Raw genomic sequence first — 53,417 nt, forward strand, 5'->3', positions numbered from 1 at the left:
GCGGAAAGCGGTCCTCCGTTACTCCCCAACGGTCCGCCAGCCCTTCGACGAGCAGCAGGCCACGGCCGGATTCCGCGTCGGGAGCGGGAGTCCGGAGGTGGGGCAGCTCTTCGCCCCGGGTGTCGGTGACCTCGATGCGGAGGGTGTCGCCGACGACGTAGAGGGTGAGCCGGAAATCGCGGCCGGGGACGCGCCCGTGGGTCGCCGCGTTGCCGGCCAGCTCGGCGACGAGGAGGCGTGCCGGGTCCAGGGGCAGCCCCCAGGTGCGGAGCTGCTCGGTCGCGAGCAGGCGGGCGAGGCGGGCGCCGCGCGGGGTGGGGGAGAGCTGCACGCTGAAGTTGCGGACAGAGGTCGTGAGTTCGGCGGATTTCTGGTTCACGTCACTCAGCGTGGCGTCGTGTGCGTACCGTGAGAAGTGACTCAGCGGGTACGTACGGTGACTGTCCGGTGGTTGTCCGGTGTGTCCGGGGCTGTCACGACGGTCAGTACGGGTAGGGCGCTGGTGCATCCCGAGCGGCCACAACGGAGAGGTACGGCATGACAGTCGAGGCGGACACGGATCGACTCAAGAGCGAGGCGGATGAGCCAGGGTGGGAGGTCGACCCGGACGACGAGTGGGGAGTCGCCGTCATCACAACCGTCGGGCGGCAATTGAAGCTGCGTCGCGAGGCGGTGGGGATGCGGGCCGCTGAGTTCGGGACGGTGGTCGGGTACGGCGAAGACATGGTCTACAAGATCGAGGGTGGCAAGCGGATTCCCCGACGGGAGTACCTGGACAAGGCTGATGAGGCGCTGGACGCGGGCGGGCTCATCGCGGCGGCGTGGGAGGACGTGAAGAAGGTCCGGTACCCAAAGAAGGTGCGTGAGCTGGGGAAGTTGGAGGCCAAGGCGGTCGAGATCGGCGTGTACGAGTGCAACATCGTCGCGGGGCTGTTGCAGACCCCGGAGCACGCCCGAGCTGTGATCGAGGCGGCGCAGCCGCCGTACTCGCCGGACGACGTGGAACGCATGGTGGCCGCCCGGCTCGCGCGGCGTTCCGTCTTCGAACGGTCCCCCGCTCCGGCGCTCAGCTTCGTCCTGGAAGAAGGGGTGTTGCGTCGCCCTATCGGGGGGACAATGGCCTGGCGTCAGCAACTCGAACGACTGTTGGAGGTCGGGAGATTGCACAACGTCGTGCTCCAGGTGATGCCGATGAACTGCGAGACCCACTCCGGGATGGACGGCAGGATCGAGCTGCTCAAGTTCGCGGATGGCACGGCGGTCGGCCGTGCGGACGGTGCCTTCAGCGGGCGGCCGACTTCGGACCCCAAACACCTGCGCATCCTTGACCTGCGATATGGCACGATCCGGGCACAGGCACTCTCGCCACGGGAGTCGCTGGCCTTCATCGAACAACTGCTGGGAGAGACATGATCCGCAAGACCACCGCCGGGGAAGCGTCCGAGCTGGCGTGGTTCAAGAGCAGCTACAGCGGCGGCAACGACGGTGAGTCCTGCGTCGAGCTGGCCCTCACCCCCGGCACCATCCACATCCGCGACTCCAAGACCGTAGAGGGGCCCCGCCTGTCCGTCACTCCCCGCGCCTGGGCGATCTTCCTCCCGTACGCGTCGGAGAGCTGACCGACGCCTCGCCGACATCCTGCGTCCCCACGACGCCGAGCAGATCCAGCAGCCCCGCGCTGTCCGTCCCGACCGCCGGTGTGAACCAGAGCAGCCGCTGACGTCCGTCCTCGCTGAACAGGTTGAGGCAGTTGACCTCGATCACGCCGAGAGTGGGGTGGACGATGCGTTTGCGGTCGTCCCGCCGGAAGGCCACGTCATGGTCGGCCCACAGCGCCGCGAACTCGGGGGAGACGCCGAGCAGCGTACGGATCATCGAGCCGACCTCGGGGTCCTTCGCGTCCCTGCGCGCCGCGGCGGCCCGCAGATCCGCGACGAAGGCGCGGGACTGGCTCTCGTGGTCGGCCTCGGGATGCAGGCGCCGGGTGTCGGGCTCGGTGAACCACCGGTGGACGAAGCTCGCCCGGGGCCCCCGGAAACCTGACTGGTCCCCGACCAGCGCCACGGCGAGCGGATTCTGTACGAGGGTGACGTGCAGGTCGGTGATCACCTGTGCCGGGGTCGACGTCAGACGGCCGAGCAGGTCGAGCATGCCGGGGTGCACGTGCGAGGCGGCCCCGCCCTGCACGGGCACCGGGCGCTCCGCGAGCCGGTAGAGGTAGTCCCGCTCGTCGGCGGACAGCCGCAGCGCCCTCGCCAGCGCGGCGATCATCTGCTCGGACGGCTGGGATCCGGCGCCGCGCTCCAGCTCGTTGTAGTAGTCCACCGACGCCCCGGCGAGCTGGGCGACCTCCTCGCGGCGCAGCCCCGGCACCCGGCGCCGGGGACCGGTCGGGAGTCCGACGTCGGCCGGGCGGATGCGCTCCCTCCGCGATCGCAGGAAGGCCCCCAGCTCGGCGTACTTCACAGCTGCCATGGCCCCCATTCTGCGCCCGGCCGGGGTCGGCGACCCAGGGGATGACATCCCCTGGTTGCGCGGGCCGATGCCGCGCATCGTGGAGGACATGACCACGAGCACGAACACCGACACGAACCAGGACACCCCCGCACCGGCGGACGTACGGGTCGCCGTCGTCACCGGCGGATCACGCGGCATCGGCCGGGCGGTGTCCCGCAAGCTCGCCCGGGACGGCCTGGCCGTCGTCGTGAACTACGCCCGCGACGCGGCCTCCGCCGAGGAGACGGTGGCGGCGATCACCGCCGACGGCGGGCGCGCGATCGCCGTACGGGCGGACGTGGCGGAGGAGAAGGAGGTCGCCGCGCTGTTCGAGCGGGCGGAGGAGGAGTTCGGCGGCGTCGACGTGGTCGTGAACGCGGCCGGGCGGATGGTCCTGGCACCCATCGCCGACCTCGACCTGGCGGCGTTCGACGCCGTGCACCGCACCAACGTCCGCGGCACCTTCGTCGTCGCCCAGCAGGCCGCCCGGCGCCTGCGCGCGGGCGGCTCGTTCGTGGGGTTCTCGACGTCCGTCGTCGGCACGCAGTTCCCCGCCTACGGCGCGTACGCGGCCAGCAAGGGCGCCGTGGAGGCGATGACGCTGATCCTCGCCCGCGAGCTGCGCGGGCGGGACATCACCGTGAACACCGTCGCGCCCGGCCCCACGGCCACGGACCTGTTCCTCGAGGGCAAGACGCCCGAGCGGATCGACGAGCTCGCCAAGATCCCGCCCCTGGAGAGGCTGGGCACCCCGGAGGACATCGCCGCCGTGGTCGCCTTCCTCGCCGGCCCGGAGGGGCACTGGGTGAACGGCCAGATCCTGCGCGCCAACGGCGGCATGGTCTGACGCGTCACCCACCACCACGAGCACCACACCACCACCTCTCAGGAGATCAGCCATGCCTTTCGCCCACTTCAAGGTCCCCGCGGGCACCATCAGCGCCGAGGACAAGAAGAAGATCGTCGAGCGCACCACCGACCTGTACGCGGAGATCTACGGCGAGCGGGCCCGTCCCACCACCGTCGTCCTCGTCGACGAGGTCCCCGACGGCGGCTGGGGCGTCGCCGGCAACGTCCTCACCGCCGCGATGCTCAACGGGGACGCGTGACAGGGCTCGGAGACCATCCGCTTCCTGAAAGCGCACTATCACCCGATATGAGATAGTCGGGTCTCACATAGTGGTCGCACTCTGTACCGGGTGCTGGCCAGGACGTTTACATGCGCGTAACACTTAAGTGTCCCGCGCGCGGCAACGGCGCCGAGCGCCCCTCACCGGACCGACCGGACGGGCCGTAGCCCCCCGTCCGGCAGGACTCCGGTGTCAGCCGTGCCAGAAAGGGCCCCTGTGACGACGCGAAGCGAGACCAGGACCGCGCTCGACCACCTCCTCACGGAGATCGAACACCGCAACCCCGCCCAGCCGGAGTTCCACCAGGCCGCCCACGAGGTCCTGGAAACGCTGGCACCGGTGCTCGCGGCCCGGCCCGAGTACGCCGAGCCGGGCCTCGTCGAGCGGCTGGTCGAGCCGGAGCGGCAGGTCATCTTCCGGGTGCCGTGGCAGGACGACCAGGGGCGCGTCCACGTCAACCGGGGCTTCCGCGTCGAGTTCAACAGCGCGCTGGGCCCGTACAAGGGCGGTCTGCGCTTCCACCCCTCCGTCAACCTGGGCGTCATCAAGTTCCTGGGCTTCGAGCAGGTCTTCAAGAACGCGCTGACCGGCCTCGGCATCGGCGGCGGCAAGGGCGGCAGCGACTTCGACCCGCACGGGCGCAGCGACGCGGAGGTCATGCGGTTCTGCCAGTCGTTCATGACGGAGCTGTACCGGCACATCGGCGAGCACACCGACGTCCCGGCGGGCGACATCGGCGTCGGCGGCCGGGAGATCGGCTACCTCTTCGGCCAGTACCGCCGGATCACCAACCGCTGGGAGGCCGGCGTCCTCACCGGCAAGGGCGCGGGCTGGGGCGGCTCGCTGATCCGCCCGGAGGCCACCGGCTACGGCAACGTCCTCTTCGCGGCGGCGATGCTGCGCGAGCGCGGCGAGGACCTGGAGGGCCAGACGGCGGTCGTCTCGGGCTCCGGGAACGTCGCGATCTACACGATCGAGAAGCTGGCCGCCCTCGGCGCGAACGCCGTGACCTGCTCGGACTCCTCCGGCTACGTCGTCGACGAGAAGGGCATCGACCTGGACCTGCTGAAGCAGGTCAAGGAGGTCGAGCGCGGTCGCGTCGACACGTACGCCGAGCGCCGGGGCGCCTCGGCCCGCTTCGTGCCCGGCGGCCGCGTCTGGGAGGTCCCGGCGGACCTGGCCCTCCCGTCGGCCACGCAGAACGAGCTGGACGAGAACGACGCCGCCACCCTCGTCCGCAACGGCGTGAAGGCGGTCTCCGAGGGCGCCAACATGCCGACGACGCCCGAGGCCGTCCACCTGCTCCAGCGCGCGGGCGTCGCCTTCGGCCCCGGCAAGGCGGCCAACGCGGGCGGCGTCGCGGTCAGCGCCCTGGAGATGGCGCAGAACCACGCCCGTACGTCGTGGACGGCGCAGCGGGTCGAGGAGGAGCTGACCCGCATCATGAACGACATCCACACCACCTGCCACGAGACCGCCGACCGCTACGGCGCCCCCGGCGACTACGTGACGGGCGCGAACATCGCCGGCTTCGAGCGCGTGGCCGACGCGATGCTGGCGCAGGGCGTCATCTGACGTTCGGCGGGCATCGTGTGAACCGGAGCAGAAGCCTCCGCCAACACCCTGGGGAGGGTGGGCGGAGGCTCGCCCGAACCCCACCGCCCGCTCCAGCCCCGCGCCGGCCGGCAAGCGCGCGGGCGGACACCTGTACGTCATCGACGGCATCCGCCTGCTCGCATGCTGAGCCGCCTGATCCACCGCTTCTTGGAACGGCCGGTGCCACGCTGCTCAAGAAGGGGCCGGACGCGCCGTTCGCACGGCTGCGGAACGCGGAGAACGGCCGGGCCGGCTGAGCCGCAACCCGTCCCCGCGTGTACCCATCGGTGACGTGGGGTACAGTCATCCGCTTCGATTGGCCAGCCCCGCGTCCCGTATGGCAGACTAGCGGGGTTGCTCGGTCGAGTGCCGATGCTGCGCGCCTCCCGCCGGGGGGACCGGAAGCGAGTCCCACAGTACTCGTCGCCTCTGATCAGGGGCGGACGTACGGGAATCTTCCGGGAAGCGTCAGCGGGGTGCAGGCCAGGCACCCGGTGGGCCTCTCGCCCCCGGCCCGCGGTTCCGGAAGGGTCCGCACTCCCATGCAGGGAAGTCCCGAAGAGGGACATCCGTGTCAGCGAGGGTGCGACACGCCCGACCGCGTGGGTCGGAGGGGGAGCGGAATGGACAAGGACCACCGGGTCCAGAGCGTTACGAGAGACAGGACTACGAAGTAGCCATGGCGGGACAGAAGATCCGCATCCGGCTCAAGGCCTACGACCACGAGGTCATCGACTCTTCGGCGAAGAAGATCGTCGAGACGGTGACTCGCACTGGTGCGTCGGTCGCGGGCCCGGTGCCGCTGCCCACTGAGAAGAACGTGTACTGCGTCATCAAGTCGCCGCACAAGTACAAGGACTCGCGCGAGCACTTCGAGATGCGCACGCACAAGCGCCTGATCGACATCCTCGACCCGACCCCCAAGACCGTTGACTCTCTGATGCGACTCGACCTCCCGGCCGGTGTCGACATCGAGATCAAGCTCTGAGGCCGGTGATCTGAAGATGACCAAGCAGATCAAGGGCATCCTGGGCGAGAAGCTCGGCATGACGCAGGTGTGGGACGAGAACAACCGCGTTGTTCCCGTCACCGTCGTCAAGGCCGGGCCCAACGTCGTCACCCAGGTCCGCACGAACGATGTCGACGGCTACGAGTCCGTCCAGATCGCCTTCGGCGAGATCGACCCGCGCAAGGTGAACAAGCCCCTCAAGGGCCACTTCGCCAAGGCCGACGTCACCCCCCGCCGCCACCTCGTCGAGATCCGTACGGCCGACGCCGCCGAGTACACGCTCGGTCAGGAAGTCACCGCCGAGGTCTTCGAGGCCGGCATCAAGGTCGACGTGACCGGCAAGAGCAAGGGCAAGGGCTTCGCCGGTGTCATGAAGCGTCACAACTTCAAGGGCCTCGGCGCCGGACACGGCACCCAGCGCAAGCACCGCTCGCCCGGTTCCATCGGTGGCTGCGCCACCCCGGGCCGCGTGTTCAAGGGCCTCCGCATGGCCGGCCGCATGGGCAACGAGCGGGTCACCACCCAGAACCTGACCGTCCACGCCGTTGACGCGGAGAAGGGTCTGCTGCTCATCAAGGGCGCGGTTCCCGGTCCGAACGGCGGCCTCGTCCTGGTCCGCACCGCGGCCAAGGGGGCCTGAGGTAACCGATGAGCACTGTTGACATCCTTTCGCCGGCGGGCGACAAGGCCGGGACCGTCGAACTCCCCGCGGAGATCTTCGACGTCGAGAAGGTCAGCATCCCGCTGATCCACCAGGTCGTCGTCGCACAGCTGGCCGCTGCCCGCCAGGGCACGCACAAGACCAAGACCCGCGGTGAAGTCCGTGGTGGCGGCAAGAAGCCGTACCGCCAGAAGGGCACCGGCCGCGCCCGTCAGGGCTCGACCCGCGCGCCGCAGTTCGCCGGTGGTGGCGTCGTGCACGGTCCCGTGCCGCGCGACTACTCGCAGCGCACCCCGAAGAAGATGAAGGCTGCCGCCCTGCGTCACGCCCTCACCGACCGGGCGCGTCACAACCGCATCCACGTCGTCTCCGGCGTCGTCGAGGGTGACAACCCGTCGACGAAGGCCGCCCGGACGCTGTTCGGCAAGATCTCGGAGCGCAAGAACCTGCTCCTGGTCGTCGACCGCGCCGACGAGGCCGCGTGGCTGTCCGCCCGCAACCTGCCCCAGATCCACATCCTGGAGCCGGGCCAGCTGAACACGTACGACGTTCTCGTCTCGGACGACGTGGTCTTCACCCAGGCCGCTTTCGAGTCCTTCGTGTCTGGCGCGCCTCAGTCGCAGGCTGCTGACACCGAAGGGAGCGAGGCCTGATGGCTACCCGTCACCCGAGCATCGCCTCGAAGGCCGCCAAGGCCGCCAAGGCCGCGCGCGTCGCCAAGGCGCGCCGCCACGAGGCCGAGGGCAAGAACACCGTCGTCACCCCGGCCAGCAAGGCGTTCACGGACCCCCGTGACGTGCTGCTGAAGCCGGTCGTGTCCGAGAAGAGCTACGCGCTCCTCGACGAGAACAAGTACACGTTCATCGTCGCGCCGGGCTCCAACAAGACCCAGATCAAGGAGGCCGTCCAGGCGGTCTTCTCGGTCAAGGTCACCGGGGTCAACACGATCAACCGCCAGGGCAAGCGCAAGCGGACCCGCACCGGCTTCGGCAAGCGTGCCGACAGCAAGCGCGCGATCGTGACCCTTGCCGAGGGCGACCGTATCGACATCTTCGGCGGTCCGACCTCCTGACGGAGGTCCGGATCGTCCGGAATCGGACGAGGACTGAGAAATGGGAATCCGCAAGTACAAGCCGACGACGCCGGGCCGCCGTGGCTCCTCCGTCGCCGACTTCGTCGAGGTCACGCGGTCCACGCCGGAGAAGTCGCTGGTCCGCCCGCTGCACAGCAAGGGCGGCCGTAACAACGCCGGTCGTGTGACCGTTCGCCACCAGGGTGGCGGACACAAGCGCGCCTACCGCGTGATCGACTTCCGTCGTCACGACAAGGACGGCGTGCCGGCGAAGGTCGCGCACATCGAGTACGACCCCAACCGCACCGCGCGCATCGCGCTGCTGCACTACGCCGACGGCGAGAAGCGCTACATCCTCGCCCCGCGCAACCTGCAGCAGGGTGACCGCGTCGAGAACGGTCCCGGGGCCGACATCAAGCCGGGCAACAACCTGGCCCTCCGCAACATCCCGGTCGGTACCACGATCCACGCGATCGAGCTCCGTCCCGGTGGCGGTGCCAAGTTCGCCCGCTCCGCCGGTGCCTCCGTGCAGCTGCTCGCGAAGGAGGGCTCGATGGCCCACCTGCGCATGCCGTCCGGAGAGATCCGCCTGGTCGACGTGCGCTGCCGCGCCACCGTCGGCGAGGTCGGCAACGCCGAGCAGAGCAACATCAACTGGGGCAAGGCGGGCCGCAAGCGGTGGCTGGGCGTTCGCCCGACCGTCCGTGGTGTGGTCATGAACCCGGTGGACCACCCGCACGGTGGTGGTGAGGGCCGGACCTCCGGTGGTCGCCACCCCGTGTCCCCGTGGGGCAAGAAGGAAGGCCGTACTCGTTCGCCCAAGAAGGCGTCGAACAAGTACATCGTCCGCCGCCGCAAGACGAACAAGAAGCGCTAAGGACGGGTTGAGATGCCTCGTAGCTTGAAGAAGGGACCCTTCGTCGACGACCACCTGATCAAGAAGGTGGACACGCAGAACGAAGCCGGTACCAAGAACGTCATCAAGACCTGGTCCCGTCGCTCGATGATCGTCCCGGCGATGCTCGGCCACACGATCGCGGTGCACAACGGCAAGACCCACATCCCGGTGTTTGTCACCGAGTCCATGGTCGGCCACAAGCTCGGCGAGTTCTCGCCGACGCGCACCTTCCGGGGTCACGTCAAGGACGACCGGAAGTCGAAGCGCCGCTAGTCAGCGGGGTGTGAAAGACCATGACAAACACTGAAGGGACAACCATGGAAGCCAGGGCCCAGGCGCGGTACATCCGCGTCACGCCCATGAAGGCCCGCCGCGTGGTGGACCTCATCCGTGGCATGGATGCCACGGAGGCTCAGGCGGTCCTGCGTTTCGCCCCGCAGGCCGCGAGCGTGCCGGTCGGCAAGGTGCTGGACAGCGCCATTGCCAACGCCGCGCACAACTACGACCACACCGACGCCGACAGCCTCTACATCTCCGAGGCGTACGTCGACGAGGGCCCGACCCTGAAGCGGTTCCGTCCGCGCGCCCAGGGCCGCGCCTACCGGATCCGCAAGCGGACCAGCCACATCACCGTGGTCGTCAGCAGCAAGGAAGGAACCCGGTAATGGGCCAGAAGGTTAACCCGCATGGGTTCCGGCTCGGTGTCACGACCGACTTCAAGTCGCGTTGGTACGCCGACAAGCTGTACAAGGACTACGTCAAGGAAGACGTCGCCATCCGTCGGATGATGACGTCCGGCATGGAGCGCGCCGGCATCTCCAAGGTCGAGATCGAGCGCACCCGTGACCGCGTCCGCGTGGACATCCACACGGCTCGTCCGGGCATCGTCATCGGCCGCCGCGGCGCCGAGGCCGACCGCATCCGCGGCGACCTCGAGAAGCTCACCGGCAAGCAGGTCCAGCTGAACATCCTCGAGGTCAAGAACCCCGAGACGGACGCTCAGCTCGTGGCCCAGGCCGTCGCCGAGCAGCTCTCCTCCCGCGTCTCCTTCCGTCGGGCCATGCGCAAGAGCATGCAGTCCGCCATGAAGGCCGGCGCCAAGGGCATCAAGATCCAGTGCGGTGGCCGCCTCGGCGGCGCCGAGATGTCCCGCTCGGAGTTCTACCGCGAGGGCCGTGTGCCCCTGCACACGCTCCGCGCGAACGTGGACTACGGCTTCTTCGAGGCCAAGACGACCTTCGGCCGCATCGGTGTGAAGGTCTGGATCTACAAGGGCGACGTCAAGAACATCGCCGAGGTCCGCGCCGAGAACGCTGCCGCCCGTGCGGGTAACCGCCCGGCCCGCGGTGGCGCCGACCGTCCGGCCCGTGGTGGCCGCGGTGGCGAGCGGCGCGGTCGCAAGCCGCAGCAGCAGTCGGCTCCGGCCGCCGAGGCCCCCAAGGCCGAGGCGCCCGCCGCTGCCGCTCCGGCTGAGAGCACCGGAACGGAGGCCTGACCGAAATGCTGATCCCCCGTAGGGTCAAGCACCGCAAGCAGCACCACCCGAAGCGCCGTGGTCAGGCCAAGGGCGGTACGACGGTTGCGTTCGGCGAGTACGGCATCCAGGCCCTCACGCCGGCGTACGTGACCAACCGCCAGATCGAGGCGGCCCGTATCGCGATGACCCGCCACATCAAGCGTGGCGGCAAGGTCTGGATCAACATCTACCCGGACCGCCCGCTCACGAAGAAGCCGGCCGAGACCCGCATGGGTTCCGGTAAGGGTTCTCCCGAGTGGTGGATCGCGAACGTGCACCCGGGCCGGGTCATGTTCGAGCTGTCCTACCCCAACGAGAAGATCGCCCGTGAGGCGCTGACTCGTGCGGCCCACAAGCTGCCGATGAAGTGCCGGATCGTCAAGCGCGAGGCAGGTGAAGCGTGATGTCGGCCGGTACCAAGGCGTCCGAGCTGCGCGAGCTGGGCAACGAGGAGCTTCTCGCGAAGCTCCGCGAGGCCAAGGAAGAGCTGTTCAACCTCCGCTTCCAGGCGGCGACGGGTCAGCTCGAGAACCACGGTCGGCTCAAGGCCGTCCGTAAGGACATCGCGCGGATCTACACCCTGATGCGTGAGCGCGAGCTGGGCATCGAGACGGTGGAGAGCGCCTGATGAGCGAGAGCAACGTGACTGAGAACACCGAGGCACGCGGATTCCGCAAGACGCGCGAGGGTCTGGTCGTCAGCGACAAGATGGACAAGACCGTCGTCGTCGCCGTCGAGGACCGCGTCAAGCACGCGCTGTACGGCAAGGTCATCCGCCGTACCAACAAGCTCAAGGCTCACGACGAGCAGAACGCCGCGGGTGTCGGCGACCGCGTCCTCCTCATGGAGACCCGGCCGCTGTCCGCGACGAAGCGCTGGCGCGTCGTCGAGGTCCTCGAGAAGGCCAAGTAATTCCTGCGGTAATCCCCGCAGGTCAGTTCCGCCAGGCTCCGGGAGCCGCTCACTGAGCGGCTCCCGGGGAACCGGCAGACAAACAGGAGATAGACGTGATCCAGCAGGAGTCGCGGCTGCGTGTCGCCGACAACACGGGTGCGAAGGAAGTCCTCTGCATCCGTGTGCTCGGTGGCTCGGGCCGCCGCTACGCGGGTATCGGTGACGTCATCGTCGCCACCGTCAAGGACGCGATCCCCGGTGGCAACGTGAAGAAGGGTGACGTCGTCAAGGCGGTCATCGTTCGCACCGTCAAGGAGCGCCGCCGTCCGGACGGCTCGTACATCCGCTTCGACGAGAACGCCGCCGTCATTCTGAAGAACGACGGCGACCCTCGTGGCACCCGTATCTTCGGCCCGGTGGGCCGTGAGCTGCGCGAGAAGAAGTTCATGAAGATCATCTCCCTCGCGCCGGAGGTGCTGTGAGCATGAAGATCAAGAAGGGCGACCTGGTCCAGGTCATCACCGGTAAGGACAAGGGCAAGCAGGGCAAGGTCATCGCGGCCTTCCCCCGCGAGGACCGCGTCCTGGTCGAGGGTGTCAACCGGGTCAAGAAGCACACCAAGGCCGGGCCGACCGCTCGCGGTTCGCAGGCCGGCGGCATCGTCACCACCGAGGCGCCGATCCACGTCTCCAACGTCCAGCTGGTCGTGGAGAAGGACGGCAACAAGGTCGTGACGCGCGTCGGTTACCGCTTCGACGACGAAGGCAACAAGATCCGCGTTGCCAAGCGGACGGGTGAGGACATCTGATGACGACCACCACCACTCCGCGTCTGAAGACGAAGTACCGCGAGGAGATCGCGGGCAAGCTGCGTGAGGAGTTCTCCTACGAGAACGTCATGCAGATCCCCGGCCTCGTCAAGATCGTGGTCAACATGGGTGTGGGCGACGCCGCCCGCGACTCCAAGCTGATCGAGGGCGCCATCCGCGACCTCACCACGATCACCGGTCAGAAGCCGGCCGTCACCAAGGCCCGCAAGTCCATCGCGCAGTTCAAGCTGCGTGAGGGCCAGCCGATCGGTGCCCACGTCACGCTCCGTGGCGACCGCATGTGGGAGTTCCTGGACCGCACCCTGTCGCTCGCGCTGCCGCGCATCCGCGACTTCCGCGGCCTGTCCCCCAAGCAGTTCGACGGCCGTGGCAACTACACCTTCGGTCTCACGGAGCAGGTCATGTTCCACGAGATCGACCAGGACAAGATCGACCGCGTCCGGGGTATGGACATCACCGTGGTCACCACGGCGACCAACGACGCTGAGGGCCGCGCGCTCCTTCGTCACCTCGGCTTCCCGTTCAAGGAGGCGTGAGCGAGATGGCGAAGAAGGCTCTGATCGCTAAGGCTGCTCGCAAGCCCAAGTTCGGTGTGCGTGGCTACACCCGCTGCCAGCGCTGCGGCCGCCCGCACTCCGTCTACCGCAAGTTCGGCCTGTGCCGCGTGTGCCTTCGTGAGATGGCTCACCGTGGCGAGCTGCCGGGCGTGACCAAGAGCTCCTGGTAATCCGGTAATTCCGGGTTATTCAGGCTCTCGGTAAGCATCTGGGTCGGCAGAGGTCCGGCTCCCCATGCCTTAGGCTGGTGGGGTTGGGCGTCTGCCGCCCGTACGACTTACTACGCCGTAGGTCCACCGCGCCGCACCCGTCCCGTCTCGGATCGGGGAGAGGGATGGCGCACCAGGAAACCCCGGCGAGAGAGGCCGAAGGCCAATTCATGACCATGACTGATCCGATCGCAGACATGCTTACGCGTCTGCGGAACGCGAACTCGGCGTACCACGACTCCGTGACGATGCCGGCGTCCAAGATCAAGTCTCACATCGCGGAGATCCTCCAGCAGGAGGGCTTCATCACGGGCTGGAAGGTCGAGGACGCCGAGGTCGGCAAGAACCTCGTTCTCGAGCTGAAGTTCGGCCCGAACCGTGAGCGCTCCATCGCGGGCATCAAGCGGATCTCCAAGCCCGGTCTCCGGGTGTACGCGAAGTCCACCAACCTGCCCAAGGTGCTGGGTGGCCTCGGCGTGGCGATCATCTCCACGTCACACGGGCTCCTCACCGACAAGCAGGCCGGCAAGAAGGGCGTGGGTGGGGAAGTCCTCGCCTACGTCTGGTAGCGGAAGGGAACGGAGGAAACAGCTATGTCGCGCATCGGCAAGCTCCCCATCGCGGTTCCCGCCGGCGTGGACGTCACCATCGACGGCCGTACGGTCTCGGTCAAGGGCCCGAAGGGCTCGCTGACTCACACCGTCGTGGCGCCGATCGACATCGCCAAGGGTGAGGACGGCGTTCTGAACGTCACCCGCCCCAACGACGAGCGTCAGAGCAAGGCCCTGCACGGCCTGTCCCGCACGCTGGTGGCGAACATGATCACCGGCGTGACCCAGGGTTACGTGAAGAAGCTCGAGATCAGCGGTGTCGGTTACCGCGTGCTCGCCAAGGGTTCGAACCTGGAGTTCTCCCTCGGCTACAGCCACCCGATCACCGTCGAGGCCCCCGAGGGCATCACCTTCAAGGTGGAGTCCCCGACCCGCTTCTCGGTCGAGGGCATCGACAAGCAGAAGGTCGGCGAGGTTGCGGCCAACATCCGCAAGCTGCGCAAGCCCGACCCGTACAAGGCCAAGGGCGTCAAGTACGAGGGCGAAGTCATCCGCCGCAAGGTCGGAAAGGCGGGTAAGTAAGCCATGGCATACGGACAGAAGATCCTCAAGGGCGACGCCTACAAGCGCGCCGCGATCAAGCGCCGTCACATCCGGATCCGCAAGCGGATCGCCGGTACGGCGGAGCGTCCCCGTCTGGTCGTTACCCGCTCCAACCGCCACATCGTGGCCCAGGTGATCGACGACCTCAAGGGGCACACCCTTGCGTCGGCGTCCACCCTGGACACCTCGATCCGCGGTGGCGAGGCCGACAAGTCCGCGCAGGCCAAGCAGGTCGGTGCCCTGGTCGCCGAGCGCGCCAAGGCCGCCGGTGTCGAGGCCGTCGTGTTCGACCGTGGTGGCAACCAGTACGCCGGGCGCATCGCCGCCCTGGCGGACGCCGCCCGCGAAGCCGGACTGAAGTTCTGAGCCGGTTCCGTATCGCTAGCGGAAACAGAGAGAGGTAATTCCAATGGCTGGACCCCAGCGCCGCGGTGGCGGTGCCGGTGGCGGCGAGCGGCGGGACCGGAAGGGCCGTGACGGCGGCGCAGCTGCCGCCGAGAAGACCGCTTACGTTGAGCGCGTCGTCGCGATCAACCGTGTCGCCAAGGTTGTGAAGGGTGGTCGTCGCTTCAGCTTCACCGCGCTGGTCGTGGTGGGCGACGGTGACGGCACCGTGGGTGTCGGATACGGCAAGGCCAAGGAGGTGCCGGCCGCCATCGCCAAGGGCGTTGAGGAGGCCAAGAAGCACTTCTTCAAGGTCCCCCGCATCCAGGGCACCATCCCGCACCCCATCCAGGGTGAGAAGGCTGCCGGCGTCGTGCTGCTCAAGCCCGCGTCCCCGGGTACCGGCGTTATCGCCGGTGGTCCGGTGCGTGCCGTGCTCGAGTGCGCCGGTATCCACGACGTGCTGTCGAAGTCGCTCGGCTCCGACAACCAGATCAACATCGTGCACGCGACCGTGGAGGCCCTCAAGGGCCTGCAGCGTCCCGAGGAGATCGCGGCCCGCCGCGGTCTGCCCCTCGAGGACGTCGCCCCCGCGGCTCTTCTCCGTGCGCGTGCCGGGGCGGGTGCGTAATCATGGCGCAGCTCAAGATTACGCAGGTCAAGTCCTACATCGGCAGCAAGCAGAACCACCGTGACACCCTGCGTTCCCTTGGTCTCAAGGGCATCAACACGCAGGTCGTCAAGGAGGACCGCCCCGAGTTCCGCGGCATGGTGCACACCGTCCGCCACCTCGTGACGGTCGAGGAGGTCGACTGATCATGGCGGAGCAGAACCCGCTCAAGATCCACAACCTCCGTCCCGCCCCGGGCGCCAAGACCGCCAAGACCCGTGTGGGTCGTGGTGAGGCGTCGAAGGGTAAGACGGCCGGTCGTGGTACCAAGGGCACGAAGGCCCGTTACCAGGTTCCGGAGCGCTTCGAGGGTGGCCAGATGCCCCTCCACATGCGTCTTCCGAAGCTGAAGGGCTTCAAGAACCCGTTCAAGACCGAGTTCCAGGTCGTGAACCTCGACAAGCTGGCCGCGCTGTACCCCGAGGGTGGCGAGGTCACCGTCGAGGGCCTCGTGGCCAAGGGTGCCGTTCGCAAGAACAGCCTCGTCAAGGTCCTCGGCCAGGGCGAGATCTCCGTGGCGCTGCAGGTGACGGTCGACGCCGTCTCCGGCTCCGCCAAGGAGAAGATCACCGCCGCCGGCGGTACCGTCACCGAGCTCGTCTGATCCCTTCAGGCGTCTCGATGACTTGAGCGATCCCGACCGGGGATACCCCACAAATAGGGGTATCCCCGGTTGGTCGTTCCAAGGGCAGTGGTCCGCCGGTAAGGTGGCCTGCGCTGCCCTCTTTCACGGGTGCGTCACATGGGGCACCCTGAGCGGCAGTTGACCGTTCCTTACTAATGTCGTCAGTCGAACCTCAAGACCGTCACCCTTGACGCAGTAGCGCGGGGGTCGCAGGAGGCACCGTGCTCACCGCGTTCGCCCGGGCGTTCAAGACGCCCGACCTGCGCAAGAAGCTGCTCTTCACGCTCGGCATCATCGTGGTCTACCGGCTCGGTACCCACGTTCCGATTCCAGGCGTCGACTACAAAAGCGTCCAGGAGTGCGTGGACCAGGCGTCGGGCAACCAGGGCCTCTTCGGTCTGGTCAACATGTTCAGCGGCGGCGCCCTGCTGCAGATCACGGTCTTCGCGCTCGGCATCATGCCGTACATCACGGCGAGCATCATTCTGCAGCTGCTGACCGTGGTGATCCCGCGCCTGGAAGCCCTCAAGAAGGAGGGCCAGGCGGGTACGGCGAAGATCACGCAGTACACCCGCTACCTGACCGTCGCGCTCGCCATCCTGCAGGGCACCGGCCTGGTGGCCACCGCCCGCAGCGGCGCCCTCTTCTCCGGCTGCACCGTCGCCGGGCAGATCGTTCCCGACCAGGCGATCTTCACCACCGTCGTCATGGTGATCTGCATGACCGCCGGTACCTGCGTCGTCATGTGGCTCGGCGAGCTGATCACCGACCGCGGCATCGGCAACGGCATGTCGATCCTGATGTTCATCTCGATCGCCGCGACCTTCCCGTCCGCCCTGTGGGCCATCAAGACGCAGGGCGAGCTGGCCGGTGGCTGGATCGAATTCGGCACCGTGATCCTCGTCGGCCTGGTCATGGTCGGCCTGGTGGTCTTCGTGGAGCAGGCCCAGCGCCGCATCCCGGTGCAGTACGCGAAGCGCATGATCGGCCGCCGTTCCTACGGCGGTACGTCGACGTACATCCCGCTCAAGGTGAACCAGGCGGGTGTCATCCCCGTCATCTTCGCCTCGTCGCTGCTCTACATTCCGGCGCTGATCGTCCAGTTCTCGAACTCGACGGCGGGCTGGGCCACCTGGATCACGAAGAATCTCGCCGACACGGCCGCGACGCCGCACATCATCCTGTACTTCTTCCTGATCGTCTTCTTCGCCTTCTTCTACGTGGCCATCTCGTTCAACCCCGAGGAAGTCGCGGACAACATGAAGAAGTATGGTGGCTTCATCCCGGGCATCCGGGCTGGCCGACCGACCGCTGAGTATCTGAGCTACGTACTCAACCGGATCACCTGGCCGGGTTCGCTGTATCTGGGTCTGATCGCTCTCGTCCCGACAATGGCGTTGGCTGGTTTCGGGGCAAACCAGAACTTCCCGTTCGGTGGTACCAGCATCCTGATCATCGTGGGTGTCGGTCTCGAGACGGTGAAGCAGATCGAGAGCCAGCTCCAGCAGCGCAATTACGAAGGGTTCCTCCGCTGATGCGAATCGTCCTCGTCGGGCCTCCGGGCGCCGGAAAGGGAACGCAGGCCACCCGCCTTGCCGAGACGCTGCACATTCCGCACATCTCCACGGGCGACCTGTTCCGCGCGAACATCAGCCAGCAGACCGAGCTGGGCAAGCTCGCGAAGTCGTACATGGACGCCGGCAACCTGGTCCCGGACGAGGTCACCATCGCCATGGCGAAGGACCGCATGGAGCAGCCCGACGCCGAGGGCGGCTTCCTGCTGGACGGCTTCCCGCGCAACGTGTCCCAGGCCGAGGCACTGGACGAGCTGCTCGAGACCGAGAGCATGCAGCTGGACGCGGTGCTGGACCTGGAGGCCCCCGAGGACGAGGTCGTCAAGCGGATCGCCGGGCGGCGCGTCTGCCGCAACAACTCGGCGCACGTCTTCCACGTGACGTACACCCCGCCCGCCAAGGAGGGCGTCTGCGACGTCTGCGGCGGCGAGCTGTACCAGCGGGACGACGACTCCGAGGAGACGGTCCGCAAGCGGCTCGAGGTCTACCACACGCAGACCGAACCGATCATCGACTACTACAAGGCGCAGGGCCTGGTCGTCACCATCTCGGCGATGGGACCGGTGGACGAGGTCACCGGCCGTGCGCTGGAGGCGCTGAAGCGCGACAAGTAGTTCCTGCCCGGTTGCAGCCGCGGTCCCTTGCTCAGGGGGGCCGCGGCTGTGCTGTGGGGTGGGAGGGCCCCCCGGGTCCCGCCCCGTATCGTTGGAAGCGTTCGTCGTCTCTCCGGTCCAGAAAGGCCGCAGCCCCCATGGTGCAGATCAAGACCCCCGAGCAGATCGCCAAGATGCGTGAGGCGGGGCTGGTCGTCGCCGCCATCCACGCGGCCACGCGTGAGGCCGCCGTGCCCGGCGCCACCACCAAGGACCTGGACCAGGTCGCGCGCAAGGTGCTCACGGAGCACAACGCCAAGCCGAACTTCCTGGGCTACGGCGGCTTCCCGGCGACCATCTGCACGTCCGTGAACGAGGTCGTCGTCCACGGCATCCCGTCCGACGAGGTGGTCCTCAAGGACGGCGACGTCATCTCCATCGACTGCGGCGCGATCATCGACGGGTGGCACGGCGACGCCGCCTACACGGCCTTCGTCGGCTCCGGCCACTCCCCGGAGCTGGTGGAGCTCTCCCGGGTGACCGAGGAGTCGATGTGGGCGGGTATCGCGGCCATGAAGCAGGGCAACCGGCTGGTCGACGTCTCCCGTGCCATCGAGACGTACATCCGCCGCCAGCCCAAGCCCGGCGGCGGCAAGTACGGCATCATCGAGGACTACGGCGGCCACGGCATCGGCACCGAGATGCACATGGACCCGCACCTGCTGAACTACGTCGACCGCCGGCGCGGCAAGGGCCCGAAGCTGGTCCCCGGCTTCTGCCTGGCCATCGAGCCGATGGTCTCCCTCGGCACGCCGCGCACCGAGGTCCTGCAGGACGACTGGACGGTCATCACGACGGACGGCACCTGGTCCTCCCACTGGGAGCACTCGGTGGCCCTCACGGAGCAGGGTCCCCTGGTCCTGACCGCCCCCGACGGAGGCAAGGCCAAGCTCGCGGAGCTGGGTGTCACGGCGGCGCCGGATCCGCTGGGCTGATTCCGGTCCGGAGCCGCCACCGCCGGTCGGAGGCCGGCGCAGCCGCTCGAAGCCCGTGAGGCGCTCCCGGCGCCGAGCCCGCGAGAGGGGCGTCGGGGATGGGCCGGAGGCAAGGCCAAGCTCGCGGAGCTGGGTGTCACGGCGGCGCCGGATCCGCTGGGCTGATCCCGGTCCGGAGCCGCCACCGCCGGTCGGAGGCCGGCGCGGCCGCTCGAAGCCCGTGAGGCGCTCCCGGCGCCGAGCCCGCGAGAGGCCGCCCCGCGGCGAGGCGGGCTCGGGATCCCGGCGGCGCCGTTCCGCTCGCATAAGGATCTCCGGCGTGGGGCAGACTTCCTCGTTTCGCCTTTCCGGGGGTGCTGACGTAGACTGACTCGTCGGCTCTCGTGCACCCGCATGTCTCCATGCGCTCGTTACCACGCACAGGAGTCGATCAAGGTAGTCGATTCGAAGGGCGAAGCGTGGCCAAGAAGCAAGGTGCCATCGAGATCGAGGGCACTGTCGTCGAGTCTCTTCCGAACGCCATGTTCAGGGTCGAGCTCCAGAACGGCCACCAGGTTCTGGCACACATCAGCGGCAAGATGCGTATGCACTACATCCGCATCCTCCCTGACGACCGGGTCGTGGTGGAGCTGTCTCCGTACGACCTGACGCGTGGCCGGATCGTCTACCGGTACAAGTAGATCTTGCCCACGTTCCGCGACCGCAAGGTCTCGGGGCCGCCGGCAACTGACCCGGAGAACCTCACATCCCATGAAGGTCAAGCCGAGCGTCAAGAAGATCTGCGACAAGTGCAGGGTGATCCGCCGTCACGGTCGGGTCATGGTCATCTGCGACAACCCGCGCCACAAGCAGCGCCAGGGCTGACGCACGACCGTTCCCTCCGCGATTCGCAGGACTTCGCGCGACGCGAGCTGAATTTGTTCATACGCAGAGCCCGGGCGCCCAGGTGCCCGATACCCCCGGTTCGGAGGCCGGGGACCCGATCCGTACCTGATACGGCGGCCGGGAGCCGGTTCTGTGGAAGACCTCCGAAGATCAACTGGAGCCATTGAATGGCACGCGTTTCCGGTGTTGACATCCCGCGCGAAAAGCGCGTGGAGATCGCCCTCACCTACGTGTTCGGCATCGGCCGGACCCTCTCGCAGCAGACGCTCGCTGCCACCGGCGTGGACCCGAACACCCGTGTTCGCGACCTCTCCGAGGAGCAGCTCGTCGCGATCCGCGAGTACGTCGACAACAACATCAAGACCGAGGGTGACCTCCGTCGCGAGATCCAGGCCGACATCCGCCGCAAGGTCGAGATCGGCACCTACCAGGGTCTGCGGCACCGCCGCGGTCTGCCCGTCCGCGGCCAGCGCACCAGCACCAACGCCCGCACCCGCAAGGGCCCGCGTCGCGCCATCGCCGGCAAGAAGAAGCCGGGCAAGAAGTAGTCCGCAGCGGACTCGCCGTCCAGCGGTCTTCGCTGTAGGACCGACCACCTCCCGTAGGAGTACGACATGCCCCCCAAGGGACGTCAGGGCGCTGCCAAGAAGGTGCGCCGCAAGGAAAAGAAGAACGTCGCTCACGGCCACGCGCACATCAAGAGCACGTTCAACAACACGATCGTCTCGATCACGGACCCGTCCGGCAACGTGATCTCCTGGGCCTCCGCCGGCCACGTCGGCTTCAAGGGCTCCCGGAAGTCCACGCCGTTCGCCGCGCAGATGGCCGCCGAGTCGGCTGCCCGCCGCGCCCAGGAGCACGGCATGCGCAAGGTCGACGTGTTCGTCAAGGGCCCGGGTTCCGGTCGTGAGACCGCGATCCGCTCCCTCCAGGCCACCGGCCTCGAGGTCGGCTCGATCCAGGACGTCACGCCCACCCCGCACAACGGCTGCCGTCCGCCGAAGCGCCGTCGCGTCTGATCCGATGCGTCGTCCCCGACGCGTCTGATCTTGCTTCACCAGGGTTCTCACGGGCGGTACGGCTCTTTCGGGTCGTATCGCCCGTACCCTTGCAGTACTGGTCGGGCGTCAAATAGCGGGCGCCCCTGACTGAAGGATTCCGCACATGCTGATCGCTCAGCGTCCCTCGTTGACCGAAGAGGTCGTCGACGAGTTCCGCTCCCGGTTCGTCATCGAGCCGCTGGAGCCGGGCTTCGGCTACACCCTCGGCAACTCCCTGCGTCGTACGCTCCTCTCCTCGATCCCGGGTGCGGCGGTCACGTCCATCCGCATCGACGGTGTCCTGCACGAGTTCACCACCGTGCCGGGCGTCAAGGAGGACGTCACCGACCTGATCCTCAACATCAAGCAGCTGGTCGTCTCCTCGGAGCACGACGAGCCCGTCGTGATGTACCTGCGCAAGCAGGGCCCGGGTCTGGTCACCGCCGCCGACATCGCGCCCCCGGCCGGTGTCGAGGTGCACAACCCCGACCTCGTCCTCGCCACGCTCAACGGCAAGGGCAAGCTGGAGATGGAGCTGACCGTCGAGCGCGGTCGCGGCTACGTCTCCGCCGTGCAGAACAAGCAGGTGGGCCAGGAGATCGGCCGTATCCCGGTCGACTCGATCTACTCGCCGGTTCTCAAGGTCACGTACAAGGTCGAGGCCACGCGTGTCGAGCAGCGCACCGACTTCGACAAGCTGATCGTCGACGTCGAGACCAAGCAGGCGATGCGTCCGCGTGACGCCATGGCCTCCGCCGGTAAGACGCTGGTCGAGCTGTTCGGTCTCGCCCGCGAGCTGAACATCGACGCCGAGGGCATCGACATGGGTCCGTCCCCGACGGACGCCGCGCTCGCCGCCGACCTGGCGCTGCCGATCGAGGAGCTGGAGCTCACCGTTCGGTCGTACAACTGCCTCAAGCGTGAGGGCATCCACTCCGTGGGTGAGCTCGTCGCCCGCTCCGAGGCCGACCTGCTCGACATCCGCAACTTCGGTGCGAAGTCGATCGACGAGGTCAAGGCGAAGCTGGCGGGTATGGGCCTCGCGCTCAAGGACTCGCCTCCCGGGTTCGACCCGACCGCCGCCGCGGACGCCTTCGGCGCCGACGACGACGCGGATGCGGGCTTCGTCGAGACCGAGCAGTACTGAGAGCTCGGGCCTTCCGGTCCGTACTCGGGTGCGGGTGCGCTGTGGCCTGTCGCGCCCACGCGACGGAGTCGCATATCGACACCGCCCCGCGCCCCTTCCGGAGGCGCCCCTTCGGGGCTGCCTCCGGATCTCCGACAGGCGACCGCCTGCTCGGATACTGACTCCGGTACCTGATACGGCCGGGGCAGACACCTAGGAGAAACACCATGCCGAAGCCCACCAAGGGTGCCCGTCTGGGCGGCAGCGCCGCGCACGAGAAGCTGCTCCTCGCGAACCTCGCGAAGGCGCTGTTCGAGCACGGTCGCATCACCACCACCGAGGCGAAGGCGCGCAAGCTGCGTCCGTACGCCGAGCGTCTGGTCACCAAGGCGAAGAAGGGCGACCTTCACAACCGCCGTCAGGTGCTCCAGGTGATCACGGACAAGAGCATCGTCCACACGCTCTTCACCGAGATCGGCCCGCGCTACGAGAACCGTCCCGGTGGCTACACCCGGATCACCAAGATCGGTAACCGCCGTGGCGACAACGCGCCCATGGCCGTCATCGAGCTGGTCGAGGCGCTGACCGTGGCGCAGCAGGCCACCGGCGAGGCCGAGGCCGCGACGAAGCGTGCCGCCAAGGACGCGGAGGGCTCCGCCGAGGTTTCCGAGGCCAAGGTCGACACGGCCAAGGCCGACGAGGCTCCCGCCGAGGAGTCCAAGGACGCGTAAGCGTCTGCCGGGGGCTGTGCGGTCGCGGCTGCGGCTTGCGTCGTGGTTGCTCGCGCAGTTCCCCGCGCCCCTTCAGGGCGTTGGCGGGCCCGTTCCTTTTACAGGGGCGGGCCCGCTTTCGTGTGGGTGAGAGGATCTCTGGGTGAGTGATGAAGTAGAGGCCGGGTTCGTGCGGGTGCGGCTTGATCTGTCGTACGACGGGTCCGAGTTCTCCGGGTGGGCCAAGCAGGCCGGTGGGCGGCGGACCGTGCAGGGGGAGATCGAGGACGCGCTGCGGACCGTCACGCGGTCCCGGGAGATCCACGAGCTGACCGTGGCGGGGCGGACCGACGCCGGGGTGCACGCCCGGGGCCAGGTCGCCCACGTCGACCTGCCGCGCGAGGTGTGGGCCGAGCACCACATGAAGCTGCTCAAGCGGCTCGCCGGGCGGCTGCCGAGGGACGTACGGGTGTGGGCCCTCAGGGAGGCGCCCAGCGGCTTCAACGCCCGGTTCTCGGCGATCTGGCGGCGCTACGCCTACCGGGTCACCGACAACCCCGGCGGCGTGGACCCGCTGCTGCGCGGCCACGTCCTGTGGCACGACTGGCCCCTCGACGTGGACGCCATGAACGAGGCCGCCCGCGGACTGCTGGGGGAGCACGACTTCGCGGCCTACTGCAAGAAGCGCGAGGGGGCCACCACCATCCGGACCCTCCAGGAGCTGAGCCTGGCCCGGGGCGACGACGGGATCGTCACCGCCACCGTCCGGGCCGACGCCTTCTGCCACAACATGGTCCGCTCCCTCATCGGGGCCCTGCTGTTCGTCGGCGACGGCCACCGCACGCCCGACTGGCCGGCCAAGGTGCTCGCCGCCCGCGTACGGGACTCGGCCGTGCACGTCGTACGGCCGCACGGGCTGACCCTTGAGGAGGTCGGCTATCCCGCGGATGACATGCTGGCGGCGCGCAACCTCGAGGCGCGGAACAAGAGGACGCTGCCGGGGGGCAGTTGCTGCTGAACCGTACGGTGCGGGGTCGGCGTGCCCCGCTACACTGCCGTTCGACGATGTCTCGTTCGTATCATCCGCTGGAATTCTCGCCGATGGGGTGTCGGGGGACAGCGAGGCCGTCGAGCCGCCACGACACCTGTCCTGCACACCGGACGCGCTCATGGGAGCGGCCGTCCGGTGCTGTCGCGTGCGGCCGGAACCGCTGCGAGCCGGGGAGCCATTTTTGTCCAGAGTCAGAAAACACTCGGCGTCGGCGTTCGCCGAACGGGATTCCAGGGCCAAGGTGGGTCGGCGTTCGGCCCTCGGCCTGCTGGGGCTCGGCGGTCTGCTGACGGCCGGCGGCGCGGTCGCGGGCGTGGCGGGCAAGGACCTGATCCTGCCCGCGTCGGCCGAGAGCGGCATCGGAGCCGTCGATCTCGGTGGGGGCAGGAGCCTCAAGAACCTGACCTCGCCGACGTACGCCCCGAGCGGGCGCCGCCCCCGGTACCGGCGGGCGACCTGGAGCGAGCAGTTCCAAGAAGGCCACGAGTGGTCCGTCGGCGGCGAGGGCACCGCGTCCTCCGGGTCCGACACCAAGGTCTTCACCCGAGGCGACCGCTCCTGCCGGGTCACCACGCGCGGCAACGGTGTCCAGTCCTTCGTACGCCGTACCGACATGGAGCCGATGGATCTCAAGGGGAAGATGATCCGTCTCGTCTTCCAGGTGGAGGACGTGGCCCATCTGGACCGGATGGAGTTCTACCTGGGCAGCCGTGAACTGGCGAACCACTTCAGCTGGACCTTCCATTACCACGCGGCCGAGGGCACCAACTACGTACAGTCGGGGGACTGGGTCACCGTCCACTTGCAGTGGGCGGACGTCACCGGCGCGTCCGGCGCCAGGAAGCTGTCGTCGCGCGGTGAGCCGTCGGTCCGGTCCGGCTTCACCGACATGTCGTTCGCCGCGTACGACGACGGGAAGGGACCGGTCACCTACCGCCTTCAGGCCGTCGAGGTGGTGCCGGACACCACGGACGTCTTCCCCAAGGGCGTCGTCTCGATCACCTTCGACGACTCGCACGAGTCGGTGCACGACTTCGCCCGCCCGGTCATGGACCGGTACGCCATGCCCGGCACGCTCTACAACATCGCCGGCGCGATAGGCACCGAGCCCTTCATGGGCATCGGACAGATGCGTTCCCTGCAGGACTCGTCCGGCTGGGAGATGGCCGGACACGCCTACTCGCTCAAGGCCCATGACGCGAGCTACCCGAAACTCGCCGCGGAGGAGGTCGACGACGACTTCCGCAAGCTGCGCGAGTGGCTGGTCGCACACGGTTTCACCAGCGACCACTTCGCCTATCCGCACGGGGCGTTCGGGAAGACCCGCGACGGTGTGCCCGTCGACCTGCTGGCCGCCCGGCACTTCACCACCGCGCGTTCCATCATCTCCGAGACCTCCGAGAGCTTCGCCCCGGCGATGCCGTACCGGCTCAAGGCGCTGACCGGGATCAACGACGGGAAGGAGATCGGCGGTGAGACGCTCGCCGACGTGATCGGCGAGGGTGGCGCGCTGGACCGCTGTGCGCGAGGCGGCGACTGGCTCATCCTGTGTCTGCACCGGATCGTCGAGGGCGTTCCCACGCAGAACACGGAACTGAGCACCGAGGGCCTCGACCGCCTGATGCGCGAGATCGACAAGCGGGGCATCGAGGTACTGACGGTGCAGGAGGCGATGGGGTACTACGCCTGAAGCGTGTTCGGGCCGTGCGCAGGACAACGCCGGGGGCGCCGCACAGGATCAGTGCGGCGCCCCCGGCGTTCGGACGTGTGCGGCGTGCGGTCAGGAGCGGCGCGCACGCCTGCCGCCGCCGCCGGCCGCCCGGCGGTCGTGACGGCTCCGTTTGATGGAGAGTATCCAGCCCACCACGGTGAGGGTGACGGCCAGGCACGTGAAGCCGAGGACGACGATCTCGACCTGGGTGACCTTCGTGACGGTGTAGGCGATGCCCGCGAGAACCGCGCAGGCTCCAAGGCCTCTGAGGGTGTTCATCTTTCTCCCGCGCCTGTCTGTCTCTTACTTCCAGGCGGACACACGAGTCACGTAGGACTTGAGGATGGACGACACGAGCCAGTAGGCCCGTACGACGGTGTAGACCAGCTCGGGGATGAGCAGGGCCTCGACGAGCATCGCCTTCCAGCCCAGGGGCCGTACCCGCAGCGCGGGATAGATGATCCAGAAGGCGAGCAGGGCCCACAGCGCCGGGTGCGTGCTCAGGCTGTACTGGGCCACGGAGACGAGCTGGCGGGCGCCCCAGATGAAGATGTACGCGAAGCCGAACAGGCCCAGGATCATGGTGATGATGGAGTGCCAGGTGAACTTGGTCCAGCCACGGCGGCGCAGTGCGTCCACGGTGCCCCGGCTCCACCGCTCGCGCTGCTGGACCAGCTCGCGCAGGGTGGGCATGAGGTCGGTGTACGCGATGCACAGCTGGTTGGCCGTGACCTTCCAGCCGGACTCCTTGAGCGCCAAGGTGGTCTCGTAGTCCTCGACGAGGTTGCGGTGGTCTTCCCAGAACACCTCGCCGCGCCAGTCGATCAGCCCCTGCAGGGCCTCGGCGCGGTAGTAGGAACCGGCGCCCGACATGGTGTGGACGTCCTTGCGGAAGCGCGAGTTGGCCGCCCGGCCGTACTCGATGATCTGCATGCCCAGCAGGAACCGCTGCCAGGGGCTCTGCCACAGGTCGGTACGGCCGAGGCAGGCCGCGCTGACACCGCCGATCTCGGGGTCGGACGAGATGACGTTGCGGGCGCGCTCGATGAACCGGGAGTGCAGTTCGGTGTCGGCGTCCATGACGAGGATGTGGCCCACACGGCCGTTGAGACGGCCACCGACGGACTGCCTGAGCCAGTTCAGGCCGTAGTTGAGGGCGCCGGCCTTCTTGTGGGGGTTGTCCGGGAAGTTCAGCACGACGGTGGGCGGCGTGCTCTCGTCCTCGGCGAACTGGAGCGCGTAGTCCTCGGTGCGGTCGGTGGAGTTGTTGACCACCACGACGATCAGGTCGGGGCGGCGGGACTGCCGGGACAGGGACTCGAGAGAGGTGAAGACTCCGACCTCCTCGTTCCTCGCGGGAACCAGGACGACGGTCTCGTAGACCATGGTGGTTGAGGTGGGGGTGGCGCGGACGCTCCCACCACGGCCTCTTCGGTGGCGGCTCCGAGCCACCGACTGCGACTCAGCCGAGTCATGGCCCGTGTCGATGACGGACAAGGCGATCCCCCCACCCTGTTTTCTTTTGAGGTGACAGACCCACTCTGCGTGGGCAGTACAAAGGCGCTTGTGAAGATACCGCAAGCATGTCCGGTTCTTGGAAGCCTGAACAGGCGGCCGGGTGCAGGGGTATCTAGCGCAAACTGGGCAATGCGTGAGTCCAAGTTGTCCGTTATCGGTTCGTGAATCCCATCAATTCAGGCAATTGCGGCAGGGGTTGTGCGATGTCGGAGTGAATAAGGTCACGTGTGTGCGCAAGTAAGGATGATAGTGAGAGTCCGGTGAGCATGTGCCTAAGATTCGCTCGACAGTCAGCCGTGGAATCTGGGGTATTTTGTGACCCGTCGCAGCAAATCATCCGGTAGAGGACGAAGCCTCCTTGTGATTGTGTCTGTGGTGGTCCTCCTGGCCGCCGCCGGCGCGGCCGCCTACCGATGGTGGCCGTCGGACAAGGACTCCGCGGCCCCCCTGACCGTCCGCTACCGCACCGAAGGCCCGGCGGAGACGGACGCCGCCAAACCCTGGCTGGAAGTCATCAACACGTCCGGCAAGCCGGTGGACCTCGCCGACGTCACCGTCCGGTACCACTACACCGCCGACGACGGTGCCCAGTTCGCGGCCAACTGCGTGCAGACGTCCCTCGACTGCTCCAGGATCACCCTGCGTACGGCCGCCGCGCAGAAGGCCGGCCCGAAGGCCGACCGCTATCTGGAGATCGGCTTCACGGGGGAGGCCGGCACCCTGAAGCCCGGCGGGACGACCCAGGCGATCGGGCTCCAGCTCTACCGCGTCGACCACAAGGGGCTGGACCAGTCGGACGACTACTCGTTCGACGCGGAGAAGACGTCGTACCAGGAGTCCGAGCGGGTCACGGCCTACCTGGACGGGGCCCAGGTGTGGGGCGAGGGACCTCAGGGCGAGACCACGGGGTCCGGGGGAGGCGTGAACGCGCAGGCCCCTGCCGAGGCGGTGCGGCCGCCCGCCGGACTCCTCTTCGACGACTTCGCGTACACGGGCCCCGAGGACCCGTCGCTCGCCGCCAACGGCTGGGTGGTGCGCAGCGGCGCGGGCGGCCCGGGCATCGAGGACTCGTGGTCGGCCAAGGGGGTCACGTTTCCCGCCGGCGAGAACGATGACGGCGGGCAGGCGCTGCGACTGGAGGCCCGTACCGACGGCACGGCGAAGGGGACGGTGCAGTCCGAGTTCCACACCGCGCGTCCGGTGTTCCGCGAGGGCACACTCGTCGCCCGCGTGTACTTCAGCGACGAACCGGCGAACGGCCAGGACGGTGATCACGTGTCCCAGTCCGTCTTCGCCATCTCGCCGGACCACGAGTCGGAGAAGTACAGCGAACTCGACTTCGAGTACATGGCGAACGGCGGCTGGGGACGCTACGGTCCGATCCTCGACACCACCAGCTGGCGCAGCAGCGACCTGGGCGACCGGGTCACCCAGCCCCATCAGCTGAAGCTCGGCGGTTGGCACACCCTGGCCATGACCGCGGCCGACGGCAAGGTCACCTACTCGGTGGACGGCAAGGTGTTGTTCACCAGCGGGAAGAAGTACCTCCCGCGCGAACCGATGAGCGTCAACTTCAGTAACTGGTTCATCGACCTCCCCTTCAAGGGGAATCGTTCCTGGGTGATGAACGTCGACTGGGTGTACCTCAGCTCCGGCCGGACCGTCTCCCCGGACGACGCGGCGAAGGCCGCGGCCGACTTCGCCGCCGCGGGTACGAGCCACGTGAACACGCTCGCGGGGAGCGACTGACAGGGGCGACCGGCAAGGGCGGCGGTCAGCCCACCCGGGCCGCCGCCGACGCCTGCGCCTCGCCGCGCTGCCGGATCTGCCGGAAGGTGAACTCGGCCAGGTCGTCACCGGCCCGGAACACCTCGGTGGTCTTCTCCGTCACGTCCTTGCCGTTGGTGAACCCGGCGACGGTGAAGTAGGCGTAGCGGCCGTAGGAGTTGGTGGTGGAGCGGCAGACGGCGCCGGTGCAGAAGGGCTTGACGCCGCCGCCGGACAGGGAGCGGATGATGCTCTTCGGGTCGGCCTGCTTCTTGGCCTCGGCGGCCTGCGCCTCGGTGTCGAAGACGGCCACGCCGACCGTCACGGCGGTGTCGCCCTGGGTGTAGGTGACGCGCATCAGGCGGGTGCAGCCGTTGTCGGCGAGCACCTTCGGGAGCGTCTTCTGGGCGGCGGAGCCGCAGGTGCGGGTGTCGGCCGTCGGACCCTTCCGGTAGACCGCGCTGCCCATGGTCAGCTGCGTGCCGGGGAAGAGCACGTCCGGGCCGAGCGGGGCCTTGTCCTTCTGGACACTGGAGACGAAGTCCTTCGGGTCCAGCGGCGGCGGGGCGCTGGTCGGGGCGAACGACGGGGCCGCGGCCGTGGCGCTGGGGATGTCCGCGGTCGTGGGGAGCTCGGAGGGGCTGTCCGACGCCCGGCCGGAGCCGTTCGCCGAGACGACGGCCACGGCGACGGCGGCGGCTATCGCCACGGTGGCCAGTGCGCCGCCCCCGATGAACAGCAGCCGGCGCCGCTTGTGGCGGGCCTCGGAAGCCTCCGCGAGGGCGGCCCAGTCCGGGGTGTCGCCGCTGTCGCCACTGTTCCAGGGCTGCTGCGATTGCGGTTTCCAGGGATCCCACTGCGACTGAGGTCCCCCCTGCCCAAAGCTCATGGGCGGCATCTTAGACGGGCCCCGCGGCGCGCTGGTGCCCGTACTCGGGGACCGTGGCGCCTAGCGTTCCGTTCATGCGGACGGGCAAAAGCGGCATCTCCGGGTGGTTGGTGCGACCGGCGGGCGGGCATCCGTGGGCGGTGCTCGGGGCGGTGCTGGCGGCGTCCGCGGCGCATGCGGCGCGGGCCACTCCGGACGGCGGCATGGACAACGCGATCGTCGTGCGCGCCGCCCGCACCTGGCTGGCCGGCGGCTCCCCGTACGACGATCCGCACTTCCTCTACTTCCCGAGCGCCGTCCTGGCCGCCGTGCCGCAGGCGCTGCTGCCCGGGGCCGTGCTGCGGGTGCTGGTGCCGTGCGCGGTGACGGTCCTGCTGGCGCTGGGCTGGGCCTGTGCGCTGCGCCTGCACCGCGTGCCGCTCCGCAGCCGGCTGGCGGTCCTCGGGCTGACCGGGCTCGCGGTCGGCTTCGCGCCGTTCGGCCACCTGGTGCGCCTCGGCAACTGGACGGTGACGGCGGCGGTGGCCCTGCCGCTGTCCCTGCTGCTGGTGAGCCGGGGGCGGTGGACGGCGGCGGGCGCGGTCGTCGGCGCGGCCGTGGCGCTCAAGCCGCTGCTCGCGCCGGTCGTCCTGCTGTTCCTGTTCGCCGGGCGGTGGCGGGCGCTGGCGGCGGCCCTCCTGGTGCCCGCGCTGGCCTCCGGCGCGGCGGCGCTGGCGATGCCCGACCCGGCCGGCTTCGTCACCCGCACCCTGCCGTTCCTGCTGCAGGGCGACGACGGCTTCGTACGGCTCTACGAGGCCTCCCCGGCGGCCGTGCTGCCGCGGCTCGGCGTGCCGCGGGCGCTCGCCGAGGGGGCGGCGGTGGTGGCGGCCGGCGCGGGGGTGCTCTGCGCGTACGCGCGCTGGCGCCGCGCCGACCCCGGCCCGCTGCGGCTCGCGGAGACCGGCGCGGGCCTGATGCTGTCGGCGTTCCTCGTCTCCCGGCCGTCGTACGACCACTACCTGCTGGTCGTCCTGCCGTTGCTGCTCGCCGGGCTGCCGTACGCCGGTTCGGTGGCCCGCGGGCCCTGGTTCTGGGTCGCCCTGCTGCCCCAGGTGCCGGGGCTGACCTGGCCCTGGCTGGAGTCGGAGCGGCGGCGGGCCTTCAAGGACGCGTTCACGCTGTGTGTACTGGCCGTGACGGTGGCCCGGCGGGCCCGTGCCCCGGAGGCGGCCGCCGACGGCCGTGTCCGAGACCGACGCGCGCCGGTCTCGGCGGCTCCGTTTTGACCCGGCTGCGGCACCCCGGGTACTCTGCACAGTCGTATGTGTATTGGCTTGCTCATTCTCACGTGAGGGGCCCTTACACCGGTCCACCGGGACCGATGACCAGCGACCTGCACGCGGTTTGCGTCACCGCGGTGCGGTCAGGGCTGTCGTGATCGTCTTCGGTGACCTTGTCAGGACCATTCACTGAAGAAGCGAAGGCTACGAACCGTGCGTACGTACAGCCCCAAGCCCGGCGATGTGACGCGCCAGTGGCACGTCATCGACGCTCAGGACGTCGTCCTGGGTCGTCTGGCCTCCACGGCCGCCTCCATCCTGCGTGGCAAGCACAAGCCGATCTACGCGCCCCACGTCGACACCGGTGACTTCGTCATCATCATCAACGCGGACAAGGTGCACCTCTCCGGCAACAAGCGGACCCAGAAGATGGCGTACCGCCACTCCGGGTACCCGGGCGGTCTGCGCTCCGTGCGCTACGACGAGCTGCTGGACAAGAACCCGGAGAAGGCCATCGAGAAGGCCGTCAAGGGCATGCTCCCCAAGAACACGCTGGGCCGTCAGATGCTCTCGAAGCTGAAGGTCTACAAGGGTGACCAGCACCCGCACGGCGCGCAGCAGCCGCAGCCGTTCGAGATCACCCAGGTCGCGCAGTAAGTCCGGCCACCCCCTAAGACTGAAGAGAATCTGAGGAGCATCGTGGCCGAGACCACTGCCGAGCAGCCGCTCGAAGAGATCGACATCGACAGCTACACCACCGAGTCCGAGGTCCCCGTCGAGGGTGAGTACACCTCGGAGTCCATGGCCTCCCGCTTCGGCGAGCCCCAGCCGGCCGCCGGCCTGGGCCGCCGCAAGAACGCCATCGCCCGTGTCCGGATCGTCCCGGGCACCGGCAAGTGGAAGATCAACGGCCGCACCCTCGAGGACTACTTCCCGAACAAGGTGCACCAGCAGGAAGTCAACGAGCCCTTCAAGGTGCTCGAGCTCGAGGGCCGTTACGACGTCATCGCCCGCATCGCGGGTGGCGGCGTCTCCGGTCAGGCCGGTGCGCTCCGTCTCGGTGTCGCCCGCGCCCTGAACGAGGCCGACGTCGACAACAACCGCGGCCCGCTGAAGAAGGCCGGCTTCCTCAAGCGCGACGACCGTGCGGTCGAGCGCAAGAAGGCCGGTCTGAAGAAGGCCCGCAAGGCGCCGCAGTACAGCAAGCGCTAAACGCTGCCCGTACTCCGAACGCCCCGGCGGCACGCCACTGTGCTGCCGGGGCGTTCGTGTATCCCCGCCGTTGGGCGTATAACGGCACAAGACGTTCAGACGTTCAGAAGCTCAAAGGCTTGTGTGATCGGATGGCCGGGCAGCGCATGCCGCACGCCCCGGACCACGGGAGCCGTCTGCGTGGGCCGCACCAGCAGCCGCTTCCGGAATTGACGTTTCCTCAGGAGGACAAGTGGGACGACTCTTCGGCACGGACGGCGTGCGCGGTGTCGCCAACGCGGATCTGACGGCCGAGCTGGCGCTCGGGCTCTCCGTCGCCGCGGCGCACGTACTGGCCGAGGCGGGCACCTTCGCCGGACACCGGCCGACCGCCGTGGTCGGACGGGACCCGCGCGCCTCCGGGGAGTTCCTGGAGGCCGCCGTGGTCGCCGGCCTGGCCAGCGCGGGCGTGGACGTCCTGCGGGTCGGCGTGCTGCCGACGCCCGCGGTCGCCCACCTCACCGGCGCGCTCGGCGCCGACCTCGGCGTGATGCTGTCCGCGAGCCACAACGCCATGCCCGACAACGGCATCAAGTTCTTCGCCCGCGGCGGCCACAAGCTCGCCGACGAGCTCGAGGACCGGATCGAGTCCGTGTACGAGGAGCACCGCACCGGTGCGCCCTGGGACCGCCCGACCGGCTCCGGCGTCGGCCGCGTCCGCGACTACGACGAGGGGCTCGACCAGTACGTCGCCCACCTCGTCGGCGTCCTGCCGAACCGGCTCGACGGCCTGAAGATCGTCCTCGACGAGGCGCACGGCGCGGCCTCCCGGGTCTCGCCGGAGGCGTTCGCGCGGGCCGGGGCCGAGCTGGTCACCATCGGCGCGGTGCCGGACGGCCTCAACATCAACGACGGCTGCGGCTCCACCCACCTCGACCTGCTCAAGGCAGCCGTCGTCGAGCACGGCGCCGACCTCGGCATCGCCCACGACGGCGACGCCGACCGCTGCCTGGCCGTGGACCACACCGGCGCGGAGGTCGACGGCGACCAGATCCTGGCCGTGCTGGCCCTGGCGATGCGGGAGCGGGACGCGCTGCGTTCCGACACCGTCGTGGCCACCGTCATGTCCAACCTGGGCTTCAAGCTCGCCATGGAGCGCGAGGGCATCCAGTTCGTGCAGACCGGCGTCGGTGACCGGTACGTCCTGGAGGAGATGAAGGCCAACGGCTACGCCCTCGGTGGCGAGCAGTCCGGCCACGTCATCATCCTGGACCATGCCACCACCGGCGACGGCACGCTGACCGGCCTGATGCTGGCGGCGCGGATCGCGCAGACCGGTCGTACGCTCCAGGACCTCGCGTCGGTCATGGAGCGGCTGCCGCAGGTGCTCATCAACGTGCCGGACGTGGACAAGTCCCGGGTGACGACCTCTGCCGAGCTGAGTACGGCGGTGTCCGAGGCCGAGCGGGAGCTGGGGAGCACCGGGCGCGTGCTGCTGCGCTCCTCGGGGACCGAGCCGCTGGTGCGGGTGATGGTCGAGGCGGCGGACATCGAGCAGGCCCGGTCGGTGGCGGGGCGGCTGGCGGACGCGGTGAAGTCGGCGCTGGGGTAGTTCCGCGGTGCCGGGTCGGGGGAGGGGGTTCTGTGCGGTGCGGGCCGCGGCGCTGTCGTGGCTGGTCGCGCAGTTCCCCGCGCCCCTTGGGGGCGTGGCCCGGTTCGGTGTTGGGGTTCTGTGGGGTGCGGGCCGCGGCGCCGTCGTGGCTGGTCGCGCAGTTCCCCGCGCCCCTTGGGGGCGTGGCCCGGTTCGGTGTTGGGGTTTTGTGCGGTGGGGGCCGGGGCGCCGTTGTGGGTGGTCGCGCAGTTCCCCGCGCCCCTTGGGGGCGTGGCCCGGTTCGGTGTTGGGGTTTTGTGCGGTGGGGGCCGGGGCGCCGTTGTGGGTGGTCGCGCAGTTCCCCGCGCCCCTTGGGGGCGTGTCCCCCGCCCGGGGATGAGGCGGTGACGGTCCCTCAGGGGCCTTCGGGCTTCGTGAGGTGTGAGCGCTGGGTCGCCCACAGGGCCTTCTGGGCCAGCAGGGTCAGGGTGCCGGCCACGACGATGCCGAACAGGTTCAGCAGGAGCTGTTCGCTGGAGCCCACCGTTTGCCCGGTGTCGCCGAAGCTCAGGGCCACGGCCGCGTTCGCGGCGGCCGGGACCGTGGTGACGGAGATGGCGACACCGACCAGGGCGCCCGACTTGGCGGAGGTCAGGGAGAGCATGCCCGCGATCCCGGCGAGGACGGCCACGACGAACGAGAAGGCGTCGGGGGCGTAGACGAAGCCGGTGTTGGGCCGGGCGCCCTCCAGCTTGCCCTCGCTGAACTGGCCGAACGCGGCCATGACCCAGCTGAAGCCCACCGTCACCGCCATCGCCACCGCGAAGCCCACCAGCAGGGCGATCAGCGAGCGCAGGGCCAGGCGCGGCGCCCGCTGCACGATCGCGGTGCAGAGGCCCGCCAGCGGACCGAACTCGGGCCCGACCGCCATCGCGCCCACGATCAGGATCGCGTTGTCGAGCACCACACCGCAGGCCGCGATCATCGTGGCGAGGGTGATGAAGGCGACGTAGGTGATGGAGAGGGTGGACTCCTCGTGGGTCGCCTCCTCCAACTGCTCCCACAGCACCGCGTCCGCGGCCTCGCCCGGTGCTTCCTCCTCGGCCACGTCGGCGCGCGTGGACAGCGACAGGTCGATGTTCTCGGCGGTGATGGCGCCGCGGCTGTCGATGCCCAGCGCCTGGAGTCTGCGGATGAGTCCGTCACCCGCCTCACGGGCGACGTCGCACATGACGACGTCGCCCGCGGGATCGCGTGCGGCGCCCGGCAGGACGACCAGGTGGGCGGTGCCGACCGTCCGGTCGATCAGGCGGATCACCTCGTCGGTCCGGTCGGCCGGGGTGATCAGACGCAGATGCAGCATCCGGCATTTCTACCGGCTGCGGCGGCCGCCGTCACAACTTTCGCAGGCTCAGGCGCTGCACCTTGTGGTCCGGTCCCTTGCGCAGGATGAGCGTGGCCCGGCCCCTGGTGGGGGCCACGTTCTCCACCAGGTTGGGCTTGTTGATGGTGCGCCAGGTGGTGCGGGCGTAGTCGAGGGCCTCCTCCTCCGACACCTGGGTGTACTTGCGGAAGTACGAGGACGGGTTCTGGAAGGCGGTCTCGCGCAGCTTGCGGAAGCGGCTGAGGTACCAGTGCTCGATGTCCTCGGTGCGGGCGTCGACGTACACGCTGAAGTCGAAGTAGTCGGCGAGACCGACCCTGGTGCGGCCGTCCTTGCCGGGCAGCGCGGGCTGGAGCACGTTGAGGCCCTCGACGATCAGGATGTCGGGGCGGCGGACGACCAGCTTCTCGTCCGGGACGATGTCGTAGATGAGGTGGGAGTAGACCGGCGCGGTCACCTCGGCCTTGCCCGCCTTGATGTCGGCGACGAAGCGGGTGAGCGCCCGGCGGTCGTACGACTCGGGGAAACCTTTCCGCGACATCAGGCCGCGGGCCTCCAGCTCCTTCGTGGGGAGCAGGAAGCCGTCGGTCGTGACCAGCTCCACGCGTGGATGCTCCGGCCAGCGGGACAGCAGCGCCTGGAGCAGGCGGGCGACGGTGGACTTGCCGACCGCCACCGAGCCGGCGACCCCTATGACGAAGGGCGTGCCGGACTGGGAGCCCTGTTCACCGAGGAAGGTGTTCAGCGCGCCGCGCAGGCCGTCGGTGGCGCCGACGTAGAGGTTGAGGAGCCGGGAGAGCGGGAGGTAGATGTCCCGTACCTCGTCGAGGTCGATGACATCGCCGAGGCCGCGCAGCTTCTCCACCTCCTCGGCGGTCAGCGGCAGCGGCGTCTTGTCGCGCAGCGCGCTCCACTCGGGACGGGTGAGGTCGACGTAGGGAGTCGCCTCCGGCCGCTGCCGGTGGGCGCTCCTGGGCATCGAGGAGACCGATGAGATCACAGTCCATTGTTAACGGAGTTCGAACGGGGTGACAGGTGGGCTGTGTCACGCCGGACGGGCCGCGTGGCCGACGACCCCGTCGAGTCCCCCCGTCCACGTTACGGTCCGGTACCGAGTGGCCGATTATCGATCATGTGTGTGATTGCGTAGGTACGGTGCGCCAAGCCGCCGTGCGGAATCCGTCCGCCCGGTCCGACCTACCCCGACGTGCTCCGACATGGCGCGGATGTCGCCCGGAGTCGGCCCGACGTAATCCGGCGTAATCCGCCGCAAACAGACGAAATCGACGAAAGAGTGCCGACGTGAGATCGACCGCTGTTCGCCGCACCGCCCTCGCGGCCTCCGCCGCCACCCTGGTCCTGCTCGCCACCGCCTGCGGCGGGTCGTCCGACGACGGTGCCGACGACGCCAAGGGCACGTCGGACCAGTCCGCTCCGGCGGGTGACGCCAAGGCCGAGCCGGACCAGTCCGCCCCGGCGGGCGACGCGCCGGCCGCCGCCGAGCTGGAGAAGATCGCTCTCGCCCAGGCGGACGTCAAGAACGGCAAGGTCGCCACCGAGATCCCGGCGGACGAGAACGTCGCCAAGGACAAGGTCTCGACGGACGACAAGGCCTGTCTGCCGCTCGCCCTCGCCGTCGCGGCGGTGGCCCAGGGTGAGCCGGGTGCCGAGGTGAAGCGCTCCTGGGAGGGTCAGACGGACACGCTCTCCGAGGGCTCGGGCCCGGATGGTCAGGACATGACCGAGATCCAGGTGAACACGATCAGGCTGAACGTCGCCTCCTACGCGGGCGGCGGCGCCGAGCGGGCGCTGGCGGAGCTGAAGACGGCCACCGAGAAGTGCGCCGGCGGCTTCACCGCCACCGTGGACGGCGACCGGATGCGAGTCGCCGAAGTCACCACGACCGCCGCCCCCAAGGGTGGGGACGAAGGCGTCGCCGCCACCGTCGGTATCGACATCGGCAAGGAAGCCGCCGCGCCCATGAAGGTCGTCGTGGTCCGCAAGGGCGACACGCTCGCCACCTTCAGCGCCACCAACCTCTCCTCCATGATGAGCGGCGTGGACTTCGAGGTCCCCACGGACGTCGTGGACGCGCAGGTCGCCAAGCTCGGCTGACGCCGGGCGCGCCCGGTGATGTTCGTACCCCGGTGGGAATTTCCGATTTCGGGCACGACAAGGCCGGTTCGAGATCGAATCTGATCGTAGGCTGCCGGTCATGTGCGGAATCGTGGGATACGTGGGGTCTCAGTCGGCGCTCGACGTCGTGATGGCCGGGCTGAAGCGACTCGAGTACCGGGGCTACGACTCGGCGGGCGTGGCCGTGCTCGCGGACGGCGGCCTCGCCAACGCCAAGCGCGCCGGAAAGCTGGTCAACCTCGACAAGGAACTGGCCGAACGGCCACTGCCGGCCGCCGTGACCGGCATCGGCCACACCCGCTGGGCCACGCACGGCGGACCCACCGACGCCAACGCCCACCCGCACCTCGACAACGCCGGCCGGGTGGCCGTGGTGCACAACGGCATCATCGAGAACTTCGCGCAGCTGCGGGCCGAACTGGCGGAGCGCGGCCACGAGCTGGCCTCCGAGACCGACACCGAGGTCGTCGCCCACCTGCTCGCCGAGGAGTTCTCCGCCTGTGCCGACCTCGCCGAGGCGATGCGGCTGGTGTGCCGGCGGCTGGAGGGCGCGTTCACGCTGGTCGCGGTGCACGCGGACGCGCCGGACGTGGTCGTGGGGGCGCGCCGCAACTCGCCGCTCGTGGTGGGCGTGGGGGAGGGCGAGTCCTTCCTCGCGTCCGACGTCGCCGCGTTCATCGCCCACACCCGGGACGCCATCGAACTCGGCCAGGACCAGGTGGTGGAGCTGCGCCGGGACGGCGTGACGGTCACCGGCTTCGACGGCAGCCCGGCCGACGTCCGCTCCTACCACGTCGACTGGGACGCCTCCGCCGCCGAGAAGGGCGGCTACGACTACTTCATGCTCAAGGAGATCGCCGAGCAGCCGAAGGCGGTCGCCGACACGCTGCTCGGCCGCATCGACGGCTCCGGCACGCTGAGCCTGGACGAGGTGCGGATCCCCACGAGGGTGCTGCGCGAGGTCGACAAGGTCGTCATCGTCGCCTGCGGCACGGCCTTCCACGCCGGGCTGATCGCCAAGTACGCCATCGAGCACTGGACGCGGATCCCCTGCGAGGTGGAGCTGGCCAGCGAGTTCCGCTACCGCGACCCGATCCTCGACCAGCGGACCCTGGTCGTCGCCATCTCCCAGTCCGGCGAGACCATGGACACCCTCATGGCCCTGCGCCACGCCCGCGAGCAGGGCGCCAAGGTGCTGGCCATCTGCAACACCAACGGCTCGACCATCCCGCGCGAGTCCGACGCGGTGCTCTACACGCACGCGGGACCCGAGGTCGCCGTCGCCTCCACCAAGGCCTTCCTGACGCAGCTGGTGGCCTGCTACCTGGTCGCCCTGTACCTGGGGCAGGTGCGCGGCACGAAGTACGGCGACGAGATCCGCGACGTCGTCCGCGACCTCTCGCGCATCGCCGGGGCGGTCGAACAGGTCCTGGGGACCATGGAGCCGGTACGGGAACTCGCGCGCTCGCTGGCCCACAAGAACACGGTGCTCTTCCTGGGCCGGCACGTCGGGTACCCGGTCGCACTCGAAGGCGCGCTGAAGCTCAAGGAGCTGGCGTACATGCACGCCGAGGGGTTCGCGGCGGGCGAGCTGAAGCACGGGCCGATCGCGCTGATCGAGGAGGACCTGCCGGTCGTCGTGGTCGTCCCGTCCCCGCGCGGGCGCTCCGTGCTCCACGACAAGATCGTGTCCAACATCCAGGAGATCCGGGCCAGGGGCGCCCGCACCATCGTCATCGCCGAGGAGGGCGACGAGGCGGTCGTCCCCTACGCCGACCACCTCGTCCGCATCCCGGCCACCCCGACGCTGCTCCAGCCGCTGGTGGCGACGGTGCCGTTGCAGGTCTTCGCGTGCGAACTGGCGACGGCACGGGGGAACGAGGTGGACCAGCCGCGGAACCTGGCGAAGTCGGTGACGGTGGAGTAGTCCTCAGCGGGCGGCGTCGTGGACCACGGTGACCAGGCGGAAGCGTTGCAGGACCGCCGGCGTCGCGTCGTCCACGGTGAACGCCGGGTCGGCCAGGGCCGCGCGCATGTCCTCGCTGTGCCAGAACCGCTCGTGGCCCGCCCGCCATTCGGCCACGCTGGTGTACCCCTCGCCCTCGTCCACCGCGTGGGCGAGGTCCACCCGGGCGAGCGGGACGACGCGCACCTCGGTCACCTCGATGACGGCGACCGGACGGTCCCGCGAGTCCACGACCACTTCGCGGCTCCCCGCCTTCGGCAGCGGCTCGCCCTCGTGCTCGTAGTCGACGACGAGCCCGGTCGTGGAGGTCTTCGAGCCGTCGAGGACCGCCGCGACGAGCTGGTCGCGCAGGGGCCCGGGGAAGGCGAACTCGGCCCTGGGGAGCGAGTCGAGGTCCGTGGGGACCGGGGTCGTGTCGGGGGTCACCCGGTCACCCTACTGACGCGGCCGTGTCCCCGCTCCCGTCACCGTCACCGACGCGTGCTACCCGATCCCCAGCTCGATCCCCCGCTCAGTCCCCGCCGCTCGTCCCGCCATGCCCGCGGAATCGCCTCCGCGGCGTCGTGCGCCTCTGTCGGCGCCCCCGCCGGGAGCCGCCCCGCCAGTCCCCGCTCAGTCCCCGCCGCTCGTCCCGCCATGCCCGCGGAATCGCCTCCGCGGCGTCGTGCGCCTCTGTCGGCGCCCCCGCCGGGAGCCGCCCCGCCAGCGCCTGCTCAGTCCCCGCGCACGTCCCGCCATGCCCGCGGAATCGCCTCCGCGGCGTCGTGCGCCTCTGTCGGCGCCCCCGCCGGGAGCCGCCCCGCCAGCGCCTGCTCAGTCCCCGCGCACGTCCCGCCATGCCCGCGGAATCGCCCCCGCCACGTCGTGCGCCCCCGTCGGCGCCCCCTTTGCCGCGAGCCGCCCCGCCAGCCCGTGCACATAGGCCCCCACGCTCCCCGCGTCCACCGCCGAGAGCCCCGCCGCCAGCAGCGATCCCGCCAGCCCCGACAGCACGTCCCCGCTCCCCGCGGTGGCGAGCCACGACGTGCCCGTCGCGTTGACCCGCACCGGGCCTCCCTCAGCTCCGGCCACCACCGTCGTCGACCCCTTCAGCAGCACCGTCGCCCCGTACCGCCCGGCAAGCTCCCGCACCGAGGCCAGCCGCGCACCCTCGACCTCCTCCCGGGCCACCCCCAGCAGCGCCGCCGCCTCCCCGGCATGCGGCGTCATCAGGGTCGGCGCCGTACGCGCCCGCACCGCACCCGCGTCCGCCAACCGCAGCCCGTCCGCGTCGATCAGCACCGGCACCTGAGCCGCCAGCACCTGAGCCACGGTCCCGGCGTCGTCCCCGGCCCCCGGTCCGACGACCCATGCCTGCACCCGTCCCGCCCGCTTCGGTCCCTGGTCGGACACGAGCGTCTCCGGGTAGCGGGTGATCACCGCGTCCCCCGCCGGACCGACGTACCGCACCGCACCGGCCCCGCCCCGCAGCGCCCCGGCGACGGCGAGCACCGCCGCGCCCGGATAACGCGCCGACCCGGCGGCGATGCCCACGACCCCCCGCCGGTACTTGTCGCTCTCGACCCCCGGCACCGGCAGCAGTCGCGCCACGTCCGCGTGCTGCAACGCCTCCAGCTCGGCCGCGTCGTTCGGCAGTGACAGCCCGATGTCCACCAGCCGCACCGACCCGGCGTACTCCCGCGCCGGATCGATCAGCAGCCCCGGCTTGTGCGCCCCGAACGTCACCGTCAGGTCGGCCCGGACCGCGGCCCCCCGCACCTGCCCGGTGTCCGCGTCGACCCCGCTCGGCAGGTCGACGGCGACGACGGCGGCCCGTGACCGCGCCGCCGCGTCCGCGAGCGGGACCGCCTCCTGACGCAGCCCGCCCCGGCCGCCGATCCCGACGATGCCGTCGACGACCAGATCGGCCCGCGCGATCAGCTCCTCGGCGGAGCCGGTCCCCGCGACCCGCCCGCCCGCCCGGCGCAACGCCGCCAGCCCCGCACCGTGGGCGCGCCCGGACGAGAGCGGTACGGCCGTCACGCCCGCGCCCCGCCGGGCGAGCCGCGCCCCGGCGTACAGGGCGTCGCCGCCGTTGTCCCCGCTCCCGACCAGCAGCACGACCCGGCTGCCGTACACCCGTCCGGCCACCCGCCCGAGCACCTCGGCGCAGGCGGCGGCGAGCCCGGCGGCGGCCCGTTGCATCAACGCCCCCTCCGGCAGCCGTGCCATCAGTTCCCGTTCGGCGTTCCTGACCGTCTCCACGCTGTACGCAGTCCGCATGCCGTCGAGTCTTCCCCGTGGGCCGCGCAGGTTCACGCACCCCCACGTGAGGTGAGGGACAGTTGTCCCATGGGCGAGGACGAGACGGCACAGGTGATGACCTCACTGGGGGCGCGCCTGCGCGCCATCCGGCAGGCCCGCGGCCTCACGCTGGCCCAGCTCAACGCCGCCACCGGCATCTCCGTGAGCACCCTGTCCCGGCTGGAGTCGGGGCAGCGGGAGCCGGGGCTGCGGCACCTGCTGCCGCTGGCCCGGGCGCACCGCCTGCCGCTGGACGAACTGGTCGGCTCCCGGACCGGTGACCCCCGCGTCCACCCGCGCCCGTTCACCCGGCACGGCCAGACCTGGATCCCCCTCACCCGCAACCCGAACGACGGGCTGCACGCCTACAAACAGATCCTGCCCGCCCCGGCGGTCGCCCGGACCGAATGGACCCCGCGACCGGAACAGGGATCCCACGAGGGCCACGAGTGGATCTACGTGCTCTCCGGCCGCCTGCTCCTCGCCCTGGGCGACCACGACCTGGTCCTGGCGGCCGGTGAGACGGCGGAGTTCGACACCCGCGTCCCGCACGGCATCGCCAACGCGGGGGACCGGCCCGTCGAGTGGATCGCCCTGTACGGGGCACAGGGGGAGCGCATGCACATCCGGGTCCGGCCGACGGGGGACGACTGACCGCCGGGCGGCCCTACCCCTCCGCGATCACCACCGCCGACGCCACCCCCGCGTCATGGCTCAGCGACACGTGCCAGGACGCCACCCCCAGCTCCGCCGCCCGCGCCGCCACCGTCCCCGTCACCCGCAGCCGTGGCCGCCCGCTGTCCTCGACGTACACCTCGGCGTCCGTCCACAGCAGCCCGGCCGGCGCGCCGAGCGCCTTGGCCAGCGCCTCCTTCGCCGCGAAGCGGGCGGCGAGCGAGGCGACGCCCCGGCGCTCACCGCTCGGCAGCAGCAACTCGCTCTCCAGGAAGAGCCGCCGCGCCATGGCGGGCGTGCGTTCCAGCGACGCCGCGAACCGCTCGATCTCGGCCACGTCGATCCCGACCCCGATGATGCTCATGCCGGGCACCCTAACCACTGTCGACCGGTGCCGAGCGGGTGAAGTCCGGACACGCGGCACAGGCCGGGGGCTCTGAGAGACTGTGGGCACGATGAGTGAGACAGCTGCTCGGCGGGCCGCGATCCTGCGGGCCCGTGCCGAGATCGATCTTGCCGCCCTGCGGGCCAACGTCCGCGCACTGCGCGAACGGGCTCCCGGGGCGGCTCTCATGGCCGTGGTCAAGGCCGACGCCTACGGCCACGGCGCGATCCCGTGTGCCCGCGCGGCCGTCGAGGCGGGCGCGACCTGGCTGGGCACCGCCACGCCGCAGGAGGCCCTCGCGCTGCGCGCGGAGGCGGGGCTCCCCGACGACGTGCGGATCATGTGCTGGCTGTGGACGCCGGGCGGACCCTGGCGCGAGGCGATCGAGGCCGGCCTCGACGTGTCCGTCAGCGGCATGTGGGCCCTGGCGGAGGTCACCGAGGCGGCCCGGCGCGCCGGGCTCCCCGCCCGCGTGCAGCTCAAGGCCGACACGGGCCTCGGCCGGAGCGGCTGCCAGCCGGGCGAGGACTGGGCCGAGCTCGTGCGGGAAGCCCTGCGGGCCGAGGCCGAGGGGATCCTCCGCGTCACCGGGCTCTGGTCGCACTTCGCCCGCGCGGACGAGCCCGGACATCCCTCCATCGCCGCCCAGCTCACCCGCTTCCGGGAGATGACGGCCTACGCCGAGCAGCAGGGCGTGCGCCCCGAGGTGCGGCACATCGCCAACTCGCCGGCCACGCTCACCCTCCCCGAGGCCCACTTCGACCTCGTGCGGCCCGGCATCGCGACGTACGGCGTCTCGCCCAGCCCGGAGGTCGGCACCTCCGCCGACTTCGGACTGCGCCCCGTGATGACGCTGTCCGCCTCGCTGGCCCTGGTCAAGCAGGTCCCCGGCGGCCACGGCGTCAGCTACGGGCACCAGTACACCACCCCCGGCGAGACCACCCTCGGCCTCGTCCCCCTCGGCTACGCGGACGGCATCCCGCGCCACGCCTCCTCCACCGGCCCCGTTCTGGTCGACGGCAAGTGGCGCACGGTGGCGGGGCGGATCGCGATGGACCAGTTCGTCGTCGACCTGGGCGGGGACCGGCCGGAGCCGGGCGCCGAGGCGGTGCTGTTCGGGCCCGGCGACCGCGGCGAGCCCACCGCCGAGGACTGGGCGCAGGCCGCGGGCACCATCGCGTACGAGATCGTCACCCGGATCGGACCACGCGTCCCGCGCGTCTACGTCAACGAGTGATGGCCCCTCCACGGGGTGACGCGTTCGTCCACGGGGTGACGTGTCCCCGCGCGGTGCTACGCGTCCGTCCACGGCGTGACGCGCGCGGCGCGCGTTCAGGTGAACCAGCGATCAGCGGGTATCCGCACAGCGGCCCGGCGAAGAGGAGCGGTACGTGAGCGAGAGCAATGCGGAGGCCGTCGCGGCGGCCGTCGCCTCCGCCACGGATGCGGCCGCCGGCGGCTGGCGCCGCGCGACCGGCATCGCCGGCGTCGCGATAGGCGTGGTCGCGGCGGGCGCGGCGGTCGGCGTGGCGGTGGAGCGGCTCACCGTCGGCCGGGGGATACGCCAGCGGGCACGGCTCGCCCTCGACTCGGCGGGACCGTACGGCGGACTGCGCGGCACCCCGGGCAAGGCGTACGCCGACGACGGCACCGAGCTGTACTACGAGGTCGACGACGTCGATCCGGAGGCGGAGTCCGCGCTCACCCGGCGCCGCCGGCGGCTGTTCGGCCGCAGGGCACCCGCCCCCGTCACGGTCGTCTTCAGCCACGGCTACTGCCTCAACCAGGACTCCTGGCACTTCCAGCGGGCGGCCCTCAGGGGCGTCGTACGCACCGTGCACTGGGACCAGCGCAGCCACGGCCGGTCCGGGCGGGGCGTGGCCCAGGTGCGGGACGACCGGCCGGTCACCATCGACGACCTGGGCCGCGATCTGAAGGCGGTCGTCGACGCGGCCGTGCCCGAGGGCCCGATCGTGCTGGTCGGGCACTCCATGGGCGGGATGACGGTGATGGCCCTGGCGGACGCCTTCCCCGACCTGATCCGCGAGCGCGTCGTCGGCGTGGCCCTCGTCGGCACGTCGTCCGGGCGGCTCGGCGAGGTCAACTTCGGACTGCCCGTGGCCGGTGTCAACGCGGTCCGGCGGGTGCTCCCGGGGGTGCTGAAGGCGCTGGGGCAGCGGGCCGAGCTGGTGGAGAAGGGCCGGCGGGCGACGGCGGACCTGTTCGCCGGGATCATCAAGCGGTACTCGTTCGCGACCCGCGACGTCGACCCGGCCGTGGCCCGGTTCGCCGAGCGGATGATCGAGTCGACGCCGATCGACGTGGTCGCCGAGTACTACCCGGCCTTCAACGACCACGACAAGACCGAGGCCCTCGCCCACTTCGCCGACCTGCCGGTACTGGTGCTGGCCGGTGTCCGGGACCTGGTCACTCCCAGCGAGCACAGCGAGGCGATCGCCGACCTGCTGCCGGGCGCCGAGTTGGTGCTGGTGCCGGACGCCGGGCACCTGGTCATGCTGGAGCACCCGGAAGTCGTCACCGACCGCCTCGCCGACCTGCTCGCCCGCGCGGGAGCCGTACCGGCAGCCGCTACCGTTGAGGGCTATGGAAGCAGCAGCACCGCAGAGCCCGGCTGAGCCCTCCGGGCCCGCCCTCGACGTCGAGATCACCGTCACCTCCCCGGAGCAGATGCGGGAGCTGGGCCGCAGGCTCGCCGAAGTGCTGCGCGCCGGTGACCTGCTGATGCTCAGCGGGGAGCTGGGCGCGGGCAAGACGACGCTGACCCGGGGGCTCGGCGAGGGCATGGGCGTGCGCGGCGCCGTCACCTCCCCGACCTTCGTGATCGCCCGCGTGCACCCCTCGCTCGGCGACGGTCCGCCGCTCGTCCACGTCGACGCCTACCGGCTGTCCGGCGGACTGGACGAGATGGAGGACCTCGACCTCGACGTCTCCCTGTCCGACTCGGTGATCGTCGTCGAGTGGGGCGAGGGCAAGGTCGAGGAGCTGACCGAGGACCGGCTGCAGCTCCGGATCCACCGGTCCGTGGGCGACACCACCGACGAGGTCCGGCACGTGACGCTGACGGGCGTCGGCGAGCGCTGGGCCACGGCCGACCTCGGCGTGCTCGCCGTCTGAGCCGTCCAGGCCGTCCAGACGGTCCAGGCCGTCCACGCCGTCCAGACGGTCCAGGCAGTCCTGGGGGCCGGCCGTTCAGACCGGTCCGGGTGCGTTCCGACAGAGTGTCGGCAAGATATTGCGTTCGGGGTCCCGCGCGTGGTCACATGGTATCCAGCTCGTAGTTAGGCTTGCCTAACTACCCCCGCCCCCGACCTTCAGGAGGCGTCCATGTCGGAGACCGAGCGCCAGCCGCAGGCCCGTCCGCGGCCCCAGTCGCCCGCCCTCGCCGGGGTGTCCATGCACGACCTGCTCGCGTCCTGCGCCGCCGCGGCGGCGATCTCCACCCCACCGCCCGCGCCCGAGCCGGAGGCGTGCCGGCCCGTCCGGCAGCACCGCGAGGCCGCCTGACGCGGACGGCCGGAGTCCGGGCCGCCGGGGCTTGGACGGCCGGGACCCGTGCGGCGGGACCCGTGCGGCGGGACCCGTGCGGCGGGACCCGTGCGGCTCAGGGGACGACGACGACCTGCTGTCCGATCGTCGCGAACCGCCACATCGCGTCGCCGTCCGCGCGCGTCTCCCGGATGCCACCGGTGCGCTCCTCCGGGTCCGGCCTCGCCGTCGAGCCGTCCACCGCCGCGCTGAACCCGATCACCACGCCCCCGACGTCGGCGAAGCGCACGACGTGCTCGACCGGGACCCCGTCGGACCCGGTGACCCGGCTCGAACGGGACGTGACCCGGTACGTGCCCGGCAGCGGATCGACCGCACTGGGCGTGACCTCGAACGTGTGCCGGACCCCGTTGTCGGCCCCGACCAGCCAGACCCGGTCGTCGTCCAGCGAGTACACCACCCGTTCGCCCTTGCCCGACCGCGCGGGCAGGGCGTCGGGGTGCAGCCGGTCGCGGGGCGCCTTGGAGACGCCGGCGGCGGCCGCGTCGCTCATGTGGGTCCTGCCGAGGCCGGGCGGGACGGTGACCGACGCCTGGTGGGCGAGGGCGCCGATCGTCACGAGGGCCGCCGTGGTGAGGCCGGCGACGAAACCGGCGCTGCTGCTTGCCACTGGGACCACCTCGGCGTCGTACGTCCTGCGCTTGCGTCGTTCCCCGCCCGTCCTGCCCTCCGGCGACGGTAGCAGCAGGTGACCGCCCGACCCGGTCGTCCGACACGGGCCTCGCGGCGCCGTAGGCTGTTTGCGTGCTCTTGCTCGCTCTGGATACCGCCACGCCCGCCGTCACCGTCGCGCTGCACGACGGTACGCACGTCATCGCCTCGTCGAGCCAGGTCGACGCACGCCGGCACGGTGAGCTGCTGCTGCCCGCCGTCGACCGGGTGCTCGCCGAGGCCGGGCTCAAGCTCGACGCCGTCACCGGCGTCGTCGCCGGCATCGGCCCCGGCCCGTACACGGGGCTGCGCGTCGGCCTGATGACCGCGGAGACGTTCGGGCTCGCGCTCGGCGTGCCCGTGCACGGTGTGTGCACGCTGGACGGCCTGGCGTACGCCGCCGACCTGGAGGGCCCCTTCGTGGTGGCGACCGACGCCCGCCGCAAGGAGGTCTACTGGGCGCGGTACGCCGACTCCCGCACCCGCCTCACCGACCCGGCGGTCGACCGTCCCGCCGACATCGCCGACCGGGTGGCGGGCCTGCCGGCCGTCGGCGCCGGCGCGCTGCTGTACCCGGACACCTTCCCCCGGGCCCACGAGCCCGAGCACGTGTCCGCCTCCGCCCTCGCGTGCCTGGCCGCCGAGAAGCTGGCGGCGGGCGAGGAGCTGCCCGCGCCCCGGCCGCTGTACCTGCGCCGGCCCGACGCGCAGGTCCCCAAGAACTACAAGGTGGTCACCCCGAAGTGACCGAAGCGACCGAACCCGTGACCTCGCCCGTGCGCGCCGAGCTGCGCGAGATGCGCTGGTGGGACATCGACCCCGTGCTCCGGATGGAGCGGGAGCTGTTCCCGGAGGACGCCTGGTCGCGCGGGATGTTCTGGTCCGAGCTGGCCCACGCGCGCGGACCCGGGGCGACCCGGAGATACGTCGTCGCCGAGGTCCCCGCCGCGGACGGTGCGCACGGGGAGACCGCGGAGGAAGGGGACGGCGGTGAGGGCGGGCGGGACGGCGCCCGGATCGTCGGCTACGCGGGCCTCGTCGCCTCCGGCGACCAGGCCGACGTGCAGACCATCGCCGTCGCCCGCGACCACTGGGGCACCGGGCTCGGCGGGCGGCTGCTGGCCGAGCTGCTGCGGGCGGCGACCGCCTTCGAGTGCGCCGAAGTGATGCTGGAGTGCCGGGTGGACAACACCCGCGCCCAGCGGCTGTACGAGCGCTTCGGCTTCGAGCCCATCGGTTTCCGGCGCGGCTACTACCAGCCGGGCAACGTGGATGCCCTGGTGATGCGACTGACCACAGCGACCGGCGGCGGCCCCGCCGCGGACGCCGACTCCGTACAAGGAACCGACAACCATGGCTGACTCACGCGACGAACCTCTCGTACTGGGGATCGAGACCTCCTGCGACGAGACCGGCGTCGGTGTCGTCCGCGGCACCACCCTGCTGGCCGACGCCGTCGCGTCCAGCGTCGACGAGCACGCCCGCTTCGGCGGGGTCGTGCCGGAGGTGGCGAGCCGCGCCCACCTGGAGGCGATGGTCCCCACCATCGACCGCGCCCTGAAGGAGGCGGGGGTGAGCGCGCGCGACCTCGACGGCATCGCCGTGACCGCGGGTCCGGGCCTCGCCGGTGCCCTGCTGGTCGGGGTCTCGGCGGCGAAGGCGTACGCCTACGCCCTCGGCAAGCCCCTCTACGGCGTCAACCACCTCGCCTCGCACATCTGCGTCGACCAGCTGGAGCACGGCCCGCTGCCGGAGCCGACGATGGCGCTGCTGGTCTCCGGCGGGCACTCCTCGCTGCTGCTGTCGACGGACATCACCTCCGACGTCCGCCCGATGGGCGCCACCATCGACGACGCGGCCGGCGAGGCCTTCGACAAGATCGCCCGCGTGCTGAACCTGGGCTTCCCCGGCGGCCCCGTCATCGACCGGTACGCGCGCGAGGGCGACCCGAACGCGATCGCGTTCCCGCGCGGGCTGACCGGGCCGCGCGACCCGGAGTACGACTTCTCCTTCTCCGGGCTGAAGACGGCCGTGGCCCGCTGGATCGAGGCCAAGCGGGCGGCGGGGGAGGAGGTGCCGGTGCGGGACGTGGCGGCGTCCTTCCAGGAGGCGGTCGTGGACGTGCTGACCCGCAAGGCGGTGCGGGCCTGCAAGGACCAGGGCGTCGACCACCTGATGATCGGCGGCGGTGTGGCCGCCAACTCCCGGCTGCGGGCGCTGGCCCAGGAGCGGTGCGAGTCGGCCGGCATCCGGCTGCGGGTCCCGCGGCCCAAGCTGTGCACGGACAACGGGGCGATGGTCGCCGCGCTCGGCGCCGAGATGGTCGCGCGCAACCGGGCCGCCTCCGACTGGGACCTCTCGGCGGACTCCTCCCTGCCGGTGACGGACCCGCACGTGCCGGGGACCGCCCACACGCACCACCATGACCACGATCACGACCACGTCCACGAGGTCAGCAAGGAGAACCTGTACTCGTGACCGTCGCGCTGATGTGGGAGGCGCGGGCCGTGCCCGGCCGGGGCGAGGAACTGCTGGCCTGGGCCCGTCAGCAGGTCCTCCCCGCCGAACCCCTGCGCCGCGAGACCTTCCGCGCCCCGCAGGACCGCGTCCTCGTCATCACCTGGTGGTCCGCCGCCTACGACGCCGACCTGCCGGAACTGCCCGAACCGGACGCCGGCCTGGTCGTCCGGGCGGTGCACCGGTGGCGGTTCGAGTCCGTGGACGGGGCCCCCGCGGACCCGGCTGCTCCGTCGGGGACGTGATCAGGGCGTCCGAGCGGGGAAGCTCGGCCGTCCCCGGCCCACTTCCTGGTCCTTCGTTCCGCACTCCGTCCTCGACCCGCGCGAAATGTTTCGGCGGTGTAACCGAATGCTGCGGAAGGCCGGGCCTGCCGAAGGGTTCGCCAATGTGGCCCACAGGGTTACGATCGCCGCCATGACATCCCCGCAGCCCGCAGAAACACGGACGCAAAGGCGGTCCGCGCAGACCGCGACCCTCGCCGAGATCGCGCGTGAGGCCGGTGTGTCGGCGCCGACTGTTTCGAAGGTCCTCAACGGCCGCGCCGACGTCGCCCCTGCCACCCGGGCCCGTGTGGAGGAGCTGCTGCGCGCCCACGGCTACCGGCGCAGGCGTGCCGAGGCGACCCGCTCGCCGCTGATCGACCTGGTCTTCCACGAGCTGGAGAGCGCCTGGGCGATGGAGGTCATCCGGGGCGTGGAGAACGTGGCGCGGGACACGGGGCTCAGTGTCGTGCTCTCCGAGAGCGCGGGGCGCCTCACGCCCGGCCGGACCTGGGCCGACCAGGTCGCCGCCCGCCGCCCGCACGGCGTGATCCTCGTGCTCTCCGGCCTCGACGAGTCCCAGCGGGCCCTGCTCACCAGCCGTTCCATCCCGTTCGTGGTGATGGACCCGGCCGGCGACCCGGGCGCCGACGTGCCGTCCATCGGCGCCACCAACTGGCAGGGCGGCCTCGCCGCCACCCGGCACCTCATCGACCTCGGCCACACCCGCATCGGCGCGATCAGCGGGCCCACCCGGATGATGTGCAGCCGCGCCCGCGTCGACGGCTACCGGGCCGCCCTGGAGACGGCCGGGCTGCCGGTCGACCCGGACCTGATCATGACCGGCGACTTCCACCACGAGGCCGGCTACCGGCAGGGCCTGGAACTGCTGCGCCGCCCCGACCGGCCGACCGCGGTCTTCGCCGGCAACGACCTGCAGGCGCTCGGGCTGTACGAGGCCGCGCGCGAGCTGGGGCTGCGCATCCCGCAGGACCTGAGCGTGGTCGGGTTCGACGACCTGCCGGTGGCGCGCTGGGTGGGGCCGCCGCTGACGACCGTACGGCAGCCGCTCATGGAGATGGCCGAGGCGGCGGCCCGGCTGGTCCTGGACCTCGGGCGCGACGACGGCTCCACGGTGGCGACCCGGGTCGAGCTGGCCACCAGCCTGGAGGTGCGCAGCAGTACGGGGGCGCCCGCTACGGTGTGACCGACCGGTCGCCGATCCCTGCGGAACGTTCGGGGGAAGGGACCGGGAGCGGCGGATCACCGTGCCGAGGTGATTGCTGAGGCGATTTCCGGGGATTCCGCGGCGTGTGTCGATCCACGGCTCTCCCGTTCGACGCACCGGGTGAGAGGCCGGGAGGATCCCGGCCCACCGACCCCGAGGAGCCACCATGCCCCGCTACCTGTCGCTGATCCGGATCGAGGAGAACGACGCCCCCGCCGGCGGTCCCAGCCCCGAGCTGGTGCAGCGCATGGAGAAGCTGATGGAGGAGATGACGAAGGCCGGCGTCCTGCTCGACACCGCCGGGCTGACCCCGACGTCCGAGGGCAGCAGGGTCCACTACGAGGGCGGACGGCTGTCCGTCACCGACGGGCCCTTCACCGAGACCAAGGAGGTCGTGGGCGGCTACGCGCTCCTGCAGGCGAAGGACAAGGCCGAGGCGATCGAGTGGACCAAGCGCTTCCTGAAGGTGCACGAGGAGCACTGGACGGTGACCTGCGAGGTGCGGGAGGTCATGGGGGGCTGATCCCCGTTTCGCCCCGGGCGCCGGAGGGTGTTGCATGGTGGGTTGTGGAACCACAGCCCACCGCCGCCCCGCCCGGCCCCGCCACCCCGCCCGGCACCGACGGCACCGGTGACGCCACCGAGGCCATCGAGACCGTCTTCCGCCTGGAGTCGCCCCGCGTCATCGCCGGTGTCGCCCGACTCGTCCGGGACGTCGGCATCGCCGAGGAACTCGCGCAGGACGCCCTCGTGGCGGCCCTGGAGCAGTGGCCGCGGGACGGTGTGCCCGACAACCCGGGCGCCTGGCTCATGGCCACCGCCCGGCGCCGCGCCGTCGACCTGATCCGGCGCCGGGAGAACTACGCCCGCAAGCTGGCGGAGATCGGCCGGGACCTGTCCGCCGCCGCACCGCCCGTGGAGCCCGCCGACCCGGACGACATCGACGACGACCTGCTGCGGCTGGTGTTCACCGCCTGCCACCCGGTGCTGTCCGCCGAGGCCCGCATCGCCCTGACCCTGCGTCTGCTCGGCGGTCTGACCACGACCGAGATCGCCCGCGCCTTCCTCGTCCCGGAACCGACGGTCGCGCAGCGCATCGTGCGCGCCAAACGCACGCTGGCCACGAAGAACGTCACCTTCGAGGTGCCGTACGGCCCGGACCGCGCGGCCCGCCTCGGCTCGGTCCTGGAGGTGATCTACCTGATCTTCAACGAGGGTTACGCGGCCACCGCCGGCGACGACTGGCTCCGCCCCGGGCTGTGCGAGGACGCCCTGCGCCTGGCCCGCGTGCTCGCCGCCCTGATGCCGAAGGAGCCCGAGGTCCACGGGCTGGCGGCGCTGCTGGAGTTCCAGGCCGCCCGCACCGCCGCCCGCACCGGCCCCGACGGTGCGCCGGTCCTCCTGAAGGACCAGAACCGCCGCCGCTGGAACCGCATGCTCATCGCCCGCGGCATCACCGCACTCGACCGGGCCACCGCCTCCGGCACCGGGCCCCCGGGCCCCTACACCCTCCAGGCCGCGATCGCCGCCTGCCACGCGGTCGCCCACAGGTACGAGGAGACCGACTGGCCGCGCATCGCCACGCTCTACGGGCTGCTCGCGGCCCGCGCCCCGTCCCCGGTCGTCGAACTCAACCGCGCGGTCGCCGTGTCGATGGCCGAGGGCCCGGCCCCGGCACTCGCCCTCGTCGACGCCCTCGCCGCCGAACCCGCCCTGCGCGACTACCACCTGCTCCCCAGCGTCCGCGGCGACCTGCTGCTGCGCCTGGGCCGTACGGCCCAGGCGCGGACGGAGTTCGAGCGCGCGGCGTCGCTGGTGCGCAACGCACGCGAGCGCGAGCTGCTGACACGCCGGGCGAGGGAGTGCGGTTGAGTCACCCGGAGCCGAGGCGCCCCGCATCCGGCCTGGCAGGTCGCAGGCGTGCGGTTCCAGGGCCCGTCGGCGGGCGGCCGGTGCGGTCGTCGCCGTTCCACCGGGACGGTCGGACCAGCGCGCCGGGTGCCGCGTCGTGCGCGCGGGGAGGCGGGTTCTGCCGGGGCCGGTCAGGGGGCAGTGCCGTCCCTGGACGCGGGGCACGTGCCGCGGTCCGCGCGCGGACCGAGTGCGTCGGGTGCGTGCCCGCGGCGGCCGGTGCGGGCGGCGGCGTCCCACCGGGGCGGTTCGGCTAGCGTGCCGGGTGGCCGATCAGCATCGTCGGTGCCCCCGCGACCCGGGTCAGGAAGACCGTCGCCGCGTTCGGACCCTGGGGCTTGACCTTGCGCCGCAGCTCCTCCGGTTCGACCGCCGAGCCCCGCTTCTTCACGGTGAGCGTGCCGACGCCGCGCTCGCGCAGCAGCGCCTTCAGCCGCTTCACGTTGAAGGGCATGCGGTCGGTGATCTCGTACGCCGTGGCGTACGGCGTCGGCAGCAGCTCGTCGGCGGTGACGTACGCGATGGTCGCGTCGAGCAGCCCGCCGCCGACCTGTTCGGCGACCTCGGCGACCAGATGGGCACGGATGACGGCACCGTCCGGCTCGTACAGGTACCGGCCGGGCGTGCGGACCTCCGGGTCGGGCAGGCCGGTGCCGAGCAGGGTGCGGGGGCCCGGCAGCAACGTGGCCCGCACCGCCCCCGGCGCGGTGCCGAACCACAGCACCGCCTCCTTCACGTCCCCGCCGTCGGAGATCCACTCGGCCTCGGCGTCGTCGGGCACCGCCTCGTGCGGAATGCCGGGGGCCACCTTCAACGCGGCGGCGCGGGGCGCCGTACGGGCGGCCTCG

At 70.5% G+C, this 53,417-nt stretch carries 68 protein-coding genes (2 of these 68 running past the window's edge); 56 read left to right on the forward strand and 12 right to left on the reverse strand.

Annotated elements, in window-relative coordinates:
* Positions 1-379: the 5' portion of an ATP-binding protein gene (locus tag RM812_RS07840; RefSeq protein WP_311571678.1), read on the reverse strand. 53 nt of this gene lie to the left of the window's left edge; the window shows 379 of its 432 coding nt (coding positions 1-379); its start codon is at positions 377-379; the stop codon falls past the left edge of the window.
* 158 nt (positions 380-537) lie between these two features.
* Here RM812_RS07840 and RM812_RS07845 point away from each other — a divergent pair, with 158 nt between their 5' ends.
* Positions 538-1,413, forward strand: a complete 876-nt coding sequence (locus tag RM812_RS07845; protein WP_311571679.1) for a helix-turn-helix domain-containing protein — start codon at positions 538-540, stop codon at positions 1,411-1,413.
* Positions 1,410-1,619: a DUF397 domain-containing protein gene (locus RM812_RS07850; protein ID WP_311571680.1), complete on the forward strand. Its 210-nt coding sequence runs from the start codon at positions 1,410-1,412 to the stop codon at positions 1,617-1,619. The genes RM812_RS07845 and RM812_RS07850 overlap by 4 nt, the downstream gene beginning before the upstream one ends.
* Here RM812_RS07850 and RM812_RS07855 read toward each other — a convergent pair.
* On the reverse strand, positions 1,570-2,484 hold the full coding sequence (locus RM812_RS07855) for a helix-turn-helix transcriptional regulator (RefSeq protein ID WP_311571860.1): 915 nt from the start codon (positions 2,482-2,484) through the stop codon (positions 1,570-1,572). The two genes, RM812_RS07850 and RM812_RS07855, sit on opposite strands and share 50 nt — an antisense overlap.
* Before the next feature lie 79 nt (positions 2,485-2,563).
* Here RM812_RS07855 and RM812_RS07860 point away from each other — a divergent pair, with 79 nt between their 5' ends.
* The 35 genes from RM812_RS07860 to RM812_RS08030 all read left to right on the forward strand — a co-directional run bounded on the left by RM812_RS07860 (position 2,564) and on the right by RM812_RS08030 (position 25,364).
* Positions 2,564-3,343, forward strand: coding sequence for an SDR family oxidoreductase (locus RM812_RS07860; protein ID WP_311571681.1), 780 nt, complete (start codon positions 2,564-2,566; stop codon positions 3,341-3,343).
* 52 nt (positions 3,344-3,395) lie between these two features.
* Positions 3,396-3,605 (forward strand): 4-oxalocrotonate tautomerase family protein, encoded by a 210-nt coding sequence (locus RM812_RS07865; RefSeq protein ID WP_311571682.1) that lies wholly within the window; start codon positions 3,396-3,398, stop codon positions 3,603-3,605.
* A 237-nt stretch (positions 3,606-3,842) separates the two neighbouring features.
* Positions 3,843-5,201 carry an NADP-specific glutamate dehydrogenase gene (gdhA, locus tag RM812_RS07870; protein WP_311571683.1) on the forward strand — a complete coding sequence of 453 codons (1,359 nt, stop codon included), beginning with the start codon at positions 3,843-3,845 and terminating at the stop codon, positions 5,199-5,201.
* A gap of 700 nt (positions 5,202-5,901) precedes the next feature.
* Positions 5,902-6,210 carry a 30S ribosomal protein S10 gene (gene rpsJ / locus RM812_RS07875; RefSeq protein WP_003948644.1) on the forward strand — a complete coding sequence of 103 codons (309 nt, stop codon included), beginning with the start codon at positions 5,902-5,904 and terminating at the stop codon, positions 6,208-6,210.
* 16 nt (positions 6,211-6,226) lie between these two features.
* Complete coding sequence (gene rplC / locus RM812_RS07880; protein WP_102929061.1) at positions 6,227-6,871, forward strand: 50S ribosomal protein L3; 645 nt, start codon at positions 6,227-6,229, stop codon at positions 6,869-6,871.
* An 8-nt stretch (positions 6,872-6,879) separates the two neighbouring features.
* Complete coding sequence (rplD, locus tag RM812_RS07885) at positions 6,880-7,545, forward strand: 50S ribosomal protein L4 (protein WP_311571684.1); 666 nt, start codon at positions 6,880-6,882, stop codon at positions 7,543-7,545.
* On the forward strand, positions 7,545-7,964 hold the full coding sequence (gene rplW / locus RM812_RS07890) for a 50S ribosomal protein L23 (RefSeq protein ID WP_007443985.1): 420 nt from the start codon (positions 7,545-7,547) through the stop codon (positions 7,962-7,964). Before rplD ends, rplW begins: the two co-directional genes overlap by 1 nt.
* 40 nt (positions 7,965-8,004) lie before the next feature.
* The gene (gene rplB, locus RM812_RS07895; RefSeq protein ID WP_217143312.1) at positions 8,005-8,841 is read left to right on the forward strand and encodes a 50S ribosomal protein L2; all 837 of its coding nucleotides are present in this window, start codon (positions 8,005-8,007) and stop codon (positions 8,839-8,841) included.
* Between the two features lie 12 nt (positions 8,842-8,853).
* The gene (rpsS, locus tag RM812_RS07900) at positions 8,854-9,135 is read left to right on the forward strand and encodes a 30S ribosomal protein S19 (protein ID WP_003974263.1); all 282 of its coding nucleotides are present in this window, start codon (positions 8,854-8,856) and stop codon (positions 9,133-9,135) included.
* 44 nt (positions 9,136-9,179) lie between these two features.
* Positions 9,180-9,527 carry a 50S ribosomal protein L22 gene (rplV, locus tag RM812_RS07905; RefSeq protein ID WP_019329637.1) on the forward strand — a complete coding sequence of 116 codons (348 nt, stop codon included), beginning with the start codon at positions 9,180-9,182 and terminating at the stop codon, positions 9,525-9,527.
* The gene (gene rpsC, locus RM812_RS07910) at positions 9,527-10,357 is read left to right on the forward strand and encodes a 30S ribosomal protein S3 (RefSeq protein ID WP_009190135.1); all 831 of its coding nucleotides are present in this window, start codon (positions 9,527-9,529) and stop codon (positions 10,355-10,357) included. The genes rplV and rpsC overlap by 1 nt, the downstream gene beginning before the upstream one ends.
* A gap of 5 nt (positions 10,358-10,362) precedes the next feature.
* Entirely contained in the window at positions 10,363-10,782 is a 420-nt protein-coding gene (rplP, locus tag RM812_RS07915) for a 50S ribosomal protein L16 (RefSeq protein WP_004927269.1), read from the forward strand.
* On the forward strand, positions 10,782-11,006 hold the full coding sequence (gene rpmC / locus RM812_RS07920) for a 50S ribosomal protein L29 (RefSeq protein ID WP_003974259.1): 225 nt from the start codon (positions 10,782-10,784) through the stop codon (positions 11,004-11,006). Before rplP ends, rpmC begins: the two co-directional genes overlap by 1 nt.
* Positions 11,006-11,290: a 30S ribosomal protein S17 gene (gene rpsQ, locus RM812_RS07925; RefSeq protein WP_161163021.1), complete on the forward strand. Its 285-nt coding sequence runs from the start codon at positions 11,006-11,008 to the stop codon at positions 11,288-11,290. Before rpmC ends, rpsQ begins: the two co-directional genes overlap by 1 nt.
* Before the next feature lie 95 nt (positions 11,291-11,385).
* Positions 11,386-11,754 carry a 50S ribosomal protein L14 gene (gene rplN, locus RM812_RS07930; RefSeq protein WP_030831680.1) on the forward strand — a complete coding sequence of 123 codons (369 nt, stop codon included), beginning with the start codon at positions 11,386-11,388 and terminating at the stop codon, positions 11,752-11,754.
* Positions 11,755-11,756: 2 nt separating this feature from the next.
* On the forward strand, positions 11,757-12,080 hold the full coding sequence (rplX, locus tag RM812_RS07935) for a 50S ribosomal protein L24 (protein WP_003992365.1): 324 nt from the start codon (positions 11,757-11,759) through the stop codon (positions 12,078-12,080).
* A complete protein-coding gene (gene rplE, locus RM812_RS07940; protein ID WP_311571685.1) occupies positions 12,080-12,637 on the forward strand; it encodes a 50S ribosomal protein L5 in 558 nt (185 codons plus the stop codon). Before rplX ends, rplE begins: the two co-directional genes overlap by 1 nt.
* Positions 12,638-12,642: 5 nt before the next feature.
* The gene (locus tag RM812_RS07945; protein WP_003948630.1) at positions 12,643-12,828 is read left to right on the forward strand and encodes a type Z 30S ribosomal protein S14; all 186 of its coding nucleotides are present in this window, start codon (positions 12,643-12,645) and stop codon (positions 12,826-12,828) included.
* 209 nt (positions 12,829-13,037) lie between these two features.
* Positions 13,038-13,436: a 30S ribosomal protein S8 gene (gene rpsH / locus RM812_RS07950; protein ID WP_007384075.1), complete on the forward strand. Its 399-nt coding sequence runs from the start codon at positions 13,038-13,040 to the stop codon at positions 13,434-13,436.
* Positions 13,437-13,460: 24 nt separating this feature from the next.
* On the forward strand, positions 13,461-14,000 hold the full coding sequence (gene rplF / locus RM812_RS07955; RefSeq protein WP_189229138.1) for a 50S ribosomal protein L6: 540 nt from the start codon (positions 13,461-13,463) through the stop codon (positions 13,998-14,000).
* A gap of 3 nt (positions 14,001-14,003) precedes the next feature.
* Positions 14,004-14,387 carry a 50S ribosomal protein L18 gene (rplR, locus tag RM812_RS07960; RefSeq protein ID WP_217143309.1) on the forward strand — a complete coding sequence of 128 codons (384 nt, stop codon included), beginning with the start codon at positions 14,004-14,006 and terminating at the stop codon, positions 14,385-14,387.
* A gap of 43 nt (positions 14,388-14,430) precedes the next feature.
* Entirely contained in the window at positions 14,431-15,036 is a 606-nt protein-coding gene (gene rpsE / locus RM812_RS07965) for a 30S ribosomal protein S5 (protein ID WP_004927232.1), read from the forward strand.
* A gap of 2 nt (positions 15,037-15,038) precedes the next feature.
* The gene (rpmD, locus tag RM812_RS07970; RefSeq protein ID WP_003974250.1) at positions 15,039-15,221 is read left to right on the forward strand and encodes a 50S ribosomal protein L30; all 183 of its coding nucleotides are present in this window, start codon (positions 15,039-15,041) and stop codon (positions 15,219-15,221) included.
* A 2-nt stretch (positions 15,222-15,223) separates the two neighbouring features.
* Positions 15,224-15,679, forward strand: coding sequence for a 50S ribosomal protein L15 (gene rplO / locus RM812_RS07975; protein WP_023547373.1), 456 nt, complete (start codon positions 15,224-15,226; stop codon positions 15,677-15,679).
* 242 nt (positions 15,680-15,921) lie between these two features.
* Positions 15,922-17,235 (forward strand): preprotein translocase subunit SecY, encoded by a 1,314-nt coding sequence (gene secY, locus RM812_RS07980; protein ID WP_311571686.1) that lies wholly within the window; start codon positions 15,922-15,924, stop codon positions 17,233-17,235.
* Positions 17,235-17,888 (forward strand): adenylate kinase, encoded by a 654-nt coding sequence (locus RM812_RS07985; RefSeq protein WP_311571687.1) that lies wholly within the window; start codon positions 17,235-17,237, stop codon positions 17,886-17,888. Before secY ends, RM812_RS07985 begins: the two co-directional genes overlap by 1 nt.
* 137 nt (positions 17,889-18,025) lie before the next feature.
* On the forward strand, positions 18,026-18,862 hold the full coding sequence (gene map / locus RM812_RS07990) for a type I methionyl aminopeptidase (protein ID WP_311571688.1): 837 nt from the start codon (positions 18,026-18,028) through the stop codon (positions 18,860-18,862).
* 458 nt (positions 18,863-19,320) lie between these two features.
* The gene (infA, locus tag RM812_RS07995) at positions 19,321-19,542 is read left to right on the forward strand and encodes a translation initiation factor IF-1 (protein ID WP_004927214.1); all 222 of its coding nucleotides are present in this window, start codon (positions 19,321-19,323) and stop codon (positions 19,540-19,542) included.
* A gap of 70 nt (positions 19,543-19,612) precedes the next feature.
* Positions 19,613-19,726 carry a 50S ribosomal protein L36 gene (rpmJ, locus tag RM812_RS08000; RefSeq protein WP_003974245.1) on the forward strand — a complete coding sequence of 38 codons (114 nt, stop codon included), beginning with the start codon at positions 19,613-19,615 and terminating at the stop codon, positions 19,724-19,726.
* A gap of 188 nt (positions 19,727-19,914) precedes the next feature.
* Positions 19,915-20,295, forward strand: a complete 381-nt coding sequence (gene rpsM, locus RM812_RS08005) for a 30S ribosomal protein S13 (protein ID WP_004984507.1) — start codon at positions 19,915-19,917, stop codon at positions 20,293-20,295.
* 66 nt (positions 20,296-20,361) lie between these two features.
* The gene (rpsK, locus tag RM812_RS08010; protein ID WP_003956432.1) at positions 20,362-20,766 is read left to right on the forward strand and encodes a 30S ribosomal protein S11; all 405 of its coding nucleotides are present in this window, start codon (positions 20,362-20,364) and stop codon (positions 20,764-20,766) included.
* Between the two features lie 145 nt (positions 20,767-20,911).
* Positions 20,912-21,934, forward strand: coding sequence for a DNA-directed RNA polymerase subunit alpha (locus RM812_RS08015; protein WP_003966937.1), 1,023 nt, complete (start codon positions 20,912-20,914; stop codon positions 21,932-21,934).
* A gap of 206 nt (positions 21,935-22,140) precedes the next feature.
* Entirely contained in the window at positions 22,141-22,644 is a 504-nt protein-coding gene (rplQ, locus tag RM812_RS08020) for a 50S ribosomal protein L17 (protein WP_311571689.1), read from the forward strand.
* Between the two features lie 142 nt (positions 22,645-22,786).
* Positions 22,787-23,641, forward strand: coding sequence for a tRNA pseudouridine(38-40) synthase TruA (gene truA, locus RM812_RS08025; RefSeq protein WP_311571690.1), 855 nt, complete (start codon positions 22,787-22,789; stop codon positions 23,639-23,641).
* 214 nt (positions 23,642-23,855) lie between these two features.
* Positions 23,856-25,364, forward strand: coding sequence for a polysaccharide deacetylase family protein (locus RM812_RS08030; protein WP_311571691.1), 1,509 nt, complete (start codon positions 23,856-23,858; stop codon positions 25,362-25,364).
* A 90-nt stretch (positions 25,365-25,454) separates the two neighbouring features.
* On the opposite strand, the gene RM812_RS08035 is transcribed toward RM812_RS08030, so the two are convergent.
* Together RM812_RS08035 and RM812_RS08040 are read right to left on the reverse strand one after the other, a co-directional pair.
* Positions 25,455-25,664, reverse strand: coding sequence for a hypothetical protein (locus RM812_RS08035; RefSeq protein ID WP_311571692.1), 210 nt, complete (start codon positions 25,662-25,664; stop codon positions 25,455-25,457).
* 24 nt (positions 25,665-25,688) lie between these two features.
* Positions 25,689-26,771 (reverse strand): glycosyltransferase family 2 protein, encoded by a 1,083-nt coding sequence (locus RM812_RS08040; protein ID WP_311571693.1) that lies wholly within the window; start codon positions 26,769-26,771, stop codon positions 25,689-25,691.
* 492 nt (positions 26,772-27,263) lie between these two features.
* On the opposite strand from RM812_RS08040, the gene RM812_RS08045 reads away from it, so the two are divergent.
* On the forward strand, positions 27,264-28,652 hold the full coding sequence (locus RM812_RS08045; protein ID WP_311571694.1) for a cellulose binding domain-containing protein: 1,389 nt from the start codon (positions 27,264-27,266) through the stop codon (positions 28,650-28,652).
* A 25-nt stretch (positions 28,653-28,677) separates the two neighbouring features.
* Here RM812_RS08045 and RM812_RS08050 read toward each other — a convergent pair whose 3' ends face one another.
* The gene (locus RM812_RS08050; RefSeq protein ID WP_311571695.1) at positions 28,678-29,559 is read right to left on the reverse strand and encodes a hypothetical protein; all 882 of its coding nucleotides are present in this window, start codon (positions 29,557-29,559) and stop codon (positions 28,678-28,680) included.
* Between the two features lie 74 nt (positions 29,560-29,633).
* Between RM812_RS08050 and RM812_RS08055 the strand changes: the two genes are divergently transcribed.
* The 4 genes from RM812_RS08055 (at position 29,634) to glmM (ending at position 33,624) form a co-directional block, all read left to right on the forward strand.
* Complete coding sequence (locus RM812_RS08055) at positions 29,634-30,827, forward strand: glycosyltransferase 87 family protein (RefSeq protein WP_311571696.1); 1,194 nt, start codon at positions 29,634-29,636, stop codon at positions 30,825-30,827.
* A gap of 207 nt (positions 30,828-31,034) precedes the next feature.
* The gene (gene rplM, locus RM812_RS08060) at positions 31,035-31,478 is read left to right on the forward strand and encodes a 50S ribosomal protein L13 (protein WP_055632362.1); all 444 of its coding nucleotides are present in this window, start codon (positions 31,035-31,037) and stop codon (positions 31,476-31,478) included.
* Positions 31,479-31,520: 42 nt separating this feature from the next.
* On the forward strand, positions 31,521-32,033 hold the full coding sequence (gene rpsI / locus RM812_RS08065) for a 30S ribosomal protein S9 (protein WP_077796742.1): 513 nt from the start codon (positions 31,521-31,523) through the stop codon (positions 32,031-32,033).
* Positions 32,034-32,265: 232 nt separating this feature from the next.
* Complete coding sequence (gene glmM, locus RM812_RS08070; RefSeq protein WP_311571698.1) at positions 32,266-33,624, forward strand: phosphoglucosamine mutase; 1,359 nt, start codon at positions 32,266-32,268, stop codon at positions 33,622-33,624.
* Between the two features lie 394 nt (positions 33,625-34,018).
* Here the strand turns inward: glmM and RM812_RS08075 are convergent, their stop codons facing one another.
* Together RM812_RS08075 and coaA are read right to left on the reverse strand one after the other, a co-directional pair.
* Positions 34,019-34,966, reverse strand: coding sequence for a DUF389 domain-containing protein (locus tag RM812_RS08075; RefSeq protein ID WP_311571699.1), 948 nt, complete (start codon positions 34,964-34,966; stop codon positions 34,019-34,021).
* Positions 34,967-34,997: 31 nt separating this feature from the next.
* Positions 34,998-35,966 carry a type I pantothenate kinase gene (coaA, locus tag RM812_RS08080; protein WP_311571861.1) on the reverse strand — a complete coding sequence of 323 codons (969 nt, stop codon included), beginning with the start codon at positions 35,964-35,966 and terminating at the stop codon, positions 34,998-35,000.
* A 323-nt stretch (positions 35,967-36,289) separates the two neighbouring features.
* Between coaA and RM812_RS08085 the strand changes: the two genes are divergently transcribed.
* Entirely contained in the window at positions 36,290-37,102 is an 813-nt protein-coding gene (locus RM812_RS08085) for a hypothetical protein (RefSeq protein ID WP_311571700.1), read from the forward strand.
* A gap of 100 nt (positions 37,103-37,202) precedes the next feature.
* Positions 37,203-39,050, forward strand: a complete 1,848-nt coding sequence (glmS, locus tag RM812_RS08090) for a glutamine--fructose-6-phosphate transaminase (isomerizing) (protein ID WP_311571701.1) — start codon at positions 37,203-37,205, stop codon at positions 39,048-39,050.
* A gap of 3 nt (positions 39,051-39,053) precedes the next feature.
* On the opposite strand, the gene RM812_RS08095 is transcribed toward glmS, so the two are convergent.
* Positions 39,054-39,515 carry an ASCH domain-containing protein gene (locus tag RM812_RS08095; protein WP_311571702.1) on the reverse strand — a complete coding sequence of 154 codons (462 nt, stop codon included), beginning with the start codon at positions 39,513-39,515 and terminating at the stop codon, positions 39,054-39,056.
* Positions 39,516-39,902: 387 nt separating this feature from the next.
* Complete coding sequence (locus tag RM812_RS08100; protein WP_311571703.1) at positions 39,903-41,351, reverse strand: NAD(P)H-hydrate dehydratase; 1,449 nt, start codon at positions 41,349-41,351, stop codon at positions 39,903-39,905.
* Between the two features lie 69 nt (positions 41,352-41,420).
* Between RM812_RS08100 and RM812_RS08105 the strand changes: the two genes are divergently transcribed.
* Complete coding sequence (locus RM812_RS08105) at positions 41,421-42,026, forward strand: helix-turn-helix domain-containing protein (protein ID WP_311571705.1); 606 nt, start codon at positions 41,421-41,423, stop codon at positions 42,024-42,026.
* 13 nt (positions 42,027-42,039) lie between these two features.
* On the opposite strand, the gene RM812_RS08110 is transcribed toward RM812_RS08105, so the two are convergent.
* Positions 42,040-42,411 (reverse strand): holo-ACP synthase, encoded by a 372-nt coding sequence (locus RM812_RS08110; RefSeq protein WP_311571706.1) that lies wholly within the window; start codon positions 42,409-42,411, stop codon positions 42,040-42,042.
* A gap of 91 nt (positions 42,412-42,502) precedes the next feature.
* Here RM812_RS08110 and alr point away from each other — a divergent pair, with 91 nt between their 5' ends.
* The 4 genes from alr to RM812_RS08130 all read left to right on the forward strand — a co-directional run bounded on the left by alr (position 42,503) and on the right by RM812_RS08130 (position 45,957).
* Positions 42,503-43,669: an alanine racemase gene (gene alr, locus RM812_RS08115; RefSeq protein ID WP_311571707.1), complete on the forward strand. Its 1,167-nt coding sequence runs from the start codon at positions 42,503-42,505 to the stop codon at positions 43,667-43,669.
* Positions 43,670-43,823: 154 nt separating this feature from the next.
* Positions 43,824-45,068, forward strand: coding sequence for an alpha/beta fold hydrolase (locus RM812_RS08120; protein ID WP_311571708.1), 1,245 nt, complete (start codon positions 43,824-43,826; stop codon positions 45,066-45,068).
* Positions 45,037-45,567, forward strand: coding sequence for a tRNA (adenosine(37)-N6)-threonylcarbamoyltransferase complex ATPase subunit type 1 TsaE (gene tsaE, locus RM812_RS08125; protein WP_311571709.1), 531 nt, complete (start codon positions 45,037-45,039; stop codon positions 45,565-45,567). Before RM812_RS08120 ends, tsaE begins: the two co-directional genes overlap by 32 nt.
* A gap of 210 nt (positions 45,568-45,777) precedes the next feature.
* Positions 45,778-45,957, forward strand: coding sequence for a hypothetical protein (locus tag RM812_RS08130; RefSeq protein WP_311571711.1), 180 nt, complete (start codon positions 45,778-45,780; stop codon positions 45,955-45,957).
* Positions 45,958-46,054: 97 nt separating this feature from the next.
* On the opposite strand, the gene RM812_RS08135 is transcribed toward RM812_RS08130, so the two are convergent.
* Complete coding sequence (locus RM812_RS08135) at positions 46,055-46,609, reverse strand: hypothetical protein (protein ID WP_311571712.1); 555 nt, start codon at positions 46,607-46,609, stop codon at positions 46,055-46,057.
* Positions 46,610-46,743: 134 nt separating this feature from the next.
* On the opposite strand from RM812_RS08135, the gene tsaB reads away from it, so the two are divergent.
* The 7 genes from tsaB (at position 46,744) to RM812_RS08170 (ending at position 52,530) form a co-directional block, all read left to right on the forward strand.
* Complete coding sequence (gene tsaB / locus RM812_RS08140; protein WP_311571713.1) at positions 46,744-47,397, forward strand: tRNA (adenosine(37)-N6)-threonylcarbamoyltransferase complex dimerization subunit type 1 TsaB; 654 nt, start codon at positions 46,744-46,746, stop codon at positions 47,395-47,397.
* Between the two features lie 50 nt (positions 47,398-47,447).
* The gene (gene rimI, locus RM812_RS08145) at positions 47,448-48,011 is read left to right on the forward strand and encodes a ribosomal protein S18-alanine N-acetyltransferase (protein WP_311571862.1); all 564 of its coding nucleotides are present in this window, start codon (positions 47,448-47,450) and stop codon (positions 48,009-48,011) included.
* Positions 48,004-49,128 carry a tRNA (adenosine(37)-N6)-threonylcarbamoyltransferase complex transferase subunit TsaD gene (tsaD, locus tag RM812_RS08150; protein WP_311571714.1) on the forward strand — a complete coding sequence of 375 codons (1,125 nt, stop codon included), beginning with the start codon at positions 48,004-48,006 and terminating at the stop codon, positions 49,126-49,128. The genes rimI and tsaD overlap by 8 nt, the downstream gene beginning before the upstream one ends.
* Positions 49,125-49,412: a hypothetical protein gene (locus tag RM812_RS08155; RefSeq protein ID WP_311571715.1), complete on the forward strand. Its 288-nt coding sequence runs from the start codon at positions 49,125-49,127 to the stop codon at positions 49,410-49,412. The genes tsaD and RM812_RS08155 overlap by 4 nt, the downstream gene beginning before the upstream one ends.
* Positions 49,413-49,584: 172 nt before the next feature.
* Positions 49,585-50,637, forward strand: a complete 1,053-nt coding sequence (locus RM812_RS08160) for a LacI family DNA-binding transcriptional regulator (protein ID WP_311571716.1) — start codon at positions 49,585-49,587, stop codon at positions 50,635-50,637.
* Between the two features lie 187 nt (positions 50,638-50,824).
* Positions 50,825-51,181, forward strand: coding sequence for a YciI family protein (locus RM812_RS08165; protein ID WP_311571717.1), 357 nt, complete (start codon positions 50,825-50,827; stop codon positions 51,179-51,181).
* Between the two features lie 44 nt (positions 51,182-51,225).
* Positions 51,226-52,530 carry an RNA polymerase sigma factor gene (locus RM812_RS08170; protein WP_394816430.1) on the forward strand — a complete coding sequence of 435 codons (1,305 nt, stop codon included), beginning with the start codon at positions 51,226-51,228 and terminating at the stop codon, positions 52,528-52,530.
* Between the two features lie 292 nt (positions 52,531-52,822).
* Here the strand turns inward: RM812_RS08170 and RM812_RS08175 are convergent, their stop codons facing one another.
* Positions 52,823-53,417, reverse strand: the 3' portion of a protein-coding gene (locus RM812_RS08175; RefSeq protein ID WP_311571718.1) for a class I SAM-dependent methyltransferase. The gene runs 581 nt beyond the window's last position; 595 of the gene's 1,176 nt are visible here — the last part of the coding sequence; its start codon lies off the right edge, out of view; its stop codon occupies positions 52,823-52,825.

Origin of the sequence: Streptomyces lancefieldiae, assembly GCF_031845825.1 — a bacterium.
GTDB classification, from domain to species: domain Bacteria; phylum Actinomycetota; class Actinomycetes; order Streptomycetales; family Streptomycetaceae; genus Streptomyces; species Streptomyces lancefieldiae.

Excerpts from the sequence above, each read along its gene's own strand:
- RM812_RS08075 (WP_311571699.1), bottom strand. The coding sequence starts at position 34,966 with ATGCTGCATCTGCGTCTGATCACCCCGGCCGACCGGACCGACGAGGTG.
- rpsJ (WP_003948644.1), top strand. The coding sequence starts at position 5,902 with ATGGCGGGACAGAAGATCCGCATCCGGCTCAAGGCCTACGACCACGAG.
- RM812_RS08105 (WP_311571705.1), top strand. The coding sequence starts at position 41,421 with ATGGGCGAGGACGAGACGGCACAGGTGATGACCTCACTGGGGGCGCGC.
- rpsE (WP_004927232.1), top strand. The coding sequence starts at position 14,431 with ATGGCTGGACCCCAGCGCCGCGGTGGCGGTGCCGGTGGCGGCGAGCGG.
- rpsC (WP_009190135.1), top strand. The coding sequence starts at position 9,527 with ATGGGCCAGAAGGTTAACCCGCATGGGTTCCGGCTCGGTGTCACGACC.
- rplD (WP_311571684.1), top strand. The coding sequence starts at position 6,880 with ATGAGCACTGTTGACATCCTTTCGCCGGCGGGCGACAAGGCCGGGACC.
- tsaD (WP_311571714.1), top strand. The coding sequence starts at position 48,004 with ATGGCTGACTCACGCGACGAACCTCTCGTACTGGGGATCGAGACCTCC.
- RM812_RS07860 (WP_311571681.1), top strand. The coding sequence starts at position 2,564 with ATGACCACGAGCACGAACACCGACACGAACCAGGACACCCCCGCACCG.
- RM812_RS08165 (WP_311571717.1), top strand. The coding sequence starts at position 50,825 with ATGCCCCGCTACCTGTCGCTGATCCGGATCGAGGAGAACGACGCCCCC.
- RM812_RS07850 (WP_311571680.1), top strand. The coding sequence starts at position 1,410 with ATGATCCGCAAGACCACCGCCGGGGAAGCGTCCGAGCTGGCGTGGTTC.
- RM812_RS07845 (WP_311571679.1), top strand. The coding sequence starts at position 538 with ATGACAGTCGAGGCGGACACGGATCGACTCAAGAGCGAGGCGGATGAG.
- rplF (WP_189229138.1), top strand. The coding sequence starts at position 13,461 with ATGTCGCGCATCGGCAAGCTCCCCATCGCGGTTCCCGCCGGCGTGGAC.
- glmS (WP_311571701.1), top strand. The coding sequence starts at position 37,203 with ATGTGCGGAATCGTGGGATACGTGGGGTCTCAGTCGGCGCTCGACGTC.
- RM812_RS08040 (WP_311571693.1), bottom strand. The coding sequence starts at position 26,771 with ATGGTCTACGAGACCGTCGTCCTGGTTCCCGCGAGGAACGAGGAGGTC.
- RM812_RS08055 (WP_311571696.1), top strand. The coding sequence starts at position 29,634 with ATGCGGACGGGCAAAAGCGGCATCTCCGGGTGGTTGGTGCGACCGGCG.
- rpmD (WP_003974250.1), top strand. The coding sequence starts at position 15,039 with ATGGCGCAGCTCAAGATTACGCAGGTCAAGTCCTACATCGGCAGCAAG.
- rpmJ (WP_003974245.1), top strand. The coding sequence starts at position 19,613 with ATGAAGGTCAAGCCGAGCGTCAAGAAGATCTGCGACAAGTGCAGGGTG.
- RM812_RS08035 (WP_311571692.1), bottom strand. The coding sequence starts at position 25,664 with ATGAACACCCTCAGAGGCCTTGGAGCCTGCGCGGTTCTCGCGGGCATC.
- RM812_RS08110 (WP_311571706.1), bottom strand. The coding sequence starts at position 42,411 with ATGAGCATCATCGGGGTCGGGATCGACGTGGCCGAGATCGAGCGGTTC.
- rpsQ (WP_161163021.1), top strand. The coding sequence starts at position 11,006 with ATGAGCGAGAGCAACGTGACTGAGAACACCGAGGCACGCGGATTCCGC.
- rplQ (WP_311571689.1), top strand. The coding sequence starts at position 22,141 with ATGCCGAAGCCCACCAAGGGTGCCCGTCTGGGCGGCAGCGCCGCGCAC.
- rplE (WP_311571685.1), top strand. The coding sequence starts at position 12,080 with ATGACGACCACCACCACTCCGCGTCTGAAGACGAAGTACCGCGAGGAG.
- rplP (WP_004927269.1), top strand. The coding sequence starts at position 10,363 with ATGCTGATCCCCCGTAGGGTCAAGCACCGCAAGCAGCACCACCCGAAG.
- RM812_RS07945 (WP_003948630.1), top strand. The coding sequence starts at position 12,643 with ATGGCGAAGAAGGCTCTGATCGCTAAGGCTGCTCGCAAGCCCAAGTTC.
- RM812_RS07855 (WP_311571860.1), bottom strand. The coding sequence starts at position 2,484 with ATGGGGGCCATGGCAGCTGTGAAGTACGCCGAGCTGGGGGCCTTCCTG.
- coaA (WP_311571861.1), bottom strand. The coding sequence starts at position 35,966 with ATGCCCAGGAGCGCCCACCGGCAGCGGCCGGAGGCGACTCCCTACGTC.
- rpsK (WP_003956432.1), top strand. The coding sequence starts at position 20,362 with ATGCCCCCCAAGGGACGTCAGGGCGCTGCCAAGAAGGTGCGCCGCAAG.
- tsaE (WP_311571709.1), top strand. The coding sequence starts at position 45,037 with ATGGAAGCAGCAGCACCGCAGAGCCCGGCTGAGCCCTCCGGGCCCGCC.
- RM812_RS07985 (WP_311571687.1), top strand. The coding sequence starts at position 17,235 with ATGCGAATCGTCCTCGTCGGGCCTCCGGGCGCCGGAAAGGGAACGCAG.
- rplV (WP_019329637.1), top strand. The coding sequence starts at position 9,180 with ATGGAAGCCAGGGCCCAGGCGCGGTACATCCGCGTCACGCCCATGAAG.
- RM812_RS08160 (WP_311571716.1), top strand. The coding sequence starts at position 49,585 with ATGACATCCCCGCAGCCCGCAGAAACACGGACGCAAAGGCGGTCCGCG.
- rpsH (WP_007384075.1), top strand. The coding sequence starts at position 13,038 with ATGACCATGACTGATCCGATCGCAGACATGCTTACGCGTCTGCGGAAC.
- rplR (WP_217143309.1), top strand. The coding sequence starts at position 14,004 with ATGGCATACGGACAGAAGATCCTCAAGGGCGACGCCTACAAGCGCGCC.
- RM812_RS08130 (WP_311571711.1), top strand. The coding sequence starts at position 45,778 with ATGTCGGAGACCGAGCGCCAGCCGCAGGCCCGTCCGCGGCCCCAGTCG.
- rpsS (WP_003974263.1), top strand. The coding sequence starts at position 8,854 with ATGCCTCGTAGCTTGAAGAAGGGACCCTTCGTCGACGACCACCTGATC.
- RM812_RS08100 (WP_311571703.1), bottom strand. The coding sequence starts at position 41,351 with ATGCGGACTGCGTACAGCGTGGAGACGGTCAGGAACGCCGAACGGGAA.
- RM812_RS08015 (WP_003966937.1), top strand. The coding sequence starts at position 20,912 with ATGCTGATCGCTCAGCGTCCCTCGTTGACCGAAGAGGTCGTCGACGAG.
- rpsM (WP_004984507.1), top strand. The coding sequence starts at position 19,915 with ATGGCACGCGTTTCCGGTGTTGACATCCCGCGCGAAAAGCGCGTGGAG.
- rpmC (WP_003974259.1), top strand. The coding sequence starts at position 10,782 with ATGTCGGCCGGTACCAAGGCGTCCGAGCTGCGCGAGCTGGGCAACGAG.
- rplO (WP_023547373.1), top strand. The coding sequence starts at position 15,224 with ATGGCGGAGCAGAACCCGCTCAAGATCCACAACCTCCGTCCCGCCCCG.
- RM812_RS08050 (WP_311571695.1), bottom strand. The coding sequence starts at position 29,559 with ATGAGCTTTGGGCAGGGGGGACCTCAGTCGCAGTGGGATCCCTGGAAA.
- alr (WP_311571707.1), top strand. The coding sequence starts at position 42,503 with ATGAGTGAGACAGCTGCTCGGCGGGCCGCGATCCTGCGGGCCCGTGCC.
- map (WP_311571688.1), top strand. The coding sequence starts at position 18,026 with ATGGTGCAGATCAAGACCCCCGAGCAGATCGCCAAGATGCGTGAGGCG.
- rplX (WP_003992365.1), top strand. The coding sequence starts at position 11,757 with ATGAAGATCAAGAAGGGCGACCTGGTCCAGGTCATCACCGGTAAGGAC.
- rplC (WP_102929061.1), top strand. The coding sequence starts at position 6,227 with ATGACCAAGCAGATCAAGGGCATCCTGGGCGAGAAGCTCGGCATGACG.
- rplW (WP_007443985.1), top strand. The coding sequence starts at position 7,545 with ATGGCTACCCGTCACCCGAGCATCGCCTCGAAGGCCGCCAAGGCCGCC.
- RM812_RS07865 (WP_311571682.1), top strand. The coding sequence starts at position 3,396 with ATGCCTTTCGCCCACTTCAAGGTCCCCGCGGGCACCATCAGCGCCGAG.
- rimI (WP_311571862.1), top strand. The coding sequence starts at position 47,448 with ATGCGCTGGTGGGACATCGACCCCGTGCTCCGGATGGAGCGGGAGCTG.
- rplB (WP_217143312.1), top strand. The coding sequence starts at position 8,005 with ATGGGAATCCGCAAGTACAAGCCGACGACGCCGGGCCGCCGTGGCTCC.